The 57,671-nt window shown below is 42.1% G+C and carries 49 protein-coding genes, 1 tRNA gene and 1 pseudogene (2 of these 51 running past the window's edge); 32 read left to right on the forward strand and 19 right to left on the reverse strand.

Annotated elements, in window-relative coordinates:
* The 5 genes from ACQY1X_RS02430 to ACQY1X_RS02450 form a co-directional block, all read left to right on the forward strand.
* Positions 1–42: the 3' end of a UDP-N-acetylglucosamine--N-acetylmuramyl-(Pentapeptide) gene (locus ACQY1X_RS02430; RefSeq protein WP_002737281.1), read on the forward strand. It extends 726 nt beyond the left edge of the window; 42 of the gene's 768 nt are visible here — the last part of the coding sequence; the start codon falls outside the window, past its left edge; its stop codon occupies positions 40–42.
* A gap of 31 nt (positions 43–73) precedes the next feature.
* A complete protein-coding gene (locus ACQY1X_RS02435; RefSeq protein ID WP_002735178.1) occupies positions 74–811 on the forward strand; it encodes a sulfite exporter TauE/SafE family protein in 738 nt (245 codons plus the stop codon).
* Positions 812–930: 119 nt separating this feature from the next.
* On the forward strand, positions 931–1,350 hold the full coding sequence (locus ACQY1X_RS02440) for a tetratricopeptide repeat protein (RefSeq protein ID WP_430013894.1): 420 nt from the start codon (positions 931–933) through the stop codon (positions 1,348–1,350).
* The gene (locus tag ACQY1X_RS02445; RefSeq protein WP_002754507.1) at positions 1,343–2,230 is read left to right on the forward strand and encodes a M48 family metallopeptidase; all 888 of its coding nucleotides are present in this window, start codon (positions 1,343–1,345) and stop codon (positions 2,228–2,230) included. Before ACQY1X_RS02440 ends, ACQY1X_RS02445 begins: the two co-directional genes overlap by 8 nt.
* Positions 2,209–2,293 (forward strand) — tRNA-Leu (locus tag ACQY1X_RS02450). The genes ACQY1X_RS02445 and ACQY1X_RS02450 overlap by 22 nt, the downstream gene beginning before the upstream one ends.
* Positions 2,294–3,072: 779 nt before the next feature.
* On the opposite strand, the gene ACQY1X_RS02455 is transcribed toward ACQY1X_RS02450, so the two are convergent.
* Together ACQY1X_RS02455 and ACQY1X_RS02460 are read right to left on the reverse strand one after the other, a co-directional pair.
* The gene (locus tag ACQY1X_RS02455) at positions 3,073–3,543 is read right to left on the reverse strand and encodes a type II toxin-antitoxin system VapC family toxin (RefSeq protein ID WP_430015339.1); all 471 of its coding nucleotides are present in this window, start codon (positions 3,541–3,543) and stop codon (positions 3,073–3,075) included.
* Positions 3,540–4,307, reverse strand: a complete 768-nt coding sequence (locus ACQY1X_RS02460; protein ID WP_430015340.1) for a hypothetical protein — start codon at positions 4,305–4,307, stop codon at positions 3,540–3,542. Before ACQY1X_RS02460 ends, ACQY1X_RS02455 begins: the two co-directional genes overlap by 4 nt.
* Before the next feature lie 299 nt (positions 4,308–4,606).
* Here ACQY1X_RS02460 and ACQY1X_RS02465 point away from each other — a divergent pair, with 299 nt between their 5' ends.
* Positions 4,607–5,500: a DNA adenine methylase gene (locus ACQY1X_RS02465; RefSeq protein WP_002736931.1), complete on the forward strand. Its 894-nt coding sequence runs from the start codon at positions 4,607–4,609 to the stop codon at positions 5,498–5,500.
* A 9-nt stretch (positions 5,501–5,509) separates the two neighbouring features.
* Here the strand turns inward: ACQY1X_RS02465 and ACQY1X_RS02470 are convergent, their stop codons facing one another.
* From ACQY1X_RS02470 to ACQY1X_RS02495, 6 genes are all read right to left on the reverse strand, one after another.
* Complete coding sequence (locus ACQY1X_RS02470) at positions 5,510–6,340, reverse strand: restriction endonuclease (protein ID WP_430013895.1); 831 nt, start codon at positions 6,338–6,340, stop codon at positions 5,510–5,512.
* On the reverse strand, positions 6,318–6,578 hold the full coding sequence (locus tag ACQY1X_RS02475) for a helix-turn-helix domain-containing protein (protein ID WP_036386251.1): 261 nt from the start codon (positions 6,576–6,578) through the stop codon (positions 6,318–6,320). The genes ACQY1X_RS02470 and ACQY1X_RS02475 overlap by 23 nt, the downstream gene beginning before the upstream one ends.
* A 113-nt stretch (positions 6,579–6,691) precedes the next feature.
* Entirely contained in the window at positions 6,692–8,698 is a 2,007-nt protein-coding gene (gene tkt / locus ACQY1X_RS02480; RefSeq protein WP_430013896.1) for a transketolase, read from the reverse strand.
* Between the two features lie 82 nt (positions 8,699–8,780).
* Positions 8,781–10,031, reverse strand: coding sequence for a beta-ketoacyl-ACP synthase II (gene fabF / locus ACQY1X_RS02485; protein ID WP_430013897.1), 1,251 nt, complete (start codon positions 10,029–10,031; stop codon positions 8,781–8,783).
* Positions 10,032–10,100: 69 nt separating this feature from the next.
* Positions 10,101–10,355: an acyl carrier protein gene (gene acpP / locus ACQY1X_RS02490; protein ID WP_430013898.1), complete on the reverse strand. Its 255-nt coding sequence runs from the start codon at positions 10,353–10,355 to the stop codon at positions 10,101–10,103.
* Positions 10,356–10,748: 393 nt separating this feature from the next.
* Positions 10,749–11,468 (reverse strand): heme oxygenase (biliverdin-producing), encoded by a 720-nt coding sequence (locus ACQY1X_RS02495; protein ID WP_002737675.1) that lies wholly within the window; start codon positions 11,466–11,468, stop codon positions 10,749–10,751.
* A 510-nt stretch (positions 11,469–11,978) separates the two neighbouring features.
* On the opposite strand from ACQY1X_RS02495, the gene ACQY1X_RS02500 reads away from it, so the two are divergent.
* The gene (locus ACQY1X_RS02500) at positions 11,979–12,719 is read left to right on the forward strand and encodes a response regulator transcription factor (RefSeq protein WP_002736267.1); all 741 of its coding nucleotides are present in this window, start codon (positions 11,979–11,981) and stop codon (positions 12,717–12,719) included.
* Positions 12,720–13,210: 491 nt separating this feature from the next.
* Here the strand turns inward: ACQY1X_RS02500 and ACQY1X_RS02505 are convergent, their stop codons facing one another.
* Both ACQY1X_RS02505 and ACQY1X_RS02510 read right to left on the reverse strand, forming a co-directional pair.
* The gene (locus ACQY1X_RS02505) at positions 13,211–13,378 is read right to left on the reverse strand and encodes a hypothetical protein (RefSeq protein WP_002736451.1); all 168 of its coding nucleotides are present in this window, start codon (positions 13,376–13,378) and stop codon (positions 13,211–13,213) included.
* 61 nt (positions 13,379–13,439) lie between these two features.
* On the reverse strand, positions 13,440–14,603 hold the full coding sequence (locus ACQY1X_RS02510) for an LptF/LptG family permease (protein ID WP_430015341.1): 1,164 nt from the start codon (positions 14,601–14,603) through the stop codon (positions 13,440–13,442).
* A gap of 207 nt (positions 14,604–14,810) precedes the next feature.
* On the opposite strand from ACQY1X_RS02510, the gene ACQY1X_RS02515 reads away from it, so the two are divergent.
* Both ACQY1X_RS02515 and ACQY1X_RS02520 read left to right on the forward strand, forming a co-directional pair.
* Positions 14,811–15,863: a dipeptide epimerase gene (locus ACQY1X_RS02515; RefSeq protein ID WP_430015342.1), complete on the forward strand. Its 1,053-nt coding sequence runs from the start codon at positions 14,811–14,813 to the stop codon at positions 15,861–15,863.
* Complete coding sequence (locus tag ACQY1X_RS02520; RefSeq protein WP_430015343.1) at positions 15,856–16,899, forward strand: DUF1611 domain-containing protein; 1,044 nt, start codon at positions 15,856–15,858, stop codon at positions 16,897–16,899. Before ACQY1X_RS02515 ends, ACQY1X_RS02520 begins: the two co-directional genes overlap by 8 nt.
* 42 nt (positions 16,900–16,941) lie before the next feature.
* On the opposite strand, the gene ACQY1X_RS02525 is transcribed toward ACQY1X_RS02520, so the two are convergent.
* The 5 genes from ACQY1X_RS02525 to ACQY1X_RS02545 form a co-directional block, all read right to left on the reverse strand.
* On the reverse strand, positions 16,942–17,076 hold the full coding sequence (locus ACQY1X_RS02525) for a hypothetical protein (protein WP_430015344.1): 135 nt from the start codon (positions 17,074–17,076) through the stop codon (positions 16,942–16,944).
* A 337-nt stretch (positions 17,077–17,413) separates the two neighbouring features.
* Entirely contained in the window at positions 17,414–19,669 is a 2,256-nt protein-coding gene (gene fxsT / locus ACQY1X_RS02530) for an FxSxx-COOH system tetratricopeptide repeat protein (protein WP_430015721.1), read from the reverse strand.
* Between the two features lie 93 nt (positions 19,670–19,762).
* On the reverse strand, positions 19,763–20,179 hold the full coding sequence (locus ACQY1X_RS02535; RefSeq protein ID WP_430015345.1) for a hypothetical protein: 417 nt from the start codon (positions 20,177–20,179) through the stop codon (positions 19,763–19,765).
* Positions 20,180–20,287: 108 nt separating this feature from the next.
* Positions 20,288–22,093, reverse strand: coding sequence for an aspartate kinase (locus ACQY1X_RS02540; RefSeq protein WP_430015346.1), 1,806 nt, complete (start codon positions 22,091–22,093; stop codon positions 20,288–20,290).
* Between the two features lie 386 nt (positions 22,094–22,479).
* Positions 22,480–24,048: an NAD(P)H-hydrate dehydratase gene (locus tag ACQY1X_RS02545; RefSeq protein ID WP_430015347.1), complete on the reverse strand. Its 1,569-nt coding sequence runs from the start codon at positions 24,046–24,048 to the stop codon at positions 22,480–22,482.
* Positions 24,049–24,449: 401 nt separating this feature from the next.
* Between ACQY1X_RS02545 and ACQY1X_RS02550 the strand changes: the two genes are divergently transcribed.
* The 14 genes and pseudogenes from ACQY1X_RS02550 to ACQY1X_RS02615 all read left to right on the forward strand — a co-directional run bounded on the left by ACQY1X_RS02550 (position 24,450) and on the right by ACQY1X_RS02615 (position 37,506).
* Positions 24,450–26,453: an N-6 DNA methylase gene (locus ACQY1X_RS02550; protein ID WP_002775976.1), complete on the forward strand. Its 2,004-nt coding sequence runs from the start codon at positions 24,450–24,452 to the stop codon at positions 26,451–26,453.
* Between the two features lie 3 nt (positions 26,454–26,456).
* Positions 26,457–26,783, forward strand: a complete 327-nt coding sequence (locus tag ACQY1X_RS02555; RefSeq protein ID WP_002749521.1) for a DUF6883 domain-containing protein — start codon at positions 26,457–26,459, stop codon at positions 26,781–26,783.
* A gap of 3 nt (positions 26,784–26,786) precedes the next feature.
* Positions 26,787–27,011 (forward strand): DUF4926 domain-containing protein, encoded by a 225-nt coding sequence (locus tag ACQY1X_RS02560; protein ID WP_002735184.1) that lies wholly within the window; start codon positions 26,787–26,789, stop codon positions 27,009–27,011.
* Positions 27,012–27,311: 300 nt separating this feature from the next.
* Positions 27,312–27,616 (forward strand): annotated as a pseudogene (locus tag ACQY1X_RS02565) (N-6 DNA methylase); the annotation flags it as partial.
* Between the two features lie 135 nt (positions 27,617–27,751).
* Positions 27,752–27,979, forward strand: coding sequence for a type II toxin-antitoxin system Phd/YefM family antitoxin (locus ACQY1X_RS02570; protein ID WP_002742618.1), 228 nt, complete (start codon positions 27,752–27,754; stop codon positions 27,977–27,979).
* 2 nt (positions 27,980–27,981) lie between these two features.
* Positions 27,982–28,368, forward strand: coding sequence for a type II toxin-antitoxin system VapC family toxin (locus ACQY1X_RS02575; protein WP_130757333.1), 387 nt, complete (start codon positions 27,982–27,984; stop codon positions 28,366–28,368).
* A 17-nt stretch (positions 28,369–28,385) separates the two neighbouring features.
* The gene (locus tag ACQY1X_RS02580) at positions 28,386–29,687 is read left to right on the forward strand and encodes a type ISP restriction/modification enzyme (RefSeq protein ID WP_430013904.1); all 1,302 of its coding nucleotides are present in this window, start codon (positions 28,386–28,388) and stop codon (positions 29,685–29,687) included.
* A 25-nt stretch (positions 29,688–29,712) separates the two neighbouring features.
* Positions 29,713–29,961 (forward strand): hypothetical protein, encoded by a 249-nt coding sequence (locus tag ACQY1X_RS02585; protein ID WP_002737385.1) that lies wholly within the window; start codon positions 29,713–29,715, stop codon positions 29,959–29,961.
* Entirely contained in the window at positions 29,954–30,364 is a 411-nt protein-coding gene (locus tag ACQY1X_RS02590; RefSeq protein ID WP_016516241.1) for a type II toxin-antitoxin system VapC family toxin, read from the forward strand. Before ACQY1X_RS02585 ends, ACQY1X_RS02590 begins: the two co-directional genes overlap by 8 nt.
* 62 nt (positions 30,365–30,426) lie before the next feature.
* Complete coding sequence (locus ACQY1X_RS02595) at positions 30,427–30,615, forward strand: type ISP restriction/modification enzyme (protein ID WP_353734372.1); 189 nt, start codon at positions 30,427–30,429, stop codon at positions 30,613–30,615.
* 18 nt (positions 30,616–30,633) lie between these two features.
* The gene (locus ACQY1X_RS02600; RefSeq protein WP_430015348.1) at positions 30,634–34,860 is read left to right on the forward strand and encodes a helicase-related protein; all 4,227 of its coding nucleotides are present in this window, start codon (positions 30,634–30,636) and stop codon (positions 34,858–34,860) included.
* Positions 34,861–35,163: 303 nt separating this feature from the next.
* Entirely contained in the window at positions 35,164–35,757 is a 594-nt protein-coding gene (locus tag ACQY1X_RS02605; protein WP_306766099.1) for an alpha/beta hydrolase, read from the forward strand.
* Positions 35,754–37,094 carry a 16S rRNA (cytosine(967)-C(5))-methyltransferase gene (locus ACQY1X_RS02610; protein ID WP_430015349.1) on the forward strand — a complete coding sequence of 447 codons (1,341 nt, stop codon included), beginning with the start codon at positions 35,754–35,756 and terminating at the stop codon, positions 37,092–37,094. Before ACQY1X_RS02605 ends, ACQY1X_RS02610 begins: the two co-directional genes overlap by 4 nt.
* A 1-nt stretch (position 37,095) precedes the next feature.
* Positions 37,096–37,506: a TerB family tellurite resistance protein gene (locus tag ACQY1X_RS02615; protein WP_430013907.1), complete on the forward strand. Its 411-nt coding sequence runs from the start codon at positions 37,096–37,098 to the stop codon at positions 37,504–37,506.
* Positions 37,507–37,574: 68 nt separating this feature from the next.
* Here the strand turns inward: ACQY1X_RS02615 and ACQY1X_RS02620 are convergent, their stop codons facing one another.
* Positions 37,575–39,209, reverse strand: a complete 1,635-nt coding sequence (locus ACQY1X_RS02620; protein WP_430015350.1) for an alpha-D-glucose phosphate-specific phosphoglucomutase — start codon at positions 39,207–39,209, stop codon at positions 37,575–37,577.
* 319 nt (positions 39,210–39,528) lie between these two features.
* Positions 39,529–42,498: an L-glutamate gamma-semialdehyde dehydrogenase gene (gene pruA, locus ACQY1X_RS02625; RefSeq protein WP_430015351.1), complete on the reverse strand. Its 2,970-nt coding sequence runs from the start codon at positions 42,496–42,498 to the stop codon at positions 39,529–39,531.
* 378 nt (positions 42,499–42,876) lie between these two features.
* Here pruA and ACQY1X_RS02630 point away from each other — a divergent pair, with 378 nt between their 5' ends.
* Positions 42,877–44,061, forward strand: a complete 1,185-nt coding sequence (locus tag ACQY1X_RS02630; RefSeq protein WP_002737016.1) for an NAD(P)H-quinone oxidoreductase subunit H — start codon at positions 42,877–42,879, stop codon at positions 44,059–44,061.
* Between the two features lie 184 nt (positions 44,062–44,245).
* Here the strand turns inward: ACQY1X_RS02630 and ACQY1X_RS02635 are convergent, their stop codons facing one another.
* Positions 44,246–44,413, reverse strand: a complete 168-nt coding sequence (locus ACQY1X_RS02635) for a hypothetical protein (protein WP_180995408.1) — start codon at positions 44,411–44,413, stop codon at positions 44,246–44,248.
* A gap of 126 nt (positions 44,414–44,539) precedes the next feature.
* Between ACQY1X_RS02635 and ACQY1X_RS02640 the strand changes: the two genes are divergently transcribed.
* From ACQY1X_RS02640 to ACQY1X_RS02665, 6 genes are all read left to right on the forward strand, one after another.
* Positions 44,540–45,889, forward strand: coding sequence for a hypothetical protein (locus tag ACQY1X_RS02640; RefSeq protein ID WP_430015352.1), 1,350 nt, complete (start codon positions 44,540–44,542; stop codon positions 45,887–45,889).
* Positions 45,871–46,842 carry an AAA family ATPase gene (locus tag ACQY1X_RS02645; RefSeq protein ID WP_430015353.1) on the forward strand — a complete coding sequence of 324 codons (972 nt, stop codon included), beginning with the start codon at positions 45,871–45,873 and terminating at the stop codon, positions 46,840–46,842. Before ACQY1X_RS02640 ends, ACQY1X_RS02645 begins: the two co-directional genes overlap by 19 nt.
* Before the next feature lie 8 nt (positions 46,843–46,850).
* Positions 46,851–49,574 (forward strand): SUMF1/EgtB/PvdO family nonheme iron enzyme, encoded by a 2,724-nt coding sequence (locus ACQY1X_RS02650; protein ID WP_430015354.1) that lies wholly within the window; start codon positions 46,851–46,853, stop codon positions 49,572–49,574.
* A gap of 300 nt (positions 49,575–49,874) precedes the next feature.
* Positions 49,875–50,180 (forward strand): hypothetical protein, encoded by a 306-nt coding sequence (locus tag ACQY1X_RS02655; protein WP_430015355.1) that lies wholly within the window; start codon positions 49,875–49,877, stop codon positions 50,178–50,180.
* Positions 50,181–50,259: 79 nt separating this feature from the next.
* Positions 50,260–52,608 carry an HD family phosphohydrolase gene (locus tag ACQY1X_RS02660; RefSeq protein WP_430015356.1) on the forward strand — a complete coding sequence of 783 codons (2,349 nt, stop codon included), beginning with the start codon at positions 50,260–50,262 and terminating at the stop codon, positions 52,606–52,608.
* A gap of 35 nt (positions 52,609–52,643) precedes the next feature.
* Complete coding sequence (locus ACQY1X_RS02665) at positions 52,644–53,285, forward strand: Uma2 family endonuclease (RefSeq protein WP_430015357.1); 642 nt, start codon at positions 52,644–52,646, stop codon at positions 53,283–53,285.
* A gap of 35 nt (positions 53,286–53,320) precedes the next feature.
* Here the strand turns inward: ACQY1X_RS02665 and ACQY1X_RS02670 are convergent, their stop codons facing one another.
* Positions 53,321–53,893 carry a Uma2 family endonuclease gene (locus ACQY1X_RS02670; protein WP_002738123.1) on the reverse strand — a complete coding sequence of 191 codons (573 nt, stop codon included), beginning with the start codon at positions 53,891–53,893 and terminating at the stop codon, positions 53,321–53,323.
* 209 nt (positions 53,894–54,102) lie between these two features.
* Here ACQY1X_RS02670 and ileS point away from each other — a divergent pair, with 209 nt between their 5' ends.
* Positions 54,103–56,961 carry an isoleucine--tRNA ligase gene (gene ileS, locus ACQY1X_RS02675; protein ID WP_430015358.1) on the forward strand — a complete coding sequence of 953 codons (2,859 nt, stop codon included), beginning with the start codon at positions 54,103–54,105 and terminating at the stop codon, positions 56,959–56,961.
* An 84-nt stretch (positions 56,962–57,045) separates the two neighbouring features.
* Positions 57,046–57,671, forward strand: the 5' portion of a protein-coding gene (locus ACQY1X_RS02680; RefSeq protein WP_430015359.1) for a DUF262 domain-containing protein. 484 nt of this gene lie beyond the right edge of the window; 626 of the gene's 1,110 nt are visible here — the first part of the coding sequence; its start codon is at positions 57,046–57,048; its stop codon lies beyond the right edge, outside the window.

A 57,671-nucleotide genomic window follows, 5' to 3' on the forward strand; every position in this document is an offset into this window, starting at 1 on the left:
TATACTGATGAAGATCCCAAAGAAGATATCATAATAGATTAAGTAACTCTTTGTGAATTAACTTTACAACTCGATGATCATTGTTACCTTGATGTTGGCAGGTAGTCTAGCTTGGTTTTTTAGTACCCTTGCTGGTGGGGGCAGCCCCCTGATTCTACTCCCCGTTTTAGGTTGGTTTCTCGATGCTGCCGTCATTCCTCCGGTTTTGACCACGGGGATGCTAATCGGTAATGTCCAACGCATGGGAATGTATTGGCGCGCCATTGACTGGCCCTCGACGGTGTGGTATTTACCCGGGGCAATTATGGGATCTACCCTCGGCGCTTTTGTGTTTGCCCATTTACAATTCAAATGGTTGCCGCTAGTTTTGGGAATTTTTCTGGTTTTATCCTCGCTTAAACAATTATTTCCCCAACAAGAAAATCCTTTTTTTGAGATTAAAACTTGGTATTTTATGCCCTCGGGATTTATCTACGCTTTCCTGTCAGGATTAGTCGGTAGTACCGGCCCGATGATGAACCTATTTTATATTAACTATGGGCTAGTTAAAGAACCAATGGTGGCAACGAAATCCGTTCACATGGTAGTAGTTCATGTGGCCAAATTAATCGCCTACGCAGCCTTTGGAGTTTTACATCTGCCTTTTCTTGGTTACGGTTTATTGTTAGGATTAGCAGCCTGGCCAGGCAATTGGTTAGGACAAAAAGTTTTAGAAAAAATGAGTCCCCAGCAATTTAAACAAGCAGTGATGTTATTCGTTTCGATGAGTGGCCTATTGATGATCTGGCGAGAACGCGGCATCGTCTTTTAAAATTTTGCTGACAAGGGGACAAATTTTGCTAGAATACTAAATAAAGGCAAATTGTACTAAAACAGTGTAATACGCCGATCACCGTTAGATTTGCTCCTTGATTAACCCCCTAGCTGAAAATGACAGAAATCGCCAATTTTACCCTCGAACAAGGTTTAGAACGCTACCAACAGGGAGAAAACGCTGCCAGTTTATTGCCAGAATTTAAAGAATTAAGCGATCGCACTCCTAAAAATGCCGCCGTTTGGTCCTGTTTGGCTTGGTTATATATGCTCACCGATAAACCGGAATTAGCCCTAAAAGCCGCCCAAAAAGCCGTTAAACTCGATAAAGTTTCCCCCCAAAACCGGATCAATTTGGTTTTGGCTATGTTAGAAACCAAAACCGCCGGAGTTAGAGAACATATCGAACTGGTGCAACAATTAGTTAGTTTAAACAAAGAAGTTCGCCAAGAAGTGGATGAAAATATCGCCGATGGTTTAGCTAGAAAACCCGATTGGAAAAGTTTAGAACGCGTCAAAGTTTGGTTAAATGAATAAGAATATGGAATTATCAAAACAGTTATTACTAGGCTTAAAAGCCAATGATTTTCGGCATCCCATCGACCTAGAGGCGACTAACTCCCTTAAACAGTTGCCCGGTTTAGATATAGCCGTGAGAAGTTTGTTAGGTTCCGTCGCTGAGGAATTCTTTTACCTAAATAATATTGCTGCTAGTGTTTTGGTGGGGGAAAAACAATTACCCGACCTGCATAATCTCCTCCTAGAAGCTTGCCGAGTTCTCGACTTAGAACCACCTCAATTATACATTCAACAAAACCCCGTTCCTAACGCTTATACCTTCGCCATGCGCGGCAAAAAACCGTTTATGGTGATGCACACTTCCCTAATTGAAATGCTGACTCCCGCAGAAATTCAAGCGGTAATCGCCCACGAATTAGGTCATCTCAAATGTGAACACGGCGTTTATCTGACTTTAGCCAATATTATGGTCCTAGCGGCGGGATTGCTGCCCAATTGGGGGACAATGTTAGCACGATCCCTACAGGAGAGAATGTTAGCATGGGTGCGCTGCGCCGAGTTTAGTTGCGATCGATCCGCTTTATTGGCAGTTCAAGACCCAAAAATCGTCATGTCGGTGTTAATGAAGTTAGCCGGAGGTTCCCCCAGTCTCGCACCTTTATTAAATTTAGAGGCTTTTATCGATCAGGCCAAGTCCTACGATGCCGTCAGTGCCTCGGAAATGGGCGAAATGTTAAAGGGTTTGCAAACCCAACAGTTAACCCATCCCCTCCCCGTCCTGCGTGCGCGAGAAATCGATCGTTGGGCCAGTTCCCCCGATTATCACAATTTGTTAAAGGGGCCAAAAATGGGTTATAATGATAAAACTAATGCCAAGGGCGAATGGCGAAATTGGTAGACGCACCACACTCAAAATGTGGCGAGGCAGCCCCTCATGTCGGTTCGAGTCCGACTCCGCCCATTAAAATGACAAAAACCAAGCATAAGAATTTATGGTGCGTTACCGCAATTCTAACCTAGTGTCAGCATTCTTCCCTCGCTTTTAGCGATGGCATGAATGATGATCAGTATATAGACAATTCCCGAAAGCTGTGTTGTAATATCGGCATCCTGATTTGGAGAATAATCGATGTCAGAATACTCAAAACCTTTCGACAACATAAAAAAGACTAAACTGTTTAAGGATAATCAAGCTGGGGCAAGAGTAGGGCTGGCTGGTGGAGCTTGAGCAGCTATAGCCTTAGCAGGAATGTTACCATTTACAGCCCCTGTCTTAACTTTTTGCGGGCTTGGCGGGATGCTGGCCGGAATGATGACAGAACGCAGTATAAAAAAGGAGTTGACAAAATTACTGGTAAAAATAAATAATCCCATCAGACAAAATAAATAAAATTTTGGGATAATTAGGGATGAAATTACAGTTGTGATCCTGGCATTTCTGGCGAGAACAATTGATATTATTGGTTTGATTTGCTGTTAAATCTTTACTCCTGACAACGTACATTTTAAAAGGGCTTCTTCTTGATTATTAATATTAATTTTGCTTAAAAATATTTGCTCTTTTGGTGTGGGCTTCCAAACAAATAGTCCTGTTTCTAAATTGGTCTGAAAGAAAGCATTGGCAAGAGATGTAATCACTAAATCAAAATCTGTTTTAATATGAAGGTATTCCTATCAATTTAGACCTTTTGTGTTCGGTAATTCGATTTGTAATTTTCCTAGGCGAGAATGGGTATTTTTTCAAAAAAGATCAAGTTGAACTTCAAAAAAAGGTTTTCTAATTATTAAAAGAGGATCACCGATTTCTCCAGAGAGTTTCAGCAAGCCATCATCAAAAGTATCTAAAACATCCACTCTGGCTTTAATTGCCGTCGCCACATGAGTTGCATCTTTAGGTTTTAGTGCCTGATATTGCCACATCAATTCTCTGGCTAGTTCGCCAACTTTTCTGTCCACATCATAAATATAAATCCACTCATGTCGGAAAAAATCTCTGATTTTTTCCTCACTTTCTTTAGGTAATTTTGGCTGTCCTTTTTCTAATTTCACCACTTCAATAAAAGTAAGAGCAGAAGTCACAATTATTACCTGACCATTTTCAGCTGCTTTGAGAACAGAAATACAATCATTAATTTTATCCTTTTCATTTTTCAGGAAAGCTAAAAAAACACAAGAATCCCAGTAGTGTAGCTTTTTTGTTGGACGAATCACTTACTTCCTCCCCAAATTCCGATCATTTCCTCAATGGTAGGTAAATCTTTTTCCTGAGGAAAAAGATCAATTGACTCAACTTTAATACCGATTTTTTCCCCATCTTCTCTAGAGGTAACTATCCCCGATACAGAGACTCTTTTTTCTAGATATTCTTTGATATTATCAAGTAAATTTGGTTCAAAGTAACATTTAACACTTTTATTAGTCAATAAATTGTAAACTCTAAAAATAGGTTGACGACTTACATCAATAGCTTTAAGCACACCTTCTACAGTACCAAAACTTTGATATTTTCCCCCGATAATTTCATCAACATTAGCAATCAAAGCTTGATTCAAGTCGATACACCTCGAATCAAAGCCCAATTGCACCATAAACTCATCTCTTTCTTTCAATATTGCTAATGATCGTGCACTTTCTAAAGCTCGATCAGAAAAATACTTAGGGCGAATCGGATGTTCTAAAATTGTTACTATTCCCCTTTCTACAGTCTTAATAACTTCAGAAATTTGACTAGGTGTAATCTGATCTTGAGGCATTCCTTCTAAAGTAAGATGAATGCTGCCACTATGAATTTGAGAGATTCTCCAATTTATCAGGGGGCGATTTTTGTTAGCAAGGGTTTTATCTACTTCATGGAGTAGTATTGCTAATTGTTCTTGAGCCTTGATAAATTTATCAAAAGACAACAGTGAGCCTTCTATATCTAGTGTTAGGCTCTTGATTGTTTCCTTCGATATAGGGCTTTCCCCTTTAGTCATGGCTCTAGGAATCGTGATAATTATCTCAAGTGTAAAGGTTTTGGCTAACTACTAAAGCTTCCTACTTTACATTTTTACATGAACTAACCCTAAAGCCTAAACTAGGTTGACCTATAACCACAAAAAAACCCGCTTGCGCGAGCTTTTTCCACAAAACCAAAGTTTTAATTAACCTAACAACGCTTTTGCCTTCGCTACCACGTTATCCACGGTAAAACCAAACTTCTCTGACATTCCTAGAGAAAATATCGTAATTTTGTTAAAATAATCTCAAAGAAAAGCCTCTAAAATCAAAGGTAATGTCCAAAATCGCTAAAAAACTTAGTAATTCTCCTTTTCGTTATCCTGGCGGTAAATTTTATGCCCGTAAGCTAATCTTAGCTTGTCTTCCTAGTCACCATAAGTATTGTGAACCCTTTGCGGGGGGAGCATCTATATTCTTTGCTAAGGAAAGTGTAGCAGAGAATATTCTCAATGACAAAGATGAGGAATTAATGAACTGTTATCGACATATCAAAGATCATCTTGATAGTCTAATTGAATTATTAAAAGATCTAAACGCTACCAAAGAATTACACAATTATTATAAAAATGAATTTCAACCAGCCAATGACCTAGAAAGAGCCATGCGTTGGTATTATCTAAATAGAACTTCCTACTCAGGAATTATGAAACTTGAAAATTGTTATTGGGGCTATGGTGATAAGTATTCTATGCGTCCTGAAAACTGGCCTTCTCACCTAAAAACCACTTCGGAAAAACTGCAAAATGTCAATTTATCTTGTTTAGATTTTGAAGATTTAATCAATCAATTACCCGATGATTACTTTTTATTTGTCGATCCTCCTTACTTTCAAGCAGATCAAAATAAATTCTATTCCTGCTTCTTCAGTCTAGAAGATCATGAAAGGTTATGTAAGACGTTGAAAAAACATCAACATCGATTTAAATTTCTTTTGACTTATGATAATTGCTCCGAAATTAGAGAAATGTATGATTGGTGTATTTCTTTACAAGATAATGAATGGAATTACACTATTAATCGAACTGATGATCAAAAAAATGGTTTAAAATTAGAACATGGTTATCAGAGTGAAAGACGCAAGGGCAAGGAGGTATTTATTGCTAATTATGATCTTCAGAAACCTGCAAGATTTACACCTCTACAATTAAGTTTATTCGATGTATCTTGATTCCTAATTTTAATCAAGTAAATCCTCTATTTTTTCTATCGGTAGCCATGGTTGTAGAGGTTCAGCCGTATTAACATCAAAGAAAATTTTGGGATAATTAGGGATGAAATTACAGTTGTTATCGTGGCATTTCTGGCGAGAACAATTGATATTATTGGTTTGATTTGCTGTTAAATCTTTACTTCTGGCAACGTACATTTTTAAAAGGGCTTCTTCTTGATTATTAATATTAATTTTGCTTAAAAATATTTGCTCTTTTGGTGTGGGCTTCCAAACAAATAGTCCCGTTTCTAAATTGGTCTGAAAAAAAGCATTGGCAAGAGATGTAATCACTAAATCAAAATCTGTTTCAATATATTGATCTTTGTGAATATTTAGGCTTGTTGAAGGTATTCCTATCAATTTAGACCTTTGTTCTGCTGCTTTGTATCCTAAGGTTCTTGATCTCATACATTTGACTTCAATAAAAGGTCTGATACCTCCCTGAAGACGGAAACTACCTTTTTTGGCTAACTTACATTCAGCAGAGTATTTTTTGGCGTTTTTTTGATTGATAATAGCTACATCTATATCGTGAGAACCAGCTTGAGGATTTAAGCGAGGATTAGTAACTAAATAATTATTTGCGAGTATTTTTGACAGTTCATCTTGTACAGTGAACTCAAAAAACTTGCCACGAATCATAGGAATAACTTTTGGATCATTGAGAACTTCTGTAATATATTTGATATTCAAACTATAACTCTTACAAAAACTTTCTATTTTTTCAAACCATTCCCATTCAAGCTCGTTATCATGCAAAAACTGCTCAAGCAATTTAATCAAATCTTCTGACATCATCAGTATTTACATCGGAATTTATAGACATAGTGTTAAAAAGCTCCGAAAGACTTATGTTTAATGCTCTACACAAAGAAATCAAGCATAGTAAAGAAGGATTCCTTTTACCACGTTCAAGAAGACTGATGTAAGTTCTATCCAAATTGGCCGCTTCGGCCAACCTTTCTTGGGATAAACCCTTTTGAATGCGAGCATTATGTAAACATCTGCCAAATTGAGCTAAATTGTCCTTTGCCATGCTTCGATTAAACTGCCTGACGTGACCCCTAGTCCACTGACTGACAGTCACAATAGAAAAACAAAAAAATGAGCCAGATTTTTCTGACTCATTACAGCTAAGATTTCAGGTAATTAACCTAACAACGCTTTTGCCTTCGCTACCACGTTATCCAGGGTAAAACCAAACTTCTCTAGAATCACACCTCCTGGAGCAGAAGCGCCGAAGGTATCAACCCCCAACACATCCCCCTCATCGGTGATGTAGCGATGCCAACCCATAGTTGAACCCGCTTCCACCGCAAGACGTTTTTTCACTGCTTTCGGCAGTACCGATTCTTTGTATTCTGCCGATTGTTCCTCAAATAGCTCCCAACAGGGCATAGAAACGACGCGAGCTTTAATTCCTGCTTCTTTCAACACCGCAGCCGCTTTATCGCAGAGATACAACTCGCCCCCCGTACCGATGAGAATGACATCGGGAGTACCTTCACAATCGGTGATAATATAAGCACCTTTAGCCACACCCGCAAGGGAAGTTCCCGCTAAATTGGGCAGATTTTGACGGGAGAGAGCCAATAAAGTCGGGCGTTTCTTTTCGCTCACCGCTACTTTATAAGCGCCAGAAGTTTCCGTACCATCTCCCGGACGCATGACTAACAGGTTAGGAATAGCGCGCAGAGAAGCAACGTGTTCCACGGGTTGGTGAGTCGGTCCATCTTCCCCTAGGGCAATGGAATCGTGAGTCATTACCCAGATGACGCGAGTTTCTGACAATGCCGATAAACGGATAGAATTCCGCATATAGTCGGTGAAAATCAGGAAAGTCGCCCCGTAGGGAATCAATCCCGTGTTATGGAGAGCAATACCGTTACAAATCGCCCCCATCGCGTGTTCCCGCACGCCAAAATGGACGTTACGCTCCTGATAACTGCCTTTTTGGAAATTACCAAAATGCTCTAATTCGGTGTAGTTAGAGTGGGTTAAATCCGCTGAACCGCCGATTAAACCGGGTAAAACCCCCGCAAGGGCATTTAAGCAGATTTCCGAGTGTTTACGACTAGCGAGCGCCTTATCTTCGGGTTTATAAACCGGTAAAGCTTGCTCCCAACCTTCCGGCAGTTGACCGGTGGTTAACTGCTCAAATAAAGCCGCTTCTGCGGGATATTTAGCCTGATATTCGTTAAATAACTTATTCCAGTCCGTTTCTGCCGTCGCTCCCTTGTCCACTGCTTGCCGGAAACGATTTAACACCTCATCGGGAACCACAAACGGCTCGTATTCCCAACCTAAGGCTTTCCGGGTTAACTCGATTTCTGTTGCTCCCAAAGCTGCCCCGTGAACATCGGCGGTATTAGACTTATTGGGGGAACCATAACCGATGGTGGTGGTGATTTTAATCATCGAGGGTTTATCGGTGACAGCTTTGGCAGCCGCGATCGCATTAGCAATGGCATCTAAATCGGTGTTACCATTCTCGACGTGCTGAACGTGCCAACCGTAGGCTTCAAAACGCTTGCTCACGTCTTCGGTAAAAGCGATATCGGTGGAACCATCGATCGAGATATGGTTATCATCGTAGAGAGCGATTAACTTGCCTAAACCCCAGTGACCGGCTAAAGAACAAGCTTCCCCGGAAATCCCCTCCATATTGCAACCATCACCCAAAATGACATAGGTGTAATGGTCGATAATTTTGGCATCCAGTTTATTGAAACGGGCCGCTAAATGGGCCTCTGCTAGGGCCAAACCGACACCATTGGCAATCCCTTGACCCAGAGGACCGGTGGTCACTTCCACCCCTTCCGTGACGAAATTTTCGGGGTGGCCGGGGGTTTTCGATTTCCACTGCCGGAATTGTTTAATTTCCTCTAGGGGAACGCTATCGTATCCGGTCAGGTACATCAAAGCGTACTGCAGCATACAACCGTGACCGGCGGAGAGAACAAAACGATCGCGATTGACCCATTGGGGGTTTTTCGGGTTAAAACGCAGGAATTGATCCCAGAGGACAAAGGCCATGGGAGCGGCTCCCATCGGCAGTCCGGGGTGTCCCGATTTAGCTTTTTCTACGGCATCCACCGCTAAAAAACGTACCGCATTAATACAAAGTTCTTCGAGGGATTGGGAGACTACAACCATAATGTTTTTTAGAATGAACTACAAAAATAAGACCAGGTTAAAGAGGGAGCCACTCACAGATTACTCTTTCAGGGGCATCGACTCAAGCATATTTTCTAAAAGCTAAGGTGACGTTATGGCCACCAAATCCAAAGGAGTTGGAGAGGGCAGCGTTAACTATCTGCTGACGACTTTCGTAGGGGACGTAATCAAGATCACAATCGGGGTCAGGATTGTCCAGGTTGAGAGTCGGGGGAATCCGATCATTAGCGATCGCCATTACCGTGGCCACGGCTTCAATACCGCCAGAACCGCCTAAAAGGTGGCCTGTCATCGATTTGGTGGAACTGACGGGGATTTGGTAGGCCGATTCTCCTAAAGCTTTTTTAATCGCCTTGGTTTCCGTGGGATCATTGGCCCCCGTACTGGTCCCGTGGGCGTTGATATAGCTAATTTCCGCCGGAGTTAAACCGGCATCTTTGATCGCTAATTCGATCGCTCTGGTGGCCCCACGACCGTCGGGAACCGGTGCCGTCATGTGATAGGCATCGCAAGTCAGACCATAACCGATCATTTCGGCGTAAATACGCGCCCCACGAGCTAAGGCCGTTTCTAATTCCTCTATAATCAAGATTCCTGCCCCTTCCCCCATGACAAAACCATCCCGATCCTTGTCAAAGGGACGACTGGCCCGGGTGGGGTCATCGTTGCGGGTGGACAGGGCCTTAGCGGAGGCAAAACCAGCCAATCCTAGGGGAGTAACGGCGGCCTCCGTCCCACCGCAGATCATCGCTTTGGCAAAACCCCTTTGTACTACACGAAAAGCATCGCCGATGGCATTGGAACCAGCAGCACAAGCGGTCACGGTACAGTTACTCGGTCCCTTGGCTCCCGTATGGATAGCGGTTAAACCGGCGGCCATATTGGCAATCATCATCGGGATCATGAAGGGACTACACCGGCCCGGACCTTTTGTCAAGTAAATTTCCTGTTGATCCTCCAGCACTTTTATACCACCTACGCCCGTACCGATTAGTACACCTATATCATCGGCATTGAGAGCGTCGATAACTAATCGCGAATCTTGCAGTGCTTGCAAACTGGCGGCGACGGCAAATTGAGCGAAACGGTCCATGCGCTTTGCCTCTTTGCGATCCACATATTCGTGGGGGTCAAAACCCCGCACTTCCCCAGCAATGCGACAAGCGTGACGGGAGGCATCAAAGTGGGTGATTAAACCAATGCCACTTTTGCCGTTGATTAAGCCTGTCCAATAGTCTGCTAGATTATTGCCGAGGGGAGTGATCGCACCCATCCCCGTGATGACAACCCTTTTTAATGGCAATTCTGTCATGTTTGTTCAAAAATAAGGGCAGATTTTGCCCCAGATATTTAATCCTAATTGTCAATTTTCCCGCAATAATTAGGCGGTTGCTCCTACTTTCTCGTTAATATAATCGGCAGCTTTGCCCACAGTGTCAATTTGTTCGGCTGCTTCGTCGGGAATTTCAATATCAAATTCTTCCTCTAAAGCCATCACCAACTCGACCACATCAAGGGAATCAGCTTTCAGATCATTAGCAAAGCTTGCTTCGGGAGTAACTGTATCCGGATCCTCTACTTCTAATTGTTCCACAACAACTTTTTTAACTCGATCGAAAATGTCTGCTTTACTCATGGATGTCAATTTTTATCCGCTGGTTTACCAGACTCTAGCCCCTAGGGTCTGGGGAAATGGGGCGGTGTTACCATTTCCAGCAATAAATTTCGGTTAGCTTTTTCACTGACCATTTTTCATCTTACTGGAAGTTGTTCCCCTCTTGATGAAGTTTTTTTGCGATCATCAGGGAAATTGGGGTGTAGGGTGTGGGGTAGTGGGGTATGGCGTGTGGAGTGTGGGGAGAATAAATAAAAATAATCTCCCGAATCCTGACTCCTGACTCCTATCTCCCGAATCCTGACGACCGAATAAAAAGCAAAAATATAACGGATAACTCTGAAATTAAGATAATAATCATGGCTGACCATTACCCAAATTTTAGAATTTCCGTTTTTTTGGTTTTCTTGACTACTATTCGGCGGTGGCCAATCCGGTTTCGGTGCTGCCGGTGCTGCGACGACGGGTGAGAGTATTAAAGAGCATAATTCCGATCGCTTTGATTAGATTACCTTCCAACTCTTGGAACATTTTCATGTTCATGCCAAAAGCGGCGTTAGCTTCGGTGACAATGCGATCGGCCATGGCTTGATCTACTGGTAACTCGTCGAGGGTTTGACGATAGTGGTTTTTATAGGCTTTTTCGTCGGTAATATCTTTGAAATCATAGAAAGCTGTGCCACCAGTTTCCAGATTCATCGCTTTTTCGGCGATTTTTTTCAAGATTTGCCCCCCGGACAGATCGCCGAGATAACGGGTATAGGAATGAGCGACTAATAATTCGGGTTCTGTTGTGGCGATTTCCCGAATCCGGTCAACGTAGGCCTGACCTGCGGGAGATAAAGCGATCTCGTTGCGCCAATTTGGACCATAATAAAAATATAAATCCTGTTCTAGCGCATTTTTGCGATTGAGTTCAGGAAAACAGATTTTAGAAACGACGGGATGACTACGAAGTTTTTCCATCTCCTCTTCCATGGCCGAATAGACGAAGTAGAGGTTAGCCACCAGTTTGCGATAGGAAGTTTTTTCCACCACACCTTTGAGAAAACACTTGACAAAACCGACGTTTTCTGCCATGGTGTGAGATTTTTTCGTGCCTTCTCGCAGTTGAGTTGATAAATTAACGCTCATATTATGATCACCTGTTGGGATGAGTAGAATGGATCGGGTTCGTTACAGATGCTTACTAAAACCGCCTATTTTGGTAGATTAAACTGAATCGATCGCTAATTTTATTAAGAATTTTTACAGTGCCGCCGGGGGAGCTTAGGGGGAAAAGTTAGCTCTAGCAGGACTTAACCGTCGGTTGAAACTGGTATTGAGCCAGATGGCGAAATTGTAAAGATTAGTGAAAAACTGCTGCCTAGGTCATCTTGGGGAGAGAGAGGCTAGGACATAGCACTAATATCGATTATCGAGCAACATTCTTCACACTTCTTATTAATTCTTAACATTCAGGAGACTTAGATCAGCAAAATTTCACAAATTAAAACCGAATTTAGCAATCATGCTTATAATCAGTACAGGATTCTTTATGTTGTGCTAAACTCAAGCCCTTGAGAGACAAAGCCCTAGTTGCGATGTCAGCGAGAACACATTTAGCAACCCCCTACCCAAACCCTTAGTCATAACACTCTGGTAATGCCCCGAATACTTGTAATCGATGATGATCCTGCGATCGCGGAATTAGTCTCCATCAACTTGGAGATGGCGGGTTATGACGTTAACCCCGCAGAGGACGGGATTAAAGGCCAAGCCTTGGCCGTCCAGTTACAACCCGATTTAATCATGCTGGATTTAATGTTGCCCAAAGTCGATGGTTTTACTGTCTGTCAGCGTTTGCGACGAGATGAACGCACGTCAGACATCCCGATTTTGATGCTGACAGCCTTAGGACAAACCCAAGATAAAGTGGAAGGTTTTAACGCGGGTGCCGATGATTACCTGACCAAACCTTTCGAGGTGGAGGAAATGTTAGCTAGGGTACGCGCTCTCCTGAGACGCACCGATCGCATTCCCCAAGCCGCTAAACACTCAGAAATACTCAGTTTTGGGCCTTTAACCCTGGTTCCCGAACGTTTTGAGGCGGTCTGGTTTGAAGGTGTGGTCAAGTTAACCCATCTAGAATTCGAGTTACTCCACTGTCTTCTCCAACGTCACGGTCAGACCGTTTCCCCCAGTGATATTCTCAAGGAAGTCTGGGGATACGATCCCGATGATGATATCGAGACTATTCGCGTTCACATTCGCCATCTGAGAACGAAACTAGAACCCGATCCCCGCCACCCTCGCTATATTAAAACCGTTTACGGTGCGGGTTATTGTCTGGAGTTACCCACCAATGAACAGGTGGTGCTTGATTCATCGGCGGCAACAGTTTAAACGGGGAGCGATTGTCTAAATAGGCAATAGGGACTATTGTTTCCTCGCTCCTCCTCCTCTTCAGATTGAGAAGGTTGACCGGCGGTTAGGTTTTGATGGCTATGGCTGCGGCCTCTTTGTGACCCTGACGATAACAAGGGGAAAACACCCCTAGCAAGTCAGGACAATGGCGGGAGTAATTACTGGTTGAATTTAGTATCAGCAGAAGTCTCTCGCTTTTAGCCATGGGACGGCGCTTTTAAACGGGAGAATTACTTCGCCTTAGGGTTCCCCTCATGAATGCTGAATATATGGGGTTTGCTGAAAAAGTCGCTCAAAGAATTATGCTATTGAGTGCCAATAAGTAGGGAGACGCAATTATTTGTAGGATAGGTTAGCGGTAGCGTAACCCATGCAGGCCGAGTGCCGATTACAATAACGATAGACTCCTATTATCTCTTTTAGCCAATTGTGGGGAGAAGGCGAGGTGAAAACTCGCCTATTTTCAGGGTTTATTGACCTTCCCGACCGATTTGACGCTCGATAGTTTCGATAGCGGCATTTAATCCCGCTAGACGGGTTTCGAGGTCGTCGCGCATCCATTTGAGGAATGTTAATTTACGCTCTTGACATTCTTGGCGGGAAGTGCTGCCACAAGTGTTGAAGAAAAAGGGAAACATAGATCTAAGGGGTCTGCTATAACTCTACGTCTCCTATCTTGACGAAAATTTTCAAAAAAGTCTAACCGTTAAGTCGCCATAATAACCAGAGACCCAACCCAAAACCGAAAAAGTTAGGCAGCCAGGCAGCTAGGAAGGGGGAGAGGGTGGCGGTTAGTCCCAAGCTGCCGACAAGGAAGTTTAAAAGATAATAGAGGAAAACAATGGCGACACTGAGACCGAAACTGGTTCCCCGACCGATTCTTTGCGGTAGAGAACCCAAGGCACAGCCGATGGTAGCAAAGACGATACAGACAAAGGGAAAGGCGATTTTTTGCTGGATTCGCACTTGAAAAAACCTGACTCTCTTATCATCGCCACTGAGTTTGAGCAGTTGCACATATTCGATCGCCTGTGGTATGTTCATCTCGTAGGGATCGCGGCTTTGACGAGCAAAATCGAAAGCGGAGCGAGATAAAGCGATTTTTTCGGTTTTAAAGGGGATAACTTGGCTATAGGAGGCGTTAGGGGGGGTTAATTCATAGATAATGCCGTTAAAAAAGTCCCAGACGTTATCGACGGCATTCCAACGGGCCGAATCGGCGATAATAATTTGATTTAATTCTTGTTTTAGCCAACGGATAACGGTGACAGTTTTCATTTTTTCGCCGTCAAATTGTTCGGCATAAAATAAACTTCTTAAATTGCGATTAATCGTACCATTTTCTAGGGTTTTTATTTCATAATCGGGATAATAAAAGTCTTTATTTTTCCAAAAATTTGCTTCTTTATTAATTTTCTGAACTAAAATTTCTGTGGCTCGATAATTAGCATTAGGAACCACATATTCGTTTAATAAAAATGTCACTACTGTAACTATTAAACTCAGGCAAAAAGTGGGTATAAAAAGACGGTAAAGAGTGACTCCACAGCTTTGTAGGGCAACGGTTTCGCTATCACTACTTAAACGTCCGTAGGTGATTAAAGTGGCTAGTAAAAGAGAAACTGGCAGGGAATAAGTAACAAATTCTGGCACTTTTAACAGGAGAATTTCTAGGGCCGAGGCAAGGGGTAGATTAGCATCAACTACCTGATTAGCCAAATCGGAAAGATTGCCGATCGCTACTCCCAAAGAGGCGAATAAACCAACACTAAATAAAAATGGGGGTAGTAGTTGGCTGATCAGATAGCGATCAATGAGGGCAATACCTCCATTTACCCAGTAAGAAATCTTTTTCTTAATCATTGATTTTGGTTAACTCACTCCTCTTTCATCCCATTTCCTAACCCGCAGCCGTCTTGCCTATCCCTTCGGTCAGCCTATCATATTTTGTCTTTGACGAAAAACACCGCCGGAAGTTGTATGATTGCGGGGAGAGTGGACAGAAGTAAGGATTTGGGTAAGTGTGGATAATTTTTCTGTTCCTATTCCCCGATCATCCCCAGGTGAATTATGCTGCTAAACTGGCAAACTTTTACTATTCATAAACGAGTACCTTTAACGATTAGTCGCGGCACTACCAGCGAAAATACTAATATCTGGCTGCAAATTAGCGAGGAAAATATCGAAGGGTGGGGAGAGGCATCCCCTTTTAATATTACCAGCGAGGAGAAAAAACCCGATAAAATCCTGCAAGAATTAAACTCGATCGCTCCTATTTTACAATCTTTTCACCCCTGTCAACGCCAAGAAATTGAAAAAATTTTATGGCAAAATCAGATATCTTCGGCTACTCGTGCCGCTATTGATACGGCACTGCACGACTGGTTAGGCAAAAAAGCTAATTTACCTCTCTGGCAAATTTTTGGACTCGATCGCTCTTTAATTCCGCCGGTTTCTGTTACTATCGGTTTAAATTCTCCAGAAAATGTGGGGAAGAGGGTGTTAGATTGGCTAGAAATCGGCGATTTTAGCTTATTAAAGGTCAAATTAGGCTCACCGGACGGGATAGAAGCCGATCGAGCTATAATTCTGGCTATTAAAGAAATTGTCCCCCATTTGCCCCTAACTGTCGATGCTAATGGTGGTTGGAGATTTAGCGATGCGGTGAAAATGTGCCAATGGTTAAAGGAAAAAGGCGTTATTTATGTGGAACAACCCCTATCCGTGGGACAAGAACGAGATTTAATTGATTTATACCAAAAATCGCCCCTACCTATCTTCGTCGATGAAAGCTGTTTTTCTAGTCAAGATATCCCGAAACTGGCCGATCGAGTCCACGGCATTAATATTAAACTAATGAAAGCCGGTGGATTAGCCGAAGTGCAGAGAATGATTCATATTGCCCAAGCTTGCCAACTGCAAATTATGTTCGGATGTTACTCTGACAGCAGTTTAGCCAATACTGCCCTAGCACATCTTGGCCCGCTTGTCAACTATCTTGACCTAGATAGTCATTTAAATTTACGCGATGATCCCTTTACGGGTTTAAGCTTGGAAAGGGGACGTTTACAAACAAATAATTTGCCCGGTTTGGGTGTTAGTTTACGGACAGAAGATGACTAATTATTTGACTCCTGACAAGAAAGTAGCGATTCTTCTCCACGAAGGAATCAAAGGAACTCGCGGCAAAACTGGGTTAAGTTATCTGCGTTACGGGAAAGCGCAGGTAGTGGCGATTATTGACGCAGAAAGCGCCGGCAGTACCTTAAAAGAAGTGGCCGGAATCGATCGCCCCTTGCCGATTGTTGCTAATGTTAGGGAAGCTCTAACCTATCATCCCGATACCCTGTTAATTGGCATCGCACCCTCAGGAGGCATTTTACCACCCCATTGGCTAGAAGAAATCAAAGAGGCGGTAAATACAGGGTTATCCCTCGTTAATGGACTCCATACACCCCTAAAACCCCTTTTTTCTCAGCTTAAACCGGATCAATGGATTTGGGATATCCGTCTGGAACCCCAAGACTTAAAAATTGGGCAAGCGCGGGCGAAAAATTTAACCTGTCAGCGTATTCTAACGGTAGGGACGGATATGAGTGTGGGCAAAATGTCCACTAGCATCGAATTACACCGATTTGCCCAAGAAAAAGGGCTAAAATCGCAATTTTTAGCCACTGGACAGGGGGGAATTATGATCGCGGGAAAAGGTGTACCCTTGGATGCGGTGCGCGTCGATTATGCTGCTGGTGCGATCGAGGCTTTGGTGTTAGAATCAGCAGAAAATAACGATATTCTGTTTATTGAGGGTCAAGGCTCCCTATTACACCCTGGATCCACTGCTACCTTGCCTTTAATGCGTGGCAGTCAACCGACGGGGTTAATTCTCGTCCATCGTGCCGGACAAATTCATATCAAAGATCTACCCGATATTCCCATCCCTCCCCTAACGGAAGTGATTAAACTCTGCGAAATGACTGCCAGCGCTGGGGGAAGTTTTGGGGAGGTGAAGGTAAAGGGGATTAGTTTAAATACTTTTCATCTTAGTCCGCAGGCGGCAGTTAAAGCTATAGAAACTGTGCGGGAGGAAACGGGGTTATTTTGTACCGATGTTGTCCGTTTTGGCGGTCAAGGGTTATTATCAGTGATCAGTGATCAGTGATTAATTCAATCATAGTCCATCATTCAATCATTCCAATCACTGTCAATGGTGGTGGTGGACTACTGGACTAGGTAATAGGTGTAGGGGTAATTCATGAATTACCCCTACAATAACGTTTGTCTGGATGTTGTCAAATTTTCTCTTGACAAAGGCGACTTGACATGATATTATATTCATAATGGAAAATCCGTGCGCCTACGAACCCTCTTTTCCAACGCTCTTAACTATGATTGGTTCATTCAAGGCTCTCTTGGATTTGGTGGGTAAAATGTATTCTAAGATACAGTCCTACTGGCGAGGGAATGGAAGGAACCACAAAGGCACAAAGGACACAAAGATCGATTATGTTGTAGGTTAAGCTTATCGCACAGAGTCTGGAAGATTCCTATAATAAGTCTAAGCTGTGATTTGAATGATTGAGTGAATACTATGATTGTGTTGTATTTGGCAAGTCTTTATCAATGATCAATTATAGTCTATCCCATAATCCCATAAATCACAGTTAAGACTGTTTTCAGGGATGAGGGGGTTTTGGTTTCAACATCTCCACCACCTCATCGGGAAACCGTTGTCTTAATTCTGCTTCGGGTAATTGGGATAACATCTCCAGATAATTCTGATAAACGGTTTGGGTATGGGGATGATTTTCCCCTAATCTTTCCCTGAAAATATTAATCGCTTCTAGATAGAGAGGTTCCGCTTCTGTGTACCTACCTTGGGATTTGTACAATAGTGCTAAATTGTTGAGGGAAGTTGCCACAAGGGGATGATTGTCTCCTAAGAGTCGTTTTCTCAAATCTAAAGCTTCTAGATAGAGAGGTTCTGCTTCTGTGTACCTGCCTTGGGAATCGTACAATCCTGCTAAATTGTTGAGGGAAGTTGCTACATCGGGATGATTGTCTCCTAAGAGTCGTTTATGTAAATCTAAAGCTTCTAGATAGAGAGGTTCCGCTTCTTCGTACCTGCCTTGGGAATCGTACAATGCTGCTAAATTGTTGAGGGAAAGTGCCACAAGGGGATGATTGTCTCCTAAGAGTCGTTTATGCAAATCTAATGCTTCTCGATAGAGAGGTTCCGCTTCTTTGTACCTGCCTTGGCAATCGTACAATGCTGCTAAATTGTTGAGAGATTGTGCCACATTGGGATGATTGTCTCCTAAGAGTCGTTTATGCAAATCTAATGCTTCTAGATAGAGAGGTTCCGCTTCTGTGTACCTGTCTTGGTAATAGTACAATAGTGCTAAATTGTTGAGGGAAGTTGCCACATCGGGATGATTCTCTCCTAAGAGTCGTTTATGTAAATCTAATGCTTCTAGAAGGAGAGGTTCTGCTTCTGTGTACCTGCCTTGGGAACGGTACAATGCTGCTAAATTGTTGAGGGAAGTTGCCACAGAGGGATGATTGTCTCCTAAGAGTCGTTTTTTCAAATCTAATGCTTCTAGATAGAGAGGTTCTGCTTCTGTGTACCTGCCTTGGGAACGGTACAATTCTGCTAAATTGTTGAGGGAAGCTGCCACATGGGGATGATTGTCTCCTAAGTGGGTTCGAGTTGCGGTTAAACAATCTTGATAGTAAGGTTCAGCAGTAGCATACAATCCTTGTCCATTATAATAAAGAGCTAAACCCGTATAGGACCATAATAAATCCTCATCAGCGATATATTGGGGATATTCCCCGACAGATGTTTGTAGATGGAGAAGGAAAGGTTTAAATTCTTCAACGATTTCTACAGTTGTATCCTGTGGCATTTCTGCCGATTTTTTGGCCATAATCCCACAATAACGGCGTTTTGCTGGTTCTGCGTGGGGTGATGGTTCTAACTTATCCCGAAAATAGCGACGCAACAGGGGATGAATTTCATACCAACCATCACGATTATCCTGAACTAAACTCAGGTGAACTAAACTATCGGTTAACCATTCCTCCACTGTATCCCCATCTTCATCGGGAAATAAATCCAGAATCATCCCCTTGGGAAAGGGCGCAAGAGCGAATAAACTGAGATAAAGTGCCAAAATTTGCGCTTCTGGTTCGCTATGCAACTCCTCCCAACTGAGATTAAAGGCAGCTTTTAACCCTCTTTCCGCAGTCATTTCCCCATGAAACTTGGGATTTTTGGCTAAGATTGGCTCATCTAAGCCGTTTTCGGCTAATTTCTGCCGTATTTTGCTAATTTTCCAATCCTGTCGTCGTTTTAGCAACCTTGCCACCAATTCTAACCCTAATGGTAAATAACCTAAGTCTTGACATAATAATTTAGCTGCCTCGATTTGTGTGTCAATTCTGTTGTCTTCAAGGTAGGAACGCAATAAATCAAGTGCATCTTTTTCTTTTAATACTTCTACCCGAAAAGTCGCAATTGTCGCTGATAAATATTCCTTGCGAGTGGTAATTAAAACCTGAAAGCGTTTGTCTTCTTGCGGTGGTAAATAATCCTTAATTTGCTGATAATCCCGCACATCATCAAAGATAATTAGGACATTTCCCGCTAACCAGTTTTGCCAACAATAACGAATTTTTACGTCTAATTCTCCCTCATCCGGTAAAGTTAATTTGAGATGTACCCGCGCAAAATCTAAAATAGAAGTACCGATAAAACCGCCGTCACTCTCTGCCACATTTAACCAACATATCCCCCCCGGATAGGTTTTTTCTCGCCATTCTTGCCAGCCAAACTGTCTGGCTAGTTCGGTTTTACCTATGCCTCCCATTCCCGTTAAGGTAGATATAGCAAGCTTTTGGGATTGTTGTAATTGCTTTTTTAAGTCAATTAATTCCTGATCCCTACCAACAAATTTAGGGATATTACTATTAGATAAATTGTGAGGATGTTGTTTAACCTGTTCCTTAACAGGCGGATGCAGTCAGAAAGTATTGCCAATGAATGTATTACCTTGAAAAAGATTCTTTATGGAATCAGGTAATTTTTGATTATTGATAAAGCTGGCTTGTTGAGATTGAGATTTAAGGGTATTATTAACCAATTCTTTAAGGGAAGGTTCCGCTTCTATCGCTTTAACCAAATCGGTTATAATTTGGCTTAATTCGGGACTGGTTTTAGCAACAGATTCCACCTCTATAATTGCCTGTCCATAATCTAAAGGCTGTTCGGGTGCTTTTTCAATTGCGGTGACAGTATCTGGAGAAACTTGTTTCAGGGAAGTGAGAAATTTTTCTGTTTGTTCCCAAACTTTCTCTCCCACTTTTTCACCAGTTTTCTCTAACGCTTTAGTGGCAATAATCGAACCAACTGCGATCGCTGCTCCTGTAAGAGGGTCCATAGATAAAATCGGGGTGATGAGGGTTAACTTATTTATCGGGTTTTTGGGGGTATAAGTTGCCAACAATATAAACAACTCTTACCCCCATCATAGAACTTGTAATTTCATTTAGGCGGGTACTTCAATTTTACCCTGTCCGGCTAATCCAAAAGCGGCGTGAACCACTTGTAGGGCCCTGACTCCATCTTCCTGATTCACCACACAACTGATTTTTATATCAGAAGTAGCAATCATCAAAATATTAATTTTCTCCTTTGCTAAAGCTTCAAAAAAGCGTGCTGCTACCCCCGGTTGTCCTTCCATTCCCGAACCAACAATGCTCACTTTGGCCACATCATTATTAACCACCACTTCCTGTAAACCCAAACTTTCCGATAGTTCTAAGAGGATTTTTTGGGCTAAATTAGCATCAGCTTGGGGTAAAGTAAAAGCGATATCCCGTCGGGGAATACCATCGACAATGCGACAGCGTTGGGATTGAATAATCATATCAACACTGACATTTTTTGCCGCTAAAACCGAGAAAATTCTCGCCGCCATCCCGGGGCGATCGGGGACGTTACGAATAGCCATTTGTGCCTGATTATTATCTAGGGCCACACCCCGTACCGGGACTAAATTTTCAGGGATTTCGCAATGAGCAACTTTAGCAGAATACTCCACTTGAAAAGCATCACAAAGGACTTTAATTGCTTTTTCTCCGTCCGCTTCATCGATGACACAACTGACTTTTACTTCAGAAGTGGAGATCATTTCGATATTAATTGCTGCTGCGGCCAAAGTGCTAAATATTTGGGCAGCAATTCCCGGCCGGCCGATCATACCAGCGCCGGTAATGGCGATTTTAGCGGCCCCGGATTCGATAATCACTTCCGCTTCCTCTGTATTAGTGGGATGGGAACGTAAAACTGGTGCGATCGCTTCGGCCACGGATTGGGCTTTTTTTAAGGCATTTCCCATCACCGTAAAGGCGATATCGTTGCTGTCACCCTCGTGAATCGATTGAATAATTAAATCCACGTCCACCTGTTGATGGGCAATTTCCCCGAATAAACGGGCAGCGATACCGGGACGATCCGGAACCCGTAAAAGGGCGATTTTCGCCTGATTACCCTCAAATTCCACCGCATCCACTGCTTTTGTCAATTCCAATCCTTGCAGGGTGCGGGGTTTCGGTGCCGGGGATGTCACCCAAGTACCCGGATCCTCTGTCCAACTGGAGCGGACAACCAAGGGAACCCCGAAATTTTTAGCGATTTCCACCGCTCGCGGGTGGAGAACTTTCGCCCCTAAACTGGCTAATTCGAGCATCTCATCGCAGGTGATTTGGTCTAAAAGACGCGCTTCGGGGACTAAACGGGGGTCAGTGGTGAGAATACCGGGTACATCGGTGTAAATTTCGCAAAAATCGGCTTTTAAGGCGGCCGCTAGGGCCACGGCCGAGGTATCGGAACCACCGCGCCCTAGGGTGGTAATCTCTAGTTGATCACTATCGCTAACACCTTGAAAACCGGCGACCACAACTACTTTACCTTCCGATAGATGTCGGGAGAGGCGATCGGTTTTAATTTCTAAAATACGGGCCCGACTATGTTCGGATTCCGTGACAATTCCCACTTGAGCGCCGGTTAGGGAGATGGCCGGTTGTCCGATTTCCTCTAGGGCCATACTCATCAAGGCGATCGTTACCTGTTCCCCCGTGGATAATAACATATCCATCTCCCGGCGCGAGGGTTCGGCGGCGATTTGTTTGGCTAAATTGACCAATCCATCGGTGGTTTTACCCATGGCAGAAACGACCACCACCACGGTGTTTCCTGCTATTACCGTATTTTTGACCCGTTGAGCGACCGATTGAATGCGTTCCACGGAACCTACCGATGTACCACCGTATTTTTGGACAATTACAGCCATAGTTGTCAGCGCTAGAGACTTTCTATCTTTGTTCAATCTCCAACTTATCAAAATTCCTTAACGATAAGTGGTTTTGGTTAACATTCCTTATGTTTTATCAAATGCCGACTATCTGAATTAATCTTTAAGGAGGCAGTCCGAGCATTTGTACTAAAATGTCAATACTCAGTTTAAATACAGTACATTTATGCTATTAATAATATTTTGGCTCTCTTAGGTTTGGTGGGTATTATGTATTCTAAGATATAGTCCTGCTGGCGAGTGAATGGAACGAACCACAAAGACACAGAGGACACGAAGATTGATCGCTACTTATTTCTGCGTTTATTGCGTTTATTAGGTGGGTATTATGAAAGATATTTTAATGTTAGATACAGTAATAATTATCAATTCTGATCCCCCCGCCTATCGGCACCCCCCTTATCAAGGGGGGCAGGGGGGATCGAATCTTTAAGGGCGGCAAATAAATAATTAGCTAAAGTTACTCCATCTACTCCTAATTCTGTCCTTTCTTTGGCTGCTAAAATGCCAGCTTGAGCGTGTAAATAAGCCGCTAATGCGGTTGCTTCCGGGGCATTATCCGGCATTTGGGTTAAGAATCCGCCGATTAGTCCTGTTAGGACATCACCGCTACCACCTCGCGCTAAAGCGGAGGTACTTTCGGGGATTATATACATTTTACCTTCCGGGGAGGCGATTATAGTTCTGGCTCCTTTTAATAAGACAATTGCACCACTTTGTTGAGATGCTTCTTGAGTGATATTAATCCTATCTTGAGAACCTGAGAAGTTAGGAAATAAGCGTTTAAATTCTCCCCAATGAGGCGTTAAAATTGTCTTATTCTGACGAGATGATAATTTTTCTATGCCCAGTTGAGCCAAAATATTTAAAGCATCGGCATCGAGTATAATCGGTTTATCACTGTCTAAAACCTGTTCGATAATAGCGGGATTTTCTGTGGTTAATCCAGGACCACAGGCGAGGACATGATAATTATTTAATTCTAGGGGAAGTTCGGCAATAGCTCCCGTGGCAGTTTCGGGACAATCGATAATTAATGCTTCTGGTAAATGACTAATTAATAAAGATTTAAGGGCAGCAGGAACAGCAATAGAAAGCATTCCTACACCACTACCTCGCGCTCCTAATCCGGTGAGAATTGCTCCCCCTGCATAACGACGAGAACCACAGATAATTAATAAATGTCCCTGCTGATATTTATGGGTAAGTAGAGGACGGGGTAAAGGTAAATAAGGGCGAATTAGATCGGGATTAACTCTCAGAATTGGGGGTGAATCTTGTAGAATTGTTTCTAGGTCAAGGGGACTAATTCCTATATCAATTAACTCCACTTTGCCTAGATAGGGTAAGGCCAAATCTTGGAAAAAAGCTCGCTTCCAGAGTCCCAAACAAAAGGTATGAGTGGCTTTAATTGCTGTGCCTAAAACCTCTCCGGTGTCGGTGTGAATTCCTGAAGCAATATCGATACTAATTATCGGTTTTTGCCAACTATTAATTTTATCGACTAATTCGGCAATATCTCCCGATAAAGTCCTTTCTAAACCAAAACCGAAAAGACCATCGATAATTAACTGACAATCCTCCAAAGATTCTAAAGTTTCCTGAAAAATTAAGCCTAAATGCTTGACATAATTAGCCTGTTGTGCAGTTAAATCCTTGAGTTTGGCGATTGGACAAAAAAGAGATACTTGATAACCAGCGAGATGTAATTCCCTAGCAATCACGAGAGCGTCGCCGCCATTGTGACCAGGGCCAACGATAACGCCGATTTTGGGAAAATTAGCCAAAGAATAGGACTTTTTAAACTGTTGTGCCGTTAACAGGGCTGCCTTTTCCATCAAAGCGGCCACAGGCATACCGGAGGCAAAAATCGCCCCTTCAATGCGACGCATCTGCTCGCTATTAACCACGTTTGACCGATAATTGTAGCTCATTGCAGGGATAAATTGCCTGTTAACAGGTCTAGATAACTTTTTTGCCGAAAAACTGCCAATTAGCCCGCATTTTCACCAGCTAAAGGCTGGGTTGGGTGATAATAGCCAGATCATTCTGTCTAGTTTCCGCTTGACGGTGAGCAGTGGATATATTAATTAAGTAGGTAGGCGTTAAAAACTATTAGATGCCCCCCTTATTAAGGGGGGATTAAGGGGGGATCGGCACCCCCCTTATTAAGGGAGATCCCCCCGCCTATCGGCACCCCCCTTATCAAGGGGGGCAGGGGGGATCGGCACCCCCCTTATTAAGGGGGGATTAAGGGGGGATCGAACCTAAAATCCATTTTTAATTTAATTATAACCAGCTACTTAATATTATCATTTTATAGGATAATTGTCTTATGCCTATCACTGCCGCCCAACTAAAAACTATTGTTACTGGCGATGAGTCCGCTAGAGCCGAATCTCTGCGAACGATCCTTAACTATCCCGTACTAGAAAGGGACTCCCAAGGGTCAAGGTTTTGGTATTTGCGTCCGGGGGGCAACCCAGAAGATGCCGCAGAAACTTGTCCTATTGCTGTTGGTTTTTATCAGGAATTAAATCGAGGGACAGACCAAGAAATTAAGCAGTTTCTCACTTCAGAGCCACAGCAACAGGAAATCTATGGTCACTATATTGGCAGAATTGCTGAGGATCAACCTGTCATGTATTTACTTTTCCCATTTTCCCCTTTTGAAGAGGAGTTAGGGGGAATTAAAAATCAAGCTAGAGTAGCTTTTATCTTACCCACTGAGGGGGGATTACGGCAGCGGGGGATTCAAACTTTTGCCTTTGAGGATGAGGATTTAAGGGCGAGGTTAGCACGGTTACATTGGGATGAATTAGCAGATAAAATTCTTGAAAAAGCTCTTAATTTAATCCCGCAAGTTGATTGGATTTTCTATAAACCTGCTGAAACTGCTCAGGAGTTAGCCCACGAATTAGCCGCAGTTACCCAACGCATTGAACGGGCGATACCTGATGTTTATAGTCAGGAAAATCAAGGGGGTTATTTACATAAATTATTAGAGAGTTTTCGGAAAGAGTTATTGCCCAATCTCAAGCTAAATTCTGAGGATCAGAAAGATTATAGTTTTAGTGATATTTACGCTCAAACTATTGCTTATGGTTTGTTTACGGCGCGGGTATTTAGTTATGTCAAGAATCCGAAACGAGATTTTAATCGCTACCATACCTGGCAAGAATTACCAGAAACTAACCCTTTTTTAAGGCAGTTATTTAAAGATGTTTCCCAGCGTCCGGCGGCGGAGTTGGGGGATGAGTTAATTGATAGTATCGGTGAGGCGTTTGGCATCCTCAGAGCGGCAAAAATGGAGGCAATCTTAACGGATTTTCGCAATAAGATGAACCGCGAGGATATTGTTATTCGCTTTTATGAGGACTTTTTAGCGGCTTATAAGCCTCAAATGCGGGAGAAAAGGGGGGTTTATTATACTCCTGAACCTGTGGTGTCTTATATAGTGCGTTCCGTTGATGAGTTGATTAAGGATAAGTTTAATAAACCGTTGGGAATTGCGGACCCAGAGGTGATGATTCTTGACCCTGCTTGTGGGACGGGGACGTTTTTATTATGGGTATTTCAGTTGATTCATAAGCGGTTTGAGGAGAATCCGGTCGCGTTGACGGCAGGGTTAGCAGATAAGTCTTGGTCGGGGTATGTTTCGGAAAGGTTATTACCTCGGATTTTTGGCTTTGAGTTGTTGATGGCTCCCTATGCAATTTGTCATCTAAAGTTGGGGTTATTTCTGGAGGAGACGGGTTATCAGTTTGCGAGTGGCAAGCGGTTAGGGGTTTATTTAATTAACACTCTAGAGGATATTAAGCTAAGGGAAGAAAAGCAGCAGTTAACTTTAGCTTTACCCCAAATGGAGGAGTTAATAGCAGAGGAAGCAAAAGCAGGTTCTCGGATTAAGAAAAATGAACCGATTATGGTTGTTATTGGCAATCCGCCTTATTCTGGTCATTCGGAAAATAATAATGAGTGGATCAAAAATTTAGTTAATGATTATTACTTTATTGATGGCAAGGGTTTAGGTGAGAAAAATACGAAATGGTTACAGGATGATTATGTTAAATTTATCAGGTTTGCACAGTGGCGAATTGATAAAAGTCAAAAGGGAATTTTAGCTTTTATTAATAATCATGGTTTTTTAGATAATCCTACTTTTCGAGGCATGAGACAACAGTTAATTAATACTTTTGATGAGATTTTTATTTATGATTTACATGGTAACAGTAAGAAAAAAGAAACCGCTTTAGACGGTAGTAAAGATGAAAATGTTTTTGATATTCAGCAGGGGGTTAGTATTGGTATAATGGTAAAAAGCATGGATGTAAGTTAACTCATGGCTTTGCTTGATCCTAAGACGGTTATTTCTCCAGCTAAATTGAAAGATTATCTTTTAGTGTTATTGCCTAAAGATGATAAATCACAATATTTAGCTCAAGCTGGTTATAATCAAGATAATTGGGTACAATTAGAAAAAGATTTAAGAGAGCAAATCCTTACTTTAGAAGCAACTCCTACCACTAAAACTAAATATGGTCAAAAATATGAAATTATTGGTAATTTAAGAGGAGTTAATAATAAGATTCTCTCAGTCAAAACCATTTGGATGGTTACACCTACTGAAACAAAATTTGTTACTTTATTTCCGTTTGAAGGAGGTTAGAGCATGAAATTTAGTTTATTTACCCAAGTTCGTTTAATTGAAGATTTACCTGAGTATGGTTTAAGTCAGGGTGATTTGGGTACTATTGTTGAACATTATCCCAATCCTGAAGGAGAAGATGGTTATAGTTTAGAGGGGTTAATTCCTCTAAATACGGTAGAAGTGTCTGAATCTCAAATTGAGTTGGTGTCCATGGGGATAACGAAAAAACAAGCAGTTTCTTTTTAGTGTTATTTTTGCATGACAAGTTCGGTAGAACCCAAATATGTTCTAATATAATGGAGTAAAAATATGAACCTTTTGCTAGAGATGAAGCAAAAGCAACAAGTGATTTAGATTTATTAGTAGAATTTCAAAGAAAAGTTACCTTTAATAAATATATGGAAGTTTTTTTTAGAAGATAATTTGGGGTTGTCTGTAGATTTAGTAACAAAAAAAATGTTAAAAACCCAAGTTATTAACTCTATCAAAGAGGAGGCTATTTATGTCTCGTAGTTTAAAGCTATATTGTGATGATATCTTAATTAGCGGTTGGGGGTTTATTTAATTAACACTCTAGAGGATATTAAGTTAAGGGAAGAAAAGCATCAGTTAACTTTAGCTTTACCCCAAATGGAGGAGTTAATAATAATCATGGCTTTTTAGATAATCCTACTTTTCGAGGCACGAAACAACAGTTAATTAACACTTTTGATGAGATTTTTATTTATGATTTACATGGTAACAGTAAGAAAAAAGAAATTTGTCCTGATGGTAGTAAGGATGAAAATGTCTTTGATATTCAGCAGGGGGTTAGTATTGGTATAATGGTAAAAAGCTTAATGACACCATGAAGCTACCAAACCCTGAAGGAGCTATACTAGGAGATAAGCTAGAATGTTATTGTTTGAATTTTCAGCATAGCGTAGGCAAGTATAAAGCCTTTCGGTTAAACTAATGTTTGTATTGTTTATCAGTGGGGTACACTAATGAATACAGTTGAATTAAAACAAGCAAAGAATCAATTTAATGATTTATTGGAAGCTGTCCTGAAAGGTGAAGAAATTATTATTACAGAAAATAATCAACCTGTAATTAAATTAAGTCCTGTCAAGTTAGCCAAGAAACCACCGCGTCAACCCGGAAGTGCTGCGGGAAAAGTTTGGATAGCCGATGATTTTGATGCTCCTTTAACTGATTTTGCGGATTATATGTAATTATGCTCAAAGTTTTAATAGATACTCATGTATTTCTTTGGTATGTCACTAATAATAAACAATTGCGAGATAACCATAAAATTATGATTAATGAAAGAGAAAATCTGGTTTATCTTAGTCAAGCTAGTATTTGGGAAATGGCTATCAAATATAGTCTAAGAAAATTAACTTTTGATACACCTTTTCGAGAATTTATTGAGTCACAAATTCAGATAAATGATTTTCAGATTTTGCCTCTTAATTTACTACATTTTGAACAAGTAGCTCAATTACCTTTTCAGCATCAAGATCCTTTTGACCGGATGATTATTGCTCAAGCAATAGCCGAAAATGTTCCTGTTATTAGTTATGATCAGGTATTTGATTGTTATATAGTTAAACGTTTATAAAAAGAGGAGGTTTAATCATGGCTAAAATCTATCACGCTCATTTATACGGTTTAAGAGAAGATAAATATCAAATATTAAAAGAAAATACGGTTAACTCTACTGATTTTCAGGAGGTTAACCCTCAATCTCCTTTTTATTTGTTGATTCCTCAAGATACTGATTTATTTGGTGAATATGAACAAGGATTTAAACTAACAGAGTTTATGAATGAATATTCTTTAGGATGTCTTACTAAAAGAGATAAATTAGTAATTAATTACTCTATTAATTCAGTAAAAAAACAAATCGCCAGTTTTCTTGATCCAGAGAAAACGGACAATCAGTCTGCACAAGAATTTAATTTAAGACTTGTTGATAACGATATGTGGAACACAAATATGGCAAGAAAATCTGTAGATGTTAATCAAATAGTTAAATATATTAAATCCGAGTGTTTTAGACCGTTTGATAATAGATTTATTTTTTATCACGAAAAGTTTGTTGCTCGTTTAAATCGTCGTATTATGCAACATTTAGATCAGAAAAAGAATATAGCATTAGTAACTGTTCGTCAGTTAGCTTCATTACCATTTGAGCATATATATGTAACTGATAATCTTACCGATCAACATATTATCTCTGTTAGAACAAAAGAGGGGGGGGTAATTTTTCCCCTCTACCTCTACCCCGACTCCGATAAAGCTCAAGAACTCCAACAAGAAAAACGTCCCAACTTCTCCCCAGACTTCCTCAAAACCCTAGAAACAAAACTCGGCTACTTACCCACACCAGAAACCATCTTTTACTACATCTACGCCGTCTTTCATTCTCCCACCTATCGCAGCCGTTACGCCGAATTTCTCAAGATAGACTTTCCCAGAGTACCCCTCATCAGCAACGATAACCTATTCCGTCAACTCGCAGAATACGGAGAACAACTGGTACAGCTTCACCTGATGACATCTCCTAAACTTGATCCTCCCTTAGCCCCCTCTTCAAAAAGGGGGGGAGTGGAAGCCCCCCTTATTAAGGGGGGTTGGGGGGATCTATCTTTTGTGAGTAAAAGCGATAGAATTGTAGCGGCAGGACATCCCAAATATAGCAAAGGAGAAGTCCACATTAACAAACAAGGAGACTGTTTTAAAGGAGTACCTGAAGCAGTTTGGAACTTCTATATTGGCGGTTATCAAGTTTGTCAGAAATGGTTAAAAGACAGAAAAGGACGCACCCTATCAGATGAGGATATACTGCACTATCATAAGATAGTAGTAGCCCTAGCCGAAACCATCAAGTTAGTGCAGTTAATCGATGCTGCGATTCCGGGTTTTCCTATTGAGTAAATTTAGATTGATAAAGGATAAAAAAATGACAAAACAATTAACCGTTATTTTTGATGGTAAAGTCTTTCATCCTGAGACAGATATAGACTTAAAATCTAATACCCGTTACCTTATTTCCATCGTCTCAGAAGCAGAAATACCAGAAAAACCTTCAGGAGATGCTTGGGACATTTTAGAAGATATGGCTGGAACTATTGAAGCTCCAGAAGACTGGTCAAAAGAACATGATCATTACCTTTATGGAACACCGAAACGAGAGGTAAATGATGAGTAAAGAAAGACTGTTTATCGACACAGCATTTATTCAAGCAGTTCTGAATAAGCAAGACCAATATCATGCCCAAGCCTTAAAATTATTACCTAAGGTTAAAAATGCGTTAGAAGTTTGGACTACTGAGGCAGTTTTAATGGAAGTAGGGAATGCTTTAAGTACATTTAATCGTCAAAAAGCTGCTAATTTTATCAAACAATGTTACCATACACAAAACATGAGAGTTGTCAATATTAGCCCTCAACTTTTTCATCAAGGATTGACTCTTTATGAATCTCGATTAGATAAAAACTGGGGATTAGTTGATTGTATTTCTTTTGTTGTTATGGAGCAACAACATTTAACCGATGCTCTAACGACTGATCGTCATTTTATCCAAGCAGGGTTCCAAGTTTTATTAGTTTAGTAAACCTTTAATAATATTTCACATACCGAAGGAGATAAGGAGACATATCGATAATTTATTAAATCAGATTACCTCTTTTCTCATATCTTGGCGGTTATCAAGTTTGTCAGAAATGGTTAAAAGACAGAAAAGGACGCACCCTATCAGACGAGGACATATTGCACTATCATAAGATAGTAGTGGCCCTAGCCGAAACCATCAAGTTAGTGCAGTTAATCGATGCTGCGATTCCGAGTTTTTCCATCAAGTAAATATATCCAGCAAGATTTATGCTCGAAACCGTAATCCAAGACTTGATAAAACAACAACGCCCCTACTACCACCCTCAAGGGGATTATATCAAAGGAATTAATAATAACTATTGGCTAGTTTTTAAACATCGAGATGCAGAGAACCTTTTACAAAATATAGTGAGTTTTTTGGGATTAAAAAAACATTCTACCTATAAGCTATTTCGGATAGATATTAATATAGCCCATATCTTTGAATATACCCCTAAACGAGAGGGAAATATCCCCAGCATTGCCTTACTCCGCACCAGTAACTTAACCATTATTGAACAATTCTTAAACCTCGAAAATGCCAGCAAAGAAGAAAGCTTAATTCGTGGAACATTTATCGAAATAGAACATAAAAAAAGACGTAGATTTAATTTACCCGAACAGCTAGACAAATACAATCAATTTATTGCCGCCTATTTAGAACGTACTAAAATCTATAGAAGAAGTACCGCCTACTTTAATAGTGGAGTTCTCAAACTTTATGAAGAACCTCTTTTTAATTTAGTCTTAAATGAAGGTCAGATTAAACTCTTAATGGACTGGCAAGGCTTCACCAATAAACGAGATGTTCAAGAATTAGAAAAACTCCACAACCCCGAATATCGTCAACAATATATTACCCGAACTTTAACCGAATGTTTACAAGGACTAGCTGATAAAACCTTTAGCAGTACCACTATTCTAGCGGAATTAGTTAGGTTGGGAATCCTTACCATCAAACTTGTTAAAATGCAAGAAACTAGAGGTATTTATCATAAAAAAACAGGGATTTTAACCGATAGTTTAGGTAACTCTATTTTACATGAAGGCTCAGATAACTTCACTGGTGCTGCTCATAGTAGTAACGCCGAGAGTATCACCTTTTTATATTACTCAGACTCCTTAGATTTAGAGACAATTCAACAGTCAATAATCGAATTTGACCAAGAATGGCAAGAGCCAGAATTAAGCTTTGATTTAACTCAAGAATTTTTGCAACAAGTCTTAGCAGAAAAACAGCGCCGACAACAACAAATTCAACCTCAAATAGAGACAATTAGTCCTCAAGAATTTCCCGCAGGCGCAACTACAAATATTAAAATTAAGGGTAAAAACCTAGACAAAATTGAAGAAATTGAGATTCCCGATAATCCCTTAATCGCAGTAGAAATAGAGGAAAAACAACCCCATCTCCTAACAGGAACTGTCACCGTTGATCCCGAACATCCCTCCACTTCTTTAAAAACTTTTAGAGTCAAAGAGAAACAGGGAACTTATCAGATTACGCCAAATCAAGCCCCAACTATTAAACAAGAAATAACCTTACCTGAATGGGAAGAAATAGCCGGATTTAAACAAGCGATTGAACTAATCCTACAGGGAAAACAGGGAACCCCCGATGATTTTCTCTACTGGTTAGCCCAACAACGCCCCCACCTGCTCAACATTCAATCCAGTAACATTTTAGATCGACTGGTTAATCAAGACATCCTGTTTGAACATCAAAAATCCGGCGCACAACATTGTTTGAGAGTCATGCAGAACTTTGGCGTAGTGGTTTGTGCCGATGCGGTAGGCTTAGGAAAAACCCGCCTTGCGGCTGCGGTAACAAAACTCTACCTAGAAGAAAATCCTCAAACTAAAATTGCCATTATTGCTGCCAAAAAACTCCACCCGAACTGGGAGAGAGAAATGGCAGAATTAGGATTGATCGCCAAGAAACACTACGAACTCTACAATAAAAACCTAATGAGTCGTGGCGGCGATCGCTTTTATGATGAATTTACCCGCCATGGGGGTGCGGCAGATTTAGTCATCATCGATGAAGCTCATGAAGGCATCCGTAACTATAACAACCGCATCCATAAAACCTGCCTGCAAATTAAAGAACACGATCGCCAGATTGAAAGACAAAGATATTACCTGCTCCTGACGGCAACCCCTTGGAACAACCGCCGCGAAGACATCTACAACATCCTCTCTCCCTTTCTCACCCGTCCTGAAGGCTTCCAAGAATTGGGCTTTCCCCCCGAAGTCAAAGAATGGTTTGCCAGCCGAGAAATAGGAATAGAAAACTTTACCGATACCACCAATATTTTCCGGCGCACCTATCGAGAACTCTTCTTACAGCGTACCCGCAAGATGTTGAGAGAAGCCACCCCAGACTTACAACTCTATGCCCAACGCCTTGCCCAATGGCTGCCCGTCCAATTTGAACCAGAAACCGAACAAGCATTAGAACGGATTTTCAGTCAGTTTGAAGATAATCTGTTTATTCCCTTTGCCGACCCGATCCGTTACTTAACCAGCACAGTGGAACAGCGTTCTTTACTGAAAAACCAGCGCCGGATGTTTTTACAACGGGCAGAGTCTAGTATGTATGCTCTACGACGAACCATTAAAAACTTTAGCGATCGCATTTCCTTACTCAAACAGCAACTCGAACAAGTCACCCCGGATGCCGAAGGGTTAAAACAATTTCTCTTACAACATTACAAATTTCAAGCTGAAAAAACAGGAAGAGAAACCGACTGGTTGGGGATAGAAGAAAATGGGGATGAGGATTATTGGGAAGACGAAGAAGATGAAGAAGAAACTGACAGCAACAAAGGGGAAAAACGTCAACAGTTACGCCGCTCTATTGACCTAGCCACCGATAAACTGAAAAATAATCCCCTAGAAGCTAAAAATATCTATAACCGCATTCTCGCTGACTGTCATAGTGATTTAGAGCAACTACAGCAGATTTCAGTCCTCTTAGCCAATGAATTTGTCACCGACCACAAACGACAGCAAGTTAGCCGGAAAGTCATGGAATTAGTTGCTGATGGTCACAAAGTTTTACTAATTTCTACTTTCTCCGATACCGTCATTGATTACTACCGCTACATGAGCCAAAATCAGGTCATTGTCTCCACAGGAATTGGCATGGCAATGGGCAGTCACAAACTTTACTACATCGATGAAAAATCGGTTAAGATTGCGCCAAACAACGCCCTCAGAGGAAACAATAAGCAAACTGGAATTCAGCGCCAACAATTATTCCGTTTATTTGCCCCCGAAGCCACTTGTAAAAACCCGAACGAACGCCCTTTACCAGAACGGGAAATAGCCGTCCTCATCGGTTCAGAAACCCTCTCCGTCGGTCAAAACCTGCAAGATGCCGACTATCTAATTAACATTGACCTCCCCTGGAATCCCATGGTCTTGGAACAGCGCATCGGCAGAATTGATCGCCCCAAATCCCATCCTTGCCAATATATTTACATCTATTACGCTAACAGTGAAAGTCAACTACTCAGACAAGCGGGCCGACTAGCTAACCTGAATAAGAAACTAATTGGGGAACTGGCCAAAGATGACAAAATTCCCCATATCAGTAATGTAGAGGAGTTGGGCGCTTCCGTTTATGGGGATACCTACTTTGACGATCAAATTCTCCCCGGTTATATTGACTTCATCCACAGTCTAATTAAAGCCCGACAACTCGAACAAGAAAGTTTTCAAGAACAAACCTATCAAAAACAAGAAACTAGCCGCAATCTCTACAGTCAAAACGAGCTTTTGCATAGTGAAGAATTGCGGAAGCTCTACGAAAGATTAGGAGAAAAATATCAGCCCAATCCCCTAACTATCGGTCAATTTACCACCTCGGAATTACCCACCAGTGTAGTCGCCTTGACTCTTAATTACTTTGACCCTAATGGTCAACCAATTCCCGAACAAAATCAACTAATTTATTGGAACGATCTAAGCAGAGAAAATGATGGTTTGGGAGTAGCAATCGCCACAGCTTTTAAAACCCCTCAAGCCAGCCAGATTGTTCCCGCGAAACCAATCATTAACCTAGCCCAACAGCTTTATGAACAACTGGTTCAAGTTAAACAAAAATTAAGCCAAGACCTAGAAGAAACTGCTATTTTAGAAAATATCCAACTCAATTCAGAACGACTAAGTAGGATTCAAAAGCGCATCCAAACTATGTCAGCTTTTCCCGCCAACGTTAACCGAAAAATGGTTAAAAATACCCTAAATAAATTGAGCCAAGCTAAAGAAACAAAGAAAGTGCAAAAACTGCTCAAAGATTACACTGACGGTGAACCAAGCCAACTCGATGATCAAAAATTTATTCTGGGGTTGATTCAGGGTACAGAACAGCTTAATTTACTGACCTTTGATACTGCTAAACCTTCCAGTTTAAAACTTTCTCTTTCAGCCATGTTACTGAGAATTTGAACAGATTAATTTTTCAGCAAACCCTATAGAGGAGCGATCTTTGTGTCCTTTGTGTCTCTGTGGTTCCTTCCACTCGGTCTCGCGTAGCGAGCGCGTTGCGACCGCCAGCAGGACTGTATCTTAGAATACATTTTACCCACCAAACCTAAGAGAGCCATGAGGCAAGGAGCAAGGTTTTCTTTTCACTGATTACTGTTGACTGAAAAGACTCCCCCACAGCCATCTTACTCCGGGGAAAATCGCTATAGAATAGAGAGAAAAAAGAATTGCGAGGAAAAAACTCTGTCTTTTAACCCGATTGTCATTCCCCCTTCCCCGGAAAATCCCGCTCGCTATCTAGTGATCATGCTGCACGGTTGGGGTGCCGATGCCATGGATCTGGCCCCCCTTGCATCGATGCTGGATCTGGCTGATTGTCAATTTTTGTTTCCTAATGCTCCCTTTGATCATCCGCAAGTGCCGGGGGGACGCGCCTGGTATGCGTTAGAAACCTCCGATCATCAAGGTTTAGTCGCTAGTCGTCAACAGTTGCACGATTGGATTATTTCCCTAGAAGCAACTACCGGCATTCCCCTAGAGCGGACTTTTTTGACCGGTTTTTCCCAAGGGGGAGCGATGACCCTGGATGTGGGTTTATCCTTACCCTTGGCGGGATTGGGTTCCCTGAGTGGTTATCTGCACGGTGAACCCCATCCCCAAGGTCCACAAAATGTCTTAATTGTTCATGGTAAGCAGGATCCCGTCGTTCCTATCGCTGCCGCTCGTCAAGCCAGGGATTTACTGCTTGGTTTGGGGGTTAACGTCGAATATCACGAGTTAAATATGGGCCACGAAATCCCGATTCCGGCGCTGACTATATTACGCCAATTCCTCCGCAATCGTCTAGAAACTGCATGAATAATGCTCGTCAGCTGGCTTTGCTGATTTTACGCGATATCGATCGCTCCTCCGCCTATCCTGATCGCGCTCTTGATCGCCATTTGTCCGCTAGTTCCTTAAATTGTCTTGACAAAGCCTTGACAACGGAGATTGTTTATGGTATAATGCGCCGACAAAGAACTTTGGATGCGCTGCTCGATCGCCTGGGGAAAAAAACCGCGGCCCAGCAACCCCCAGATTTACGGCGAATTCTCCATATTGGTCTTTATCAACTGCGTTATCTCTCCCAGATTCCCCCATCAGCGGCGGTGAATACGGCGGTAGAATTAACTAAAATCAGTCATTTAGGCAAATTAGCGGCGGTGGTTAACGGAATGCTGCGGCAATATCTCCGTTTAACTGCTAATGGCGACGATCCTTTACTTTTACCGGAAAATACCGCCTCTAGATTGGGTATTCTCCACAGTTTCCCCGATTGGTTGGTGCAATTGTGGTTAGATCGCTTTAGTGTTACGGAAACGGAACAACTGTGTCAATGGTTTAATCGCTCTCCTGACCTCGATATTCGGATTAATCCCCTGAAAACTAGCCGAGAAGCCCTAGAAAATGAGTTAGAATCAGCCAATATAACTTTTCATCATCTTAAATTACCTCTAGCTTGCCGTTTAACCTCTGGTTTAGGCAATATTGAGCGTTTAGAGGGATTTCGAGCCGGAAATTACACCCTACAGGATATTAGCGCCCAATTAGTCACTTATCTACTCGATCCCCAGCCCGGAGAGACAATTATCGACGCTTGTGCGGCACCGGGGGGAAAAACCACTCATATTGCCGAATTAATGGGCGATCGAGGTAGAATATTAGCCTGTGATCAAACGGCATCCCGTTTACGACAGTTAGAAGCCAATATTAAAAGATTAGACTTAAAAGCGATCGAAATACATCTGGGGGATAGTCGCGATCGTCCCCAGTGGTGCGGCATCGCCGATCGTGTACTAATCGATGCTCCCTGTTCAGGATTGGGAACCCTGCACAAGCGTCCTGATATACGTTGGCGACAAACACCAGAAAATTTACCTGTACTAGCCAAACGACAGGGGGAACTTTTAGCCTCGGCTGCCACTTGGGTAAAACCGAAGGGAATCTTAGTTTATGCCACTTGTACTTTAAATCCGTTAGAAAATGAAAGAGTGATCGAGCAGTTTTTAGCCGCTCATCCCGATTGGAAAATGGCCACTCCTGACTCTAATTCATGCGTCTCAGAATACTATACAGAAACGGGAGCGATCGAAGTGTTACCCCATCGACATAATCAAGACGGTTTTTTTATGGCTAAGTTAGTCAAGGAAGTGTGAGATGAAAAATAAACAATTACTGAAAATTCTCATCGGTGTTGCTTGGATTGATGGTGTAATTCAACCATCAGAAAGAAGCTATTTAAGACAGGTAGCTGTGAGGGAAAAACTTGATGATGATCCGGAGATTAAACCACTATTATCGGAACTAAAACCAGTTAAAACTGGTGAATGTTATCGATGGTTAGAGTCCTATTTAGGCGATAATCCTAGTCCAGAAACCTATCAAGATCTAATAACATCGATTAGCACTTTAATCTATAGCGATGACGACGTGGACGTACAGGAAGCAAAATTATTAACCAAAGTGCAGAGTTTCGAGCCGACTCACGATAGCCATCGATCGATGTTAGATAAATTAGTGACGGGAATTCAAAAATTGTACCACAAAGCAATTACTGAAAGTAATTAAGGAGTAGCTATCAGTGATGAGCAGGTCAAAAAATTCCCCGATAAAAACTGATAGCCGCTCCCTAGATTTTAGGTAATAACCGTGGGTTGTTCCCGTCCGGTAGATTGACGAATTTGACCGATTTTTTCGGCTAAATCAATTAACGGCTGTAGGGCCTTTTGGGTGTCGATATCGTGTTTACTTGCGTCCGGTTCATAACTTTCTAGATAAACCCGGAGAGTTGCTCCTTTAGTTCCCGTACCCGATAGACGGTAAATAATCCGAGAACCATCGGTAAAACCAATGCGAATACCTTGATTTTTACTCACACTACCATCCACGGGATCCGTATAGCTAAAATCATCGGCATATTCCACTTCATAGTTACCAAATTGTTTACCCTTAAGGTCTAAAACCAGCTTCTGGAGACGTGCCATCATCTCTTTAGCCGGTTCTAAGGCGACTTCTTCATAATCATGACGAGAATAGAAATTACGACCAAATTCTTGCCAATGACTGCGAACAATTTCCTCTACAGATTCCCCTTTAACTGCCAAAATATTTAACCAGAAAAGAACCGCCCATAAACCATCTTTTTCGCGAATATGATTGGAACCCGTGCCGAAACTTTCCTCACCGCAAAGGGTTGCTTTCCCCGCATCTAACAAATTACCAAAGAATTTCCAACCGGTGGGAGTTTCATAACAGTCAATTCCCAGTTTAGCCGCTACGCGATCGGCCGCCGCACTGGTGGGCATCGATCGCGCCACTCCCGTGATACCATTTTGATAGCCCGGTACTAGATGAGCGTTGGCAGTTAGTACAGCTAAACTATCACTGGGGGTGACAAAAAAATTCCGACCGAGGATCATATTGCGATCGCCATCGCCATCGGAAGCGGCCCCAAAATCGGGTGCATCTTGACCAAAGAGAATTTCTACCAGATCATGGGCATAGACTAGGTTAGGATCGGGATGACCACCACCAAAATCCTCTAGGGGAATACCATTTAATACTGTACCTTTGGGCGCGCCTAAACGCTGTTCAAATAGAGCATAAGCGTAGGGACCCGTCACCGCATGGAGAGAATCCATGCACATTTTAAACTTACCAGAAGTGAGTAGGGTCTGAATGCGATCGAAATCAAAAATCTTTTCCATCATTTTGACGTAGGGAGTGACCGCATCGATCACTTCCACATCCATAGTTCCCAGTTTAAAGGAACTGGGGCGATCGAGATTAATATCGGCCCCTGAGAGGATTTTATAACTGCTAATCACCTTAGTCTCGGCATAAATTGCATCGGTGATATTTTCCGGTGCCGGTCCGCCGTTAGTAATATTGTACTTAATGCCAAAATCCCCCTCTGGACCGCCGGGGTTATGACTAGCGGAGAGAACAATACCGCCAAAAGCGTTATTTTCACGAATTAACCCAGAAATAGCGGGAGTGGAGACAATACCATCGGTTCCCACGAGAATTCTGCCGATACCGTTAGCGGCGGCGATTTTCAGGATAGTTTGAATAGCTTGACGGTTATAATAACGACCATCTCCACCGACGACTAGGGTTTGACCCTCGATACCGTCTAAAGTATTGAAGATAGCTTGAATAAAATTTTCCAGATAATGGGGTTGTTGAAAAACGGGAACGGATTTTCGCAGTCCGGAAGTCCCCGGTTTCTGGTCACTAAAGGGTTTTGTGGCAACAGTTTCAATCGTCATAGTCTTTTCTTGATAGGCCGACGCAATTGTAAACTTAAGTATATAGCAGTAGGTTGACAGCCAAGAAATCAGGTAAGAAAGACAACGGTTCTATTGGGTTTGGTGAGTGAGTGGAAGGAACCACTCCAGACACAAAGGACACAGAGATCGATCGCTCCTATATAATTTAAACTGGTCGCAACGCGCTCGCTACGCGAGATCACACAAAGAATAAGAGAGCTAATCTAAGGATAGGGGGTTAAGATGGTTCTTAGCCAATAAATGAACCAGATTTGGGGGTATAAACCCCCAATAATAACCAATTTTAGCTGTGAATGACCTAATCGGCCCCTTCAATCGGTGCAAATCCCTGACGTTGAATATTCTCGCTGATGTGACGAGGTTCGAGGAATTGCAGCAGATAATCGGGCCCCCCTGCTTTGGAACCTACCCCCGACATCTTGAAACCCCCGAAGGGTTGACGGGAGACAATCGCACCGGTGATTCCCCGGTTAATATAGAGGTTTCCTACTTCAAATTCCTGCGTAGCTCGGTTAATATGGGCAGGAGTGCGAGAATATAAGCCACCGGTTAAAGCATAGTCGGTTCCGTTAGCTACAGCTAAAGCTTCCTCAAAATTACTCACTTTGATAATTGCCACCACCGGACCAAAAATTTCCTCCATCGCTATTACCGCATCAGGGGGAACATTCTTAAAGACGGTGGGACTGACGAAATAACCTACCTCTGGAATTGGCATTTCTAGAGCCAATTCTGCCTCTTTTTTACCAGTTTCGATATATTCCCGAATTCTTGCTTGAGCTTTCTCGTCGATAACCGGTCCTACTTCCGTACTCGGTAAATCCGTCGGCCCGATATTGAGGGACTTGGTAGCCTCGACAAAGCGATCAACAAAGCTATCATAGACGCTTTCCAGAACGATTATCCGCGAACAGGCGGAACATTTCTGGCCGGTGTAGCCAAAAGCGGACTTAACCGCACCGACAACGGCCTGATCTAAATCGGCACTCTCATCGACAATTAGGGCATTTTTGCCGCCCATTTCGGCGATAACTCGTTTTAGGTGTTTTTGACCCTTTTGCACGATAGAGGCATCTGTATAGATGCGACAGCCCACTTCTCGTGAACCGGTGAAGGCGATTAGGTGAACATCGGGATGGCTAACTAAATGGGCCCCCACCTGGGAACCTTTACCCGGGATATATTGGAAGACTCCGGCAGGAATACCCGCTTCTAGGAGAATCTCGGCAAATTTCGCCGTAATCACCGAAGAAGTCTCGGCAGGTTTCAATAGCGTGCAGTTACCAGCTACTAAAGCCGCTACTGTCATCCCCACCGCAATCGCTAGGGGGAAATTCCAGGGAGAAATCACTAAAGCAATACCCCGGGGTTGGTAGGAATAACGATTATTCTCGCCTGCTACGTCGAAATTATGCCCTAAATCCAGTCTTTCCATCTCGGAGGCGTAATAACGGCAAAAATCGATCGCTTCTGACACTTCCGGATCCGCCTGTTGGATAACTTTGCCCACTTCCAAACAAATCCAGGCCGATAACTCCTGTCGTCGCGCTTCCATCAAATCCGCCGCTTTTCGCAGTATTTCGGCTCTTTTAGCCACTGGAGTGCGTTTCCAAGCGGGAAAAGCCTGTTTTGCCGCTATGATCGCTTTTTCTGCCTGTTCCACCTCAATTAAGCCCACTTTACCCACTATTTCCTGCGGGTTACAGGGATTAACGGAATTAATTTGAACATTGGTGGTGACGTATTCGCCGTTAATTAGGGGTAAATAGGTTTTACCGAGGGAATTTTTGACAAAAGTAAGGGCTTGACTCGCTTTATTTCGTAATTGCTCGTTAGCATAATCTGTATCGGGGGCATTAGGAAAACCGGGGATAATCGGGTTATCCTTGCCTAAAACCCGGGGGGCTGCGATTAAATCTTCCACGGGACGATCCTCCAAATTTTGCCTTAGGAAGGAACTATTAGCGGTATTTTCTAATAAACGGCGGATTAGGTAGGCCATACCGGGTAAGAGTTGTCCGTAGGGGGAATAAACCCGCACCCGATGACCCCGCTTCACTAACGCTTTGGCTAATTGGTCGCCCATGCCGTACAATACCTGCATTTCAAAGCGACGACGGGGAATTTCTAAACTTTCTGCGATCGCACAGGCCAAGGCTTGCGATCGCACGTTATGACTACCGATAGCGGCGTATAAATATTGATGATTTTCCAATAATAACCGCGTCATCCGCTCATAATTGGCATCGGTGGCCGATTTTTCGTTATATACCGGCTGTGGCCAATGATTTTGCCGAGATTTAATCGTTTCCTGATCCCAGTAAGCGCCTTTGACTAGCCGGACAGTCAGGGGATAACCGCGCTTTTTGGCCCAATTAATTAAATCTTGTAAATCTTGAGCAGAATCTCTTAAATATGCCTGTAGGGTGATGCCAATATCGGTACGACTGCGAAATTCTTCTTCTAGGAGTAATTCTTTCAGGATAGCCAGGGTGAGGTTTTTATAAACGTACTGTTCCATATCAAAATGGACTGCCACCCCTAACTCCTGAGCGCGTCGCAACAGTAGGCGAATGCGATCGCAAACTTTCTCCTTACTGCCAATCGGATCCATGGGATCAAACTGAGAATAAAAGGCAGTTAGCTTGACAGAAACCTGCACTTGTGGTATTAAGTCGCCGTCCGCTTCATCAATTTGGCTAACTTTATTCCATTTGCTCGCTTCTTGAGCCAAATGGGTCATTAAATCCAGATAACTTTGTAGATAAACTTGGGTTTCCGCTTCAGTAATTACCGCTTCACCGAGGAGATCTATGGTAAAAGCCATTTTTTCCTTCCGCAGACGGGTGACAGTGCGAGTAATTTGCTCTAGGTCTTCCCCAGCGATATACTTACGAGCTAAGGTTTCTACGGATTTACTGATCACACTGGCGGCCGTTTGAGCGGGTAGGGAGTTAGGATCACTAAAGTTGAGGATACTTTTCAGCGCACTGGGCAGTTCTACGGAAGCATCACCGAGGTATTGTTGGAGATGATTAGCGATCTCGGCATTACTGCGTAAAGCGGGTAAACAATCAATAAAACGGAATAATTGTACTCGTAAATTGGGGTTAGACATTGCCCAATCGAGTAATTTATCATCCCAACGCATTTGATCCTGTAAAGCAGACCAAAGACCTTTTTTTTCGCGAGTTTCGGCTAAAAGTTGTCTAGCGATCTCTTGGGTTTTAGTTTCGTAGTTTTGAGTTGAGTCGATTTGGATAACCACGGTGATTCAAGTAAAAAAAATTATCAACGGGATTCAGCTTTCAGCAAGCTACCGTCAGCCTTCAGCCTAAAATTCAGTTTTTGAGCTTTTTCAGCTGATTGCCGCTCTTAATGGCTCTTTTCTCTGGTTTATATTCTTACCGAAGGACTAATCAAAGGTAATGGCTGATCGCTTTTGCTGAACACTCTATTGTACTCGATCGAGCGGGGAAGTGGGGTGTGGGGTGTGGGGTGTGGAGTGTGGGGTGTGGGGAAGTATAAATAAAAATAATCTCCTGTCTCCTGTCTCCTGATTACTGATACCCGATAGTCCTTGTGTATTGTCGAAGCGTTTACCTATAATAACTTTAAAAAGATTTTCGGGATCATCGGTAGCCCTATGGCAAAAATTGAAACGAGAACAGAACCCATGGTTTTAAACATGGGACCCCATCACCCTTCGATGCACGGAGTTTTGCGCTTAATCGTCACCCTTGACGGGGAAGACGTGATTGACTGTGAACCCGTAATCGGTTATCTTCATCGGGGCATGGAAAAAATTGCCGAAAATCGCACCAATGTCATGTACGTTCCCTACGTTAGTCGTTGGGATTACGCCGCAGGGATGTTTAACGAGGCGATTACAGTCAATGCTCCCGAAAAATTAGCCGATATCGCCGTTCCCAAACGAGCGCAATATATCCGGGTGATTATGTTGGAACTCAACCGCATCGCTAACCATTTACTCTGGTTAGGCCCCTTTATGGCGGATGTAGGCGCACAAACTCCCTTTTTCTACATTTTCCGGGAACGGGAGATGATTTATGACCTCTGGGAAGCTGCCACGGGAATGCGGTTAATTAATAATAATTATTTCCGTATTGGTGGCGTGGCGGTAGATTTACCCTACGGATGGGTGGATAAGTGCGTGGATTTCTGTGACTATTTTGAACCGAAAGTGGACGAATACGAGAAATTAATCACTAATAACCCGATTTTCCGCCGTCGTATTGAAGGGATAGGCTGCATTACCAGAGACGAAGCGATTAACTGGGGTTTATCCGGTCCGATGTTGCGCGCTTCTGGGGTGAAATGGGATTTAAGAAAAGTTGACCATTACGAGTGTTACGACGATTTTGACTGGGAAGTGCATTGGGAAACCGCCGGCGATTGTTTTGCTCGTTATCTGGTGCGGATTCGGGAAATGCGCGAATCGGTGAAAATTATCCGGCAAGCACTGAAAGGTTTACCCGGTGGTCCCTACGAAAATCTGGAAGCAAAACGGATGGCAGAAGGGAAAAAATCAGCTTGGAATGATTTTGACTATCAATATATCGCCAAAAAAGTCGCCCCCACTTTTAAGATTCCTAAAGGTGAACATTATGTGCGCTTGGAAAGTGGTAAAGGGGAATTAGGTATCTTTATCGTCGGTAATGATGATGTTTTCCCTTGGCGTTGGAAAATTCGGGCCGCCGATTTTAATAATCTTCAAATTCTGCCTCATATCCTCAAAGGGGTAAAAGTTGCCGATATTATGGCGATTTTAGGCAGTATTGATATTATTATGGGGTCAGTTGATCGCTAAATCTCTTTCAGGGTGAGTTATCTTCTTAACTCACCCTCGTTTTGGCCTAGTTTTATGAAAAAAGCACATCGGCCTTTATTTCAGCTAATGTGCTTAAGTAGGGAGGCACAATTATTTGTAGGATGGGTTAGCGGTAGCGTAACCCATGCAGGAGTTGGGTTTCATGCTTCAACCCAACCTACGTTCATCTGATATTTAATTCCACCTGAACCTCAGTCATAGGGGGAAGAATCTCGCTTTGGGGAATCTTTAACTCCCCCACCTGAACACCCAAACTAGCCAAGGCAGTTAAAGTGGTGATGATGCGGCAAATCACGTCAATGTCCGCTTTATGTTTTTGCCAGAAATTCATAGATTTTGCTCCTTTCGCCTTAGGGCTTGTTTTTTGAGGATAAGTTGATTAAAATGCTTTCAGCAAATGCTGGCAAAAGGGGATCAAAAAGTGGATCAGATCGTAGGTTGACGTTTGACGAGATTTATGTTAAGGTCTGGCGAAATCAGATTATCGGATGAAGATGTAGAAACCCTTCGTAAGGCTAAAGATGCTTATGAGGGAGACTATTCTTGTGCTTCGGAGAAAATAGAGAAAATATTAATAGAAGCAAGTCGATGGTTACTTGAGGCATTTCTCGAAGAATACCGTAGTCAAACAAAAACTTCCAGTTATACCATTCGATTAAATGTTTTGAAAGCTTGGATGACAGAATCTCAGCCAAAATCTAGAGCAACTAAAGAGGTTTTAGAACCAAAGGGTAAGAAATTGTACTTACAAAATAAATCTGATTTTAAAGGATTTGAAAATGAGAAGAAAAGCGAGTACAGAATTGAAGATATTAATGATAATTCAATTCATTTAACCTTAGAAGATATTAATGGTTTATTAGATTCGTCTATTTTAAAGGTAATTGGCATATCTGGAGATAGTTTGCGGTTTTGTACTGAAAAAAAATATGGACTAGGAAAAAAAGGGCGAACCTCTAAACAGTCTTATATTGTTCAAGCTTATTGCGAAGTATTAGGACTAGATTTTGACAGCTTACAATGTTGTCAACTTCATCATCAAAACCCAAAAGATCAACGAACAAATAATGAAAAGATTTATCGTGTTTTGACAAAATTTAATTATACTAATCTAGTAAATTTTACCAGTTCAATAGCTGCTAAACCTTTACGAGAAGGCAGTATTTATATCCCCCCTTGTCCTCATCAATATCGTGTTTTGTGTTTGCGTCGTTTAGAAAAAGAAATCTTGATCACTAATAATTTGCCAGTTAAACCTATTGTTTTTAAATTTCAAGGAGATGGTCAGGAAGAATGGGATAGCTATAGTCTTCATGAACATTTTTTCAATAATTCTGGAGGAATTAAAAATTTAAAGACTAACAATTTATGTTTGATTTTTGAAGGAATTGATTGTGCAGACTTCTCCCGTTTAAAAGACATTGATTCATTTTGGCAAAACTTAATTACCAACGCTCGTAAAATACAAAATAGTCCCATTCCGGGCTTTTTGTTAATGATTTGGTTAGATTATGGAGAAGGGAATGATTGGAGAGATAAGGACAAATTATCAGAATTTCCTATTCACCGCTTACAGATTGACTCTTGCTTTGAACAACGGTCTTTTCAGGAAATTATTCCTACTTTTGCTCAACAACTTCAGTTAGGTTGTGACTTACAGGATGAAACCACAGACTTATTTAAATCTACCTTGCAGCAATTATGGAAAAATAGCGATCAAGGCAAGATAGAAGACACACTGAAAGCTTTTTATCAACAATTTCAAGGACAATTATCGAGGGAAAATAGATGGATAAACTATCCTTAACTTACACGGGAGAAATTCAACCCAAATCGGATCTTTATTATGAACCGATTCAACAGAAAATTTATCCCTATGACGCAGGTGATGAGTTAATAGAAGTTGTTAACTTGGCTATTGAATTGGGAATGCCTTTGTTACTAGAAGGTGAACCGGGATGTGGCAAAAGTCGTCTAGCTCATGCCTTAGTTTATGAATTTAATTATCGTCAGGAAAGTAATCCTATAAAATATTATGAGTGGATAGTTCAATCTACAAGTAAAGCGGAAGATAGTCTCTATCAATATGATTATATTGGCCGTTTACAAGCTGCTCAAATTAGCGGAATTTTAAGCCAAAAAGAAATAGAAGAATCTTCTTCTGAGCAAAAAAATCCAGCTACTTCAAAGGATTGGGTTGATTTACAACCCTTGGGTAAAGCATTTGAACAAAGTCAAGATAAACAAGAACAATCGGTAGTATTAATTGATGAAATAGATAAAGCAGATCGAGATTTTCCTAATGATTTACTTTTAGCCATTGAATCTCGTCGTTTTTTCATTAAAGAAACAGGAGAAACAATTCAAGCAAATGATCAAGCTTTTCCTCTGATTATTATTACCAGTAATCAAGAAAAAAACTTACCCAATGCTTTTCTGAGACGTTGCATTTATCACTATATTGAGCTACCCAACCAAGAAAGATTAAGAAAAATATTAACCGAACGGTTTACCGACGCTGAACAAGAGGTTATCATCAAAGCAGTGGACCGTTTTCTGGAAGTGAGAACATCACAAGACGAGACTAAATCTGAAGGAGAAAAAAAAGTTAGCACCAGTGAATTAATAGCCTGGTTTAAATCGTTGCTCAAGTACAAACCTGAAGAAATTATCGCCAAATTAAACGAGGACAAATTACCCCACGCTAGTGTTTTACTAAAAAGCCGTACCGATTTACAAGATTATGGAACAAGAGGTTAAAAAAGCCAATGACATCCCCCCTACTTGAGCTATTTTATCAACTCAGAGACGAAGAAGGATTTCTGCTGTCTATTGAACAATATTATCGGGTGGAAAATTACCTGATTCAAAAACTCGCCAATGATTCTGATATTGCTATTCAAGAAAATCCCAACTTAGAGAATCCTAAAATTAAACTTCTTTGTCAAGCTTTATGGGTTAAATCCCCGAAAGAAAAAGAAAAGTTTGATCAGGCCTGGACAGAGATGCTACAGTTACAACCAGAAATAAATATAGAAATAGCCAAAAAAACACCTATTCGTCATCCAGAAGAATCGATTAGCAAAATCATAAACCCGATGGATGATAGGGAATCTCCCTCATTAGAAATTACCCCTTCTGGGGATACAAAAATAGCACCGGAGACTTCATTTCCACAAATTGCCACAGCTATTGAAAAGCGAAAAAAAATCACATCCCTAGATAATCCTGATTATTATCCTATTGGCATCGCTAAGTTACAAGAAAGTTGGCAGCAACTGCGTCCATTACCCCTAGAAAGTCCTCGACAAACTTGGGATCTAAAAGCTACGGTGATGGCAACGGCTAAACGAGGTTTTTTTGATCAAATAATTTACCAAAAGAAACAACTTTATCGCCGAGAAATTATAATTTTTATTGATTGTTCTGACTCGATGATTCCCTTTGCAGGATTTGGTAGGATAATGAAGCAAACTTGGGCAAATGTTCCCCATTTTTACTTTGATAATCTGATTAGAGACGAGGTTTTACGACAAGAAAACGGTTGGGAAAGTCAATCTTTAACCAAAGTTCTCTCTAACTATTCTCCTGAAGTAACCAGTTGTCTAATTCTTAGTGATGCGGGTGCCGCTAGAAAACGTTATGTAGAAGAGCGCTTGAGCGCAACAGAAACCTTTATCCGACGATTTAGCCGAAGATTTAGCCGAGTCGCATGGTTAAACCCCTTACCCTATCATCGATGGTATGGGACAACTGCGATCGATATTGCTGATTTAGCTGAAGATATACCCAATTTTTCCATGTTTGAACTAACCACAGAGGATTGGGAAAACTTGATAACATGGCTAAAAGAAGAAGCTATCCCACCCCGTCATTTATTTAATCCTAATCAGTTTCAACAAGGGGATAATTGGGATGAGGATGAAGATTTTTTTAGCGCAGAAAGCCGTTTAAGATTATTTGAAGAAGAAAACGAACCAAACACCAGAGAACTAGCAAAACGAGCGGCATTTCCCCTTAGTTTATCCCCTAATTTACTTTATTATCTGCGTCAACATCAAGATAAAAATAATCAAGCTCCCTGGTATGCGATCGCTGATATTTTACTCTCCAGTTTAGTCCGCAAAATAGATCGAGAACTCTATGAAATGTCTCCCGATGTTCGTAAACTACTATTAGAAAAATTAACCCCAGAGGAACTCAAATCTCTGGCCTATCAGTTACAAACCTATATTCAGGAACAAATCGGTGATTATTGCTCAAAATCGGTTTATTGGCAAAATCAACAATGGTTAGCTCTTGCCTACCTAAAACCCAGTCAAGCAGTCAATGAAATCAAACAGGTACTAGCAGAAGCTATCAAAAATAATAACCGAGTGCGTCTTGTGAGATTGACAGCTTTATTAAAAAATCTATCGGCTGCTTTAGCCGATTATGAACCCTTATTATTGCTTAATGAACCGATTGCCGCCTATTCTAGAGGGGATTTAAACCACGTTGGCAATGTCCTTCAACTTTCCCCAGAAGACGAAGGAACCCTACAAAAACGTTTAATAGGCAAAGTAGCCGCTATTGTTCCCTACGATGAAAACCTTTTCCTTTTTACCGCAGAAACGGTATTGGTTAATAAAACAGGCCAAGTTATCGAGAGAAAACCTGTTAAAGCCTATTTTTACGATGAAAACCTTCCGGAAGTTGGCAAGCGGAAAGAAGCTCAAAACTATATCCGCATGATGTATATTCCCCAAGGAGAATTCTGGATGGGAACGGAAGATGAGGAAATCGAAAGACTGGTTAAAAAATTTGGTTGGCAGTATTTTAGAAAGGAAAAACCCCCACACCTAGTAACCGTTTCCTCTTTCTACATGGGGCGTTATCCTATCACCCAAGCTCAGTGGAGAGCTATCGCCGCAACCGCTAAAATAGACATCGACCTGAAGACAAACCCCTCTCACTTTAAAGGGGATGAGCTACCCGTAGAAAGCGTCAACTGGTATCAAGCAACGGAATTCTGTAAACGACTATCAAGGGAAACAAAACGGGAGTATCGGCTACCGAGTGAGGCAGAATGGGAATATGCCTGTAGAGCGGGGACAAAAACACCCTTTCATTTTGGGGAAACGATAACGGCAGATTTAGCTAACTATCGAGCTACTAAAACTTATGCCGATGAATTTACAGGAAAATATCGACGTAAAACAACCCCAGTGGGCTATTTTCAGGTAGCTAACGCCTTTGGGTTGTACGATATGCACGGCAATGTCTGGGAATGGTGCGCCGATACTTGGCACGATAATTATCATGTTGCGCCGACGGATGGCAGTGCTTGGACAAAAAATGGGAATGATAATTATTCTCCATTGCGGGGCGGTTCTTGGTGCTTCAATCCTTATCGCTGCCGTTCCGCTTGCCGCAACGGCAGCAACCGCCGCGACTTCATCTTCAGCTACAACGGTTTTCGGGTGGTGTGCGGTGCTGGGAGGACTGTGTAACCCTTTTTCTCTTTTTTTCCCGCCCAAAGGCCGGTCGATTTTGTAGGGGCGAACTGCGTTCGCCCACCGGCAATAATCGTCCCACCGGCAATTATCGGCCCACCCGTTTTTTGGGGATTTGGGGCGATTTTTGGGTTATTTGGGCGCACGCGATGCGCCCCTACGGGTTTTTGGGGGGTTGGGCGCACGCGATGCGCCCCTACGGGTTTTTGGGGGGTTGGGCGCAGGCAATGCGCCCCTACGGGGTTTTGGGGGAATTTGGGTTTTTTGGGGGAATTTGGGGTTATTTGGGCGCACGCGATGCGCCCCTGCGGGGTTTTGGGGGAATTTGGTTTTTTTGGGGTTTTTTGGGGTTATTTGGGCGCACGCGATGCGCCCCTACGGGTTTTTGGGGGGTTGGGCGCACGCGATGCGCCCCTACGGGTTTTGGGGGGGTTGGGCGCACGCGATGCGCCCCTACGGGTTTTGGGGGAATTTGGGAATTTGGGCGCACGCGATGCGCCCCTACGGGTTTTGGACGCAGCGGAAGGCGAAAAACCCCCGCATCAAGTTAATCTAGATACCTTTCGAGAAAAAATTTTTTTGCACAGGGAGTCCTTAAAATAGAAAAGGGAACACAAAACCAAATTGCTGGTATTTTTCCTCTGGGCATGGTGGCGCAGTTTATAGAATTTAGCTGGAATTTATGAATCATTTTCTGCATTCTTTCACTGTTTTTCCTGATTCTGCCCGAAAATCTCGCTCTTACTCCCTGAGTAAACTGCGACGACCCTTAATCTTCCTGTTTACCGTCGGTTGTCTGACTAGCGTGGTCGGTTATCGTTTCTATAATCAGCCGAAATTGGCCGTCGGGACTATTTCCCCGGTCACGATTATCGCCCCCGAAGATGCCCGTTTTCAAGACCAAGAAACCACCGCCCTCAAACGCCAAAAAATTCGGGCTGGACTGCTTCCCCGGCTGAAAAGAGACCCCCAAACCACCGACCAGATCGAGCGATCGCTGCAGGACACCTTAGGGCAATTAAGTCAAATTCGCCCAATTTTGCGAAGAAATTCCATTTTAATGGGCAGGACTATTTCCAACGCCACAATGGAAACGCTGCTCACCTTTTCTGCCCCTCAATGGTCAACTCTACAAAGCCGCCTCAACTATGAAGAATCTTTTACAAACCTCTTGACAAAAGAGCAGGAATATGCTATATACGAAATCCAAGCCTATCGTCAGCGCGTGACGAAGGGAAGCTTTGAGCAATTTATCGATCGATTGGGGCAATTACGGCAAATAAAGGGGCAAACCAGCCAAAATTATCAGCATTCCAGCTTAAATAAACTCAAATACGCCGATCTGATCACAGTGGCCCAAATGGGCGATCGAGAGTGGCAAAACCTAGAAACAGCCATCCTGCAAGCGAGTCGCCGGATTTTGGTGCAAGGCATTCCCCCGGGGATTTCCACCAGTCACCTAGAGGATACCATCGCCGTGCAGATTAGCAGCGATCGCCTAACCGGTCGCCAGCAGTCTTTAGCCGAAAATATCCTTCTAGCGGCCCTGGAGGGAGAAGCGAACCTGATAGAAGATCGGGAGGCAACCAAAGAACAAGCCACTAAAGCGGTGGAAGCGGTAGATATGGTCATGTCTAGCGCTCAAACCGGTCAAATTATCGTTAAAGCAGGCGAAAAAATTACTCAAGCTCAGTTTGTTCTCATTGATGGCTTTGGTTTGAGCGAACGGGGCATTAACTGGATGGGTTTAGGGTCAACGGCAATCCTTGTCACCAGTGCGATCGGGACTTTTTGCCTCGTTGCTCAGCGTCTCCATCGGCCTCTGCGTCACCGGGATTTTATTCTCTTGGGTTTACTAAGTTTTACCACACCGATCCTAGCGATCGCCAATATTCCCTTTACCAATTTGGCAGCCGTGGGTTTATTAGTCAGCAGTTTCTACGGCCCGACTCTGGCCGTCACCCAGGTCCTCTTAACTGCCGGTCTTTCCCTATTCAGCATCCAAGGTATCAGCGCCGATTTAATCGCCGGGACGATAGGGGGACTATTAGCGGCTATGATAGCGGCAAAATTGCGCTCCAGGGATGAATTATCGCTGCTAGGGATGGGAATCGGAGTCAGTCAAGGGGGTGTTTATCTGCTCACTTACCTAATCGTTAGTGCCACGGCCAGCACGATCATCTATACTCTACTACCCACGGCGCTCGTCTATGGTCTATCGGGGATAGCTTGGACGGTAATCGCCCTAGGATTATCCCCCTATTTGGAACGCTGTTTCGATGTGGTCACTCCCATTCGTCTGGTGGAGTTGTCCAATCCTAATTGTAGTTTGCTCAAACGTTTGGCCACGGAAGCACCGGGGACTTTTCAACATACCCTTTTTGTCGCCTGTTTAGCTGAAGCGGCCGCCCGAAAACTGCACTGTAATGTGGAATTAATTCGCACGGGGACCCTCTATCACGATATCGGGAAAATGCACGATCCCCTCGGTTTTATTGAAAATCAAATGGGTGGCCCGAATAAACACGATGAAATTAATGATCCCTACGTCAGCGCCGAGATTATTAAAAAGCACGTTAGCGAAGGGTTAGTCATGGCCCGCAGACACGGTTTACCGCGAGTGATCCGCGATTTTATTCCCGAACACCAAGGCAATCTCTTAATTTCCTATTTTTATCAGCAAGCTTTGCAAAAATCCGCCCAAAATGGTCAAGAATTCGTCGATGAGGCGGCCTTTCGCTACGATGGTCCGATTCCCCAATCGCGAGAAACGGCGATCGTTATGTTAGCCGATAGTAGTGAGGCCGCTTTGCGATCGCTGAAGGAGGCCTCCCCAGAACAAGCTATGGATATGATTAAAAAGATTTTTCAGGCCCGATGGCGCGATCAACAATTAGTAGATAGTGGTATTCGTCAGGAGGAATTACCAATTATTGCCGAGGTTTTTGTGCAAGTTTGGCAACAATTCCACCATCAACGCATTGCCTACCCGAAAGCAGTTTTAGAAGTCTCCTCAGCCGAAAAAAAATAAGAGATAACAGCAAAAAATCAAGGATAATTACCAAAATGCTCCTAATTACTCTCAACGAAAATACTTTATCTTTATCTCCGGGCAGTCAAGTTATTTTTCCGCATCAGACTTGGGAAGATTACCAAAGATTGCTGAGTTTACGTCTCCAGAAAACCTATCCCAAACTCTATTTTAATCGCAAAACTCAAGAAATTCGGCTTATGTCTCCCCTACCAAGTCATGGCAATCGTGTTGATACATTAAGGGATTTAGTAAAAATTATCCTCCGTCGTCAAGGTAAAGACTGGCAATGTTTTGATCCGATTACCTTGAAAATTCCTGGAGAAGCGGGAGTAGAACCAGATACCTGTTTTTATATTGATAATAGACAGGCAATTTTAGGCAAAGAGAGAATTGATTTAACTGTTGATCCTCCTCCCGATTTAGCTATAGAAGTGGATTTTACTTCTCTGACTGATGTAGAGGCTTATCAATTGCTAAAAATCCCCGAATTGTGGGTTTATCGTCGGGAAGAATTAAAAATATATCTGTTCATAGAAGATAGTTGTCAAGAAAGCGAAAATAGTCGTCTCTTTCCCGATATAAATATCAAGAAACTTTTACCCTATTATGTAGAATTAGGCTGGAATCAAGGTTCTAGTCTTGCTTTACGTCAGTTTGAAGATTTAGAGAATTAGAGACCTAAAAGTGCGATGTCAAAAAATAATTGTAATTATATCAAACCGGGGACTTTCCGATAGATAGAAGCGATCGATCCCCGGAATCCTACACTGGTAAATTCTACCTCATCTCCCGCTTCATAGATCTGTTCTTGCCAAACTCCCGAATCCTCGCGACGGTGACATTCAATTTTGATCTGGTTTTGATGAATAAGAATGTATTCTTTTAGGGTGGGACAGGTTTGATAATCGCTAAATTTATCACCCCTATCAAAGGATTCCGTAGATTTCGATAATACTTCAATAATCAGAAGGGGATAAAGAATAAAATCATCGGTATTGTTAATCTCTCTCTCGTCACAAAGCACCGTAATATCGGGATAATAATAACAATTTGCCTCCTCTAACCGGACTTTGATATCGGAAGTGAGAACAAGACAGGGACTATCATCGAGATGGATATTCAATAAAGTGGCTAGATTTGTATTTAAGACAATATGGGGCTTTTTTGCGCCTACCATCGCATAAATCCGTCCTTTTCGGTACTCGTGCTTGATCGGACTGACTCTTTCCCCTTCTAGATACACTTCTGGAGAGACATAAAAAAAATTAGGATTCGTCACCATCGTCCCCATGCTCCCTATCCTCGAATAACTAAATTATAGCCTTTGGGAATCATCGCTCTTGGACTCAATCTCGCTAGACTTATAGATCATTGATTGTCACTTGTAATATTTGTATTACAGTTATGTGACAGAATAGAGATAACGACTCTCAAAGAGACGTTATTTAGGAATGAATCCCGAAAACGATTGATATCCATAGGTTTGCCAGAATGTCCAACGCTAAAAGTTACAAAGATACCGTTAATTTGCCTCAAACTGACTTTGATATGCGAGCAAATGCCAGCAAACGTGAGCCAGAAATCCAGAAATTCTGGCAAGATGAGCAAATATACGAGAAATTAGCGCAAAATAACCCCAAAGAATTATTTATTCTCCACGATGGTCCACCCTACGCTAACGGGTCACTGCATATCGGTCATGCTTTAAATAAAATTCTCAAAGACATTATCAATAAATATAAACTGCTGCAAGGCTACAAAGTGCGCTATGTGCCGGGTTGGGATTGTCACGGGTTGCCGATCGAACTAAAGGTTTTACAAAGTCTCAAAAGCTCGGAAAAAGAGGGTCTAACCCCTTTGAAATTACGTCAGAAAGCCCACGATTTTGCCCTTCAAACGCAAAAAGAACAGTGTGAAGGTTTCAAAAGGTATGGAGTCTGGGGAGACTGGGAAAATCCCTATTTAACCCTACAACCTGAATACGAGGCCGCTCAAATTGCCGTATTCGGAAAAATGGCCCTAAAAGGTTATATTTATCGGGGACTAAAACCGGTTCACTGGAGTCCTAGTTCTCAAACCGCTTTAGCTGAGGCAGAATTAGAATATCCCGAAGGTCACACTTCCCGCAGTGTCTATGTTGCTTTTCCAATTACGTCAGTTTCAACCCCGGTTTTAACGCCATTTTTGCCTAATTTATCCGTGGCTATCTGGACGACTACCCCCTGGACTTTACCCGGGAATTTGGCTGTCGCATTAAACCCAGAATTAAACTATTCAGTGGTGGAAACCAGCGAGTCTAATTATCTAATTGTAGCGACGGATTTAGTCGAAAAATTAGCCGACACTTTTAACAGGACTTTGACGATTAAAGCAACGGTTAAAGGTCTGGAATTAGAACATACTAAATATCGTCATCCTTTGTTTGACAGAGAAAGTGCGATTCTCATCGGTGGGGATTATGTAACCACTGATTCCGGCACCGGATTAGTTCATACTGCACCTGGCCATGGTCAGGAGGATTATATCGTCGGACAACGTTACGGTTTACCGATACTTTCTCCCGTGGATGATAAGGGAAATTTCACCGCAGAAGCGGGACAATTTGCGGGTTTAAATGTCTTGAAAGATGCTAATGAAGCAATCATTTTAGCACTGACAGAAAAGGGTGCGTTACTCAAAGAAGAAGCATATCAGCATAAATATCCCTACGATTGGAGAACCAAAAAACCGACAATTTTCCGCGCAACGGAACAATGGTTTGCTTCCGTGGAAGGATTCCGGGAATTAGCTTTAGAAGCAATTGATTCGGTGCGTTGGATTCCCGCAACGGGTAAGAATCGCATCACTTCTATGGTTAGTGAAAGAAGCGATTGGTGTATCTCTCGTCAGCGCAGTTGGGGGGTTCCTATTCCTGTTTTTTATGACGAAGAAACAAATGAACCTCTGTTAACCGAGGAGACGATTAATCACGTTCAAGCTATCTTCGCAGTCAAGGGTTCTAATGCTTGGTGGGAGTTATCCGTAGAGGAATTATTGCCTCCCAGTTATCGCGATAATGGTCGCAGTTATCGCAAGGGAATGGATACTATGGATGTGTGGTTTGATTCTGGTTCTAGTTGGAATGCGGTGGCTAATGCTCGACCAGAATTAAGTTATCCTGCGGATATGTATCTAGAAGGATCGGATCAGCATCGGGGATGGTTTCAATCGAGTTTATTAACCAGTGTGGCTGCTAATGGTATTGCTCCCTATAAAACGGTGTTAACTCACGGTTTTGTTTTGGATGAACAGGGACGAAAAATGAGTAAATCTCTGGGTAATGTCATCGATCCCAATGTGATCATTAATGGTGGTAAAGACCAGAAAAAAGAACCTGCTTATGGGGTAGATGTGATTCGGTTATGGGTGTCCTCGGTGGACTATACCAATGATGTGAATATCGGTCAAAATATTCTTAAACAGTTGGTAGATATCCGTAATAAAATCCGTAACACTGCCAGGTTTTTACTGGGGAGTTTAAATGATTTTGATCCCGTTAAGTATGCGGTAGCTTATGAAGAGCTACCGGAGATTGATCGCTATATGTTACATCGTATCTCGGAGGTGTTTACGGAAGTTACGGCAGCTTTTGAAAGTTTCCAATTTTTCCGCTTTTTCCAGACGGTACAGAATTTTTGTGTTGTCGATTTATCTAACTTTTATATCGACATCGCTAAGGATCGTTTATACATTTCTGATCCTAATTCTTTCCGTCGTCGCAGTTGTCAAACAGTTTATGCTATTGCTTTAGAAAATCTTGCTAAAGCGATCGCTCCTGTCCTGTCTCATCTAGCGGAAGATATCTGGCAATTTCTCCCCTACAAAACTCCTTATTTATCGGTATTTGAGTCAGGATGGCTAAACATCGATCCTGCTTGGAATAATCGCGAATTGGCCGATAAATGGGCCAAATTCCGGCAGCTACGCACCGAAGTTAATAAGGTGATGGAAACTGCCAGAAATGATAAGGCGATCGGTGCTTCTTTAGAGGCAAAAGTTTTACTTTATGTTCACGATGAAACCTTACAACAGGAGTTAGAATTATTCAACAATTGTGATAGTTTAACGGGGAATAAAGTCGATGAATTGCGTTATCTATTTCTCTCTTCTCAGGTGGAATTAGTTAGTGATATTAGCGCGATTCAAACCGCAGAATATAAAGGAGAATCCGACTTTGTTTCGGTGGGAATTGTCAAAGCAGACGGCGAAAAATGCGATCGCTGTTGGAATTATTCCACTCAAGTGGGAAAATTTGCCGATGATCCCACTATTTGCGAGCGCTGTAATGCCGCTTTAAAAGGAGAGTTCTAAGCTAAATTAAAAGGGTGCTTTATTGTCGAATAAAGTACCCTTTTAACTGTGAAAATTTTATAGATATTAGGACGGATAAAAATTATGGTTAATTATCTCAGTCAAGAAGAGAAATTACTAGCAGCCGAAGAAGAAAAGTATCTAGAGGAAGAAGATGATGTGGATTTTCCTCCTGCGGATATTATTGCTTACAATGAGCAGCGATCCTGCTCTGATCTAGTTAGAATGTATCAAAAAAAACAATTGGTTATCGATCCAGATTTTCAAAGAGATGTGGTATGGACTGATCCACAACAAACTCGTTTTATTGATAGTTTAATGAAACAGTTACCGATTCCTAGTATGTGTATTAGTCTTGACTATAAGACAGATAAACGCTATATCATCGATGGATTACAACGAATTAGTACCATCGTCAAATTTTTAACTACTGAAAATTGGAGGCTATCAAAATTAGCTGATGTAGATTCGTCTATTTCTGGAAAAACAGTTGAGGAAATAAAAACTCAGCATGAAGAATTATATGAACGCGTAGAAAATATGACTATTCCCATCACCATGATTCGCTATGACTCCAGCAAAAAAACTCATAATAATTATATTTTTAACATTTTCCATCGCTTAAATACCGGTGGAGTAAAACTCAATAATCAGGAGATCAGAAATTGTATCTATAATGGCGAGTTTAATACTTTTTTAAAAGAATGCGC

It is taken from the genome of Microcystis protocystis FBCC-A270 (assembly GCF_050500235.1).
GTDB classification, from domain to species: Bacteria; Cyanobacteriota; Cyanobacteriia; order Cyanobacteriales; family Microcystaceae; genus Microcystis; species Microcystis ichthyoblabe_A.

Coding starts and splice junctions, on each gene's coding strand:
- ACQY1X_RS02560 (WP_002735184.1), top strand. CDS start 26,787: ATGAAATTTAGTTTATTTACCCAAGTTCGTTTAATTGAAGATTTACCT.
- ACQY1X_RS02665 (WP_430015357.1), top strand. CDS start 52,644: ATGCTCCTAATTACTCTCAACGAAAATACTTTATCTTTATCTCCGGGC.
- ACQY1X_RS02580 (WP_430013904.1), top strand. CDS start 28,386: ATGGCTAAAATCTATCACGCTCATTTATACGGTTTAAGAGAAGATAAA.
- tkt (WP_430013896.1), bottom strand. CDS start 8,698: ATGGTTGTAGTCTCCCAATCCCTCGAAGAACTTTGTATTAATGCGGTA.
- ACQY1X_RS02670 (WP_002738123.1), bottom strand. CDS start 53,893: ATGGTGACGAATCCTAATTTTTTTTATGTCTCTCCAGAAGTGTATCTA.
- ACQY1X_RS02440 (WP_430013894.1), top strand. CDS start 931: ATGACAGAAATCGCCAATTTTACCCTCGAACAAGGTTTAGAACGCTAC.
- ACQY1X_RS02505 (WP_002736451.1), bottom strand. CDS start 13,378: ATGTTTCCCTTTTTCTTCAACACTTGTGGCAGCACTTCCCGCCAAGAA.
- ACQY1X_RS02460 (WP_430015340.1), bottom strand. CDS start 4,307: ATGACTAAAGGGGAAAGCCCTATATCGAAGGAAACAATCAAGAGCCTA.
- ACQY1X_RS02545 (WP_430015347.1), bottom strand. CDS start 24,048: ATGAGCTACAATTATCGGTCAAACGTGGTTAATAGCGAGCAGATGCGT.
- ACQY1X_RS02630 (WP_002737016.1), top strand. CDS start 42,877: ATGGCAAAAATTGAAACGAGAACAGAACCCATGGTTTTAAACATGGGA.
- ACQY1X_RS02520 (WP_430015343.1), top strand. CDS start 15,856: ATGACTAATTATTTGACTCCTGACAAGAAAGTAGCGATTCTTCTCCAC.
- ACQY1X_RS02435 (WP_002735178.1), top strand. CDS start 74: ATGATCATTGTTACCTTGATGTTGGCAGGTAGTCTAGCTTGGTTTTTT.
- ACQY1X_RS02550 (WP_002775976.1), top strand. CDS start 24,450: ATGCCTATCACTGCCGCCCAACTAAAAACTATTGTTACTGGCGATGAG.
- fabF (WP_430013897.1), bottom strand. CDS start 10,031: ATGACAGAATTGCCATTAAAAAGGGTTGTCATCACGGGGATGGGTGCG.
- ACQY1X_RS02465 (WP_002736931.1), top strand. CDS start 4,607: ATGTCCAAAATCGCTAAAAAACTTAGTAATTCTCCTTTTCGTTATCCT.
- ACQY1X_RS02515 (WP_430015342.1), top strand. CDS start 14,811: ATGCTGCTAAACTGGCAAACTTTTACTATTCATAAACGAGTACCTTTA.
- ACQY1X_RS02635 (WP_180995408.1), bottom strand. CDS start 44,413: ATGAATTTCTGGCAAAAACATAAAGCGGACATTGACGTGATTTGCCGC.
- ACQY1X_RS02585 (WP_002737385.1), top strand. CDS start 29,713: ATGACAAAACAATTAACCGTTATTTTTGATGGTAAAGTCTTTCATCCT.
- ACQY1X_RS02610 (WP_430015349.1), top strand. CDS start 35,754: ATGAATAATGCTCGTCAGCTGGCTTTGCTGATTTTACGCGATATCGAT.
- ACQY1X_RS02590 (WP_016516241.1), top strand. CDS start 29,954: ATGAGTAAAGAAAGACTGTTTATCGACACAGCATTTATTCAAGCAGTT.
- ACQY1X_RS02615 (WP_430013907.1), top strand. CDS start 37,096: ATGAAAAATAAACAATTACTGAAAATTCTCATCGGTGTTGCTTGGATT.
- ACQY1X_RS02470 (WP_430013895.1), bottom strand. CDS start 6,340: ATGATGTCAGAAGATTTGATTAAATTGCTTGAGCAGTTTTTGCATGAT.
- ACQY1X_RS02645 (WP_430015353.1), top strand. CDS start 45,871: ATGGATAAACTATCCTTAACTTACACGGGAGAAATTCAACCCAAATCG.
- ACQY1X_RS02620 (WP_430015350.1), bottom strand. CDS start 39,209: ATGACGATTGAAACTGTTGCCACAAAACCCTTTAGTGACCAGAAACCG.
- ACQY1X_RS02650 (WP_430015354.1), top strand. CDS start 46,851: ATGACATCCCCCCTACTTGAGCTATTTTATCAACTCAGAGACGAAGAA.
- ACQY1X_RS02555 (WP_002749521.1), top strand. CDS start 26,457: ATGGCTTTGCTTGATCCTAAGACGGTTATTTCTCCAGCTAAATTGAAA.
- ACQY1X_RS02525 (WP_430015344.1), bottom strand. CDS start 17,076: ATGAATATAATATCATGTCAAGTCGCCTTTGTCAAGAGAAAATTTGAC.
- ACQY1X_RS02640 (WP_430015352.1), top strand. CDS start 44,540: ATGTTAAGGTCTGGCGAAATCAGATTATCGGATGAAGATGTAGAAACC.
- acpP (WP_430013898.1), bottom strand. CDS start 10,355: ATGAGTAAAGCAGACATTTTCGATCGAGTTAAAAAAGTTGTTGTGGAA.
- ACQY1X_RS02600 (WP_430015348.1), top strand. CDS start 30,634: ATGCTCGAAACCGTAATCCAAGACTTGATAAAACAACAACGCCCCTAC.
- ACQY1X_RS02510 (WP_430015341.1), bottom strand. CDS start 14,603: ATGATTAAGAAAAAGATTTCTTACTGGGTAAATGGAGGTATTGCCCTC.
- ACQY1X_RS02475 (WP_036386251.1), bottom strand. CDS start 6,578: ATGGCAAAGGACAATTTAGCTCAATTTGGCAGATGTTTACATAATGCT.
- ACQY1X_RS02495 (WP_002737675.1), bottom strand. CDS start 11,468: ATGAGCGTTAATTTATCAACTCAACTGCGAGAAGGCACGAAAAAATCT.
- ACQY1X_RS02500 (WP_002736267.1), top strand. CDS start 11,979: ATGCCCCGAATACTTGTAATCGATGATGATCCTGCGATCGCGGAATTA.
- ACQY1X_RS02535 (WP_430015345.1), bottom strand. CDS start 20,179: ATGGACCCTCTTACAGGAGCAGCGATCGCAGTTGGTTCGATTATTGCC.
- ACQY1X_RS02570 (WP_002742618.1), top strand. CDS start 27,752: ATGAATACAGTTGAATTAAAACAAGCAAAGAATCAATTTAATGATTTA.
- ACQY1X_RS02540 (WP_430015346.1), bottom strand. CDS start 22,093: ATGGCTGTAATTGTCCAAAAATACGGTGGTACATCGGTAGGTTCCGTG.
- ACQY1X_RS02660 (WP_430015356.1), top strand. CDS start 50,260: ATGAATCATTTTCTGCATTCTTTCACTGTTTTTCCTGATTCTGCCCGA.
- ileS (WP_430015358.1), top strand. CDS start 54,103: ATGTCCAACGCTAAAAGTTACAAAGATACCGTTAATTTGCCTCAAACT.
- ACQY1X_RS02445 (WP_002754507.1), top strand. CDS start 1,343: ATGAATAAGAATATGGAATTATCAAAACAGTTATTACTAGGCTTAAAA.
- ACQY1X_RS02655 (WP_430015355.1), top strand. CDS start 49,875: ATGCGCCCCTGCGGGGTTTTGGGGGAATTTGGTTTTTTTGGGGTTTTT.
- ACQY1X_RS02575 (WP_130757333.1), top strand. CDS start 27,982: ATGCTCAAAGTTTTAATAGATACTCATGTATTTCTTTGGTATGTCACT.